The organism is Sphingomonas sp. P4_G2 (genome assembly GCF_056401155.1).
Genome location: NZ_JBFUJY010000011.1, coordinates 1 through 54187, shown reverse-complemented (window position 1 = coordinate 54187; position 54187 = coordinate 1). Strand labels below are relative to the sequence as shown.

64 protein-coding genes (1 of these 64 cut by a window edge) are annotated in these 54187 nt (G+C 64.8%); 24 read left to right on the top strand and 40 right to left on the bottom strand.

What is annotated here, in order from left to right:
• From AC1DRD_RS21125 to AC1DRD_RS21110, 4 genes are all read left to right on the top strand, one after another.
• Window positions 1-137, top strand: the 3' portion of a protein-coding gene (locus AC1DRD_RS21125; protein ID WP_478029833.1) for a hypothetical protein. Its footprint begins 91 nt before the window's first position; only the last 137 of its 228 coding nucleotides appear in the window; the start codon falls outside the window, past its left edge; its stop codon occupies window positions 135-137.
• Between the two features lie 104 nt (window positions 138-241).
• Window positions 242-541: a CtrA inhibitor SciP gene (gene sciP, locus AC1DRD_RS21120; RefSeq protein ID WP_066588249.1), complete on the top strand. Its 300-nt coding sequence runs from the start codon at window positions 242-244 to the stop codon at window positions 539-541.
• Between the two features lie 103 nt (window positions 542-644).
• Window positions 645-917 carry a GlsB/YeaQ/YmgE family stress response membrane protein gene (locus tag AC1DRD_RS21115; protein ID WP_478029832.1) on the top strand — a complete coding sequence of 91 codons (273 nt, stop codon included), beginning with the start codon at window positions 645-647 and terminating at the stop codon, window positions 915-917.
• A gap of 18 nt (window positions 918-935) precedes the next feature.
• Entirely contained in the window at window positions 936-1190 is a 255-nt protein-coding gene (locus tag AC1DRD_RS21110) for a GlsB/YeaQ/YmgE family stress response membrane protein (protein WP_066811332.1), read from the top strand.
• A 98-nt stretch (window positions 1191-1288) separates the two neighbouring features.
• On the opposite strand, the gene AC1DRD_RS21105 is transcribed toward AC1DRD_RS21110, so the two are convergent.
• The gene (locus tag AC1DRD_RS21105; protein ID WP_478042924.1) at window positions 1289-2014 is read right to left on the bottom strand and encodes an SIMPL domain-containing protein; all 726 of its coding nucleotides are present in this window, start codon (window positions 2012-2014) and stop codon (window positions 1289-1291) included.
• A 107-nt stretch (window positions 2015-2121) separates the two neighbouring features.
• Window positions 2122-2382, bottom strand: coding sequence for a GlsB/YeaQ/YmgE family stress response membrane protein (locus tag AC1DRD_RS21100; protein ID WP_478029830.1), 261 nt, complete (start codon window positions 2380-2382; stop codon window positions 2122-2124).
• A 239-nt stretch (window positions 2383-2621) separates the two neighbouring features.
• Here AC1DRD_RS21100 and AC1DRD_RS21095 point away from each other — a divergent pair, with 239 nt between their 5' ends.
• Genes AC1DRD_RS21095 through AC1DRD_RS21085 form a run of 3 tightly spaced genes read left to right on the top strand, consistent with a single transcriptional unit; the run spans window position 2622 to window position 8292 of the window.
• Window positions 2622-3800 carry an efflux RND transporter periplasmic adaptor subunit gene (locus AC1DRD_RS21095; RefSeq protein ID WP_478029895.1) on the top strand — a complete coding sequence of 393 codons (1179 nt, stop codon included), beginning with the start codon at window positions 2622-2624 and terminating at the stop codon, window positions 3798-3800.
• Between the two features lie 13 nt (window positions 3801-3813).
• Window positions 3814-6966 carry an efflux RND transporter permease subunit gene (locus AC1DRD_RS21090; RefSeq protein ID WP_478042923.1) on the top strand — a complete coding sequence of 1051 codons (3153 nt, stop codon included), beginning with the start codon at window positions 3814-3816 and terminating at the stop codon, window positions 6964-6966.
• 57 nt (window positions 6967-7023) lie between these two features.
• Entirely contained in the window at window positions 7024-8292 is a 1269-nt protein-coding gene (locus tag AC1DRD_RS21085; protein ID WP_478042922.1) for a DUF445 domain-containing protein, read from the top strand.
• 185 nt (window positions 8293-8477) lie between these two features.
• Here AC1DRD_RS21085 and AC1DRD_RS21080 read toward each other — a convergent pair whose 3' ends face one another.
• The 8 genes from AC1DRD_RS21080 to hisS all read right to left on the bottom strand — a co-directional run bounded on the left by AC1DRD_RS21080 (window position 8478) and on the right by hisS (window position 17972).
• Window positions 8478-9143, bottom strand: a complete 666-nt coding sequence (locus AC1DRD_RS21080) for an HAD family hydrolase (protein WP_478042921.1) — start codon at window positions 9141-9143, stop codon at window positions 8478-8480.
• An 83-nt stretch (window positions 9144-9226) separates the two neighbouring features.
• Complete coding sequence (locus tag AC1DRD_RS21075) at window positions 9227-10789, bottom strand: DUF4139 domain-containing protein (RefSeq protein ID WP_478042920.1); 1563 nt, start codon at window positions 10787-10789, stop codon at window positions 9227-9229.
• A 16-nt stretch (window positions 10790-10805) separates the two neighbouring features.
• Entirely contained in the window at window positions 10806-12275 is a 1470-nt protein-coding gene (locus AC1DRD_RS21070; protein WP_478042919.1) for a DUF4139 domain-containing protein, read from the bottom strand.
• A 146-nt stretch (window positions 12276-12421) separates the two neighbouring features.
• A complete protein-coding gene (locus tag AC1DRD_RS21065) occupies window positions 12422-13129 on the bottom strand; it encodes a DNA helicase (RefSeq protein ID WP_478042918.1) in 708 nt (235 codons plus the stop codon).
• A gap of 399 nt (window positions 13130-13528) precedes the next feature.
• On the bottom strand, window positions 13529-14353 hold the full coding sequence (locus AC1DRD_RS21060; RefSeq protein WP_478042917.1) for a DUF4167 domain-containing protein: 825 nt from the start codon (window positions 14351-14353) through the stop codon (window positions 13529-13531).
• A gap of 263 nt (window positions 14354-14616) precedes the next feature.
• Entirely contained in the window at window positions 14617-15474 is an 858-nt protein-coding gene (gene prmC, locus AC1DRD_RS21055; RefSeq protein ID WP_478042916.1) for a peptide chain release factor N(5)-glutamine methyltransferase, read from the bottom strand.
• A 57-nt stretch (window positions 15475-15531) separates the two neighbouring features.
• Complete coding sequence (gene prfA / locus AC1DRD_RS21050; RefSeq protein WP_478042915.1) at window positions 15532-16614, bottom strand: peptide chain release factor 1; 1083 nt, start codon at window positions 16612-16614, stop codon at window positions 15532-15534.
• Window positions 16611-17972, bottom strand: coding sequence for a histidine--tRNA ligase (gene hisS / locus AC1DRD_RS21045; RefSeq protein ID WP_478029820.1), 1362 nt, complete (start codon window positions 17970-17972; stop codon window positions 16611-16613). The genes prfA and hisS overlap by 4 nt, the downstream gene beginning before the upstream one ends.
• Window positions 17973-18139: 167 nt before the next feature.
• Here hisS and AC1DRD_RS21040 point away from each other — a divergent pair, with 167 nt between their 5' ends.
• From AC1DRD_RS21040 to AC1DRD_RS21020, 5 genes are all read left to right on the top strand, one after another.
• Entirely contained in the window at window positions 18140-18661 is a 522-nt protein-coding gene (locus AC1DRD_RS21040; protein WP_478042914.1) for a DUF1345 domain-containing protein, read from the top strand.
• Between the two features lie 86 nt (window positions 18662-18747).
• Window positions 18748-20661 (top strand): M61 family metallopeptidase, encoded by a 1914-nt coding sequence (locus tag AC1DRD_RS21035; protein WP_478029818.1) that lies wholly within the window; start codon window positions 18748-18750, stop codon window positions 20659-20661.
• Window positions 20662-20696: 35 nt separating this feature from the next.
• Window positions 20697-21236, top strand: coding sequence for an inorganic diphosphatase (gene ppa / locus AC1DRD_RS21030; protein ID WP_478029817.1), 540 nt, complete (start codon window positions 20697-20699; stop codon window positions 21234-21236).
• Window positions 21233-21937, top strand: a complete 705-nt coding sequence (locus AC1DRD_RS21025; protein ID WP_478042913.1) for a hypothetical protein — start codon at window positions 21233-21235, stop codon at window positions 21935-21937. The genes ppa and AC1DRD_RS21025 overlap by 4 nt, the downstream gene beginning before the upstream one ends.
• A 61-nt stretch (window positions 21938-21998) precedes the next feature.
• The gene (locus AC1DRD_RS21020) at window positions 21999-22391 is read left to right on the top strand and encodes a hypothetical protein (protein ID WP_478042912.1); all 393 of its coding nucleotides are present in this window, start codon (window positions 21999-22001) and stop codon (window positions 22389-22391) included.
• Between the two features lie 33 nt (window positions 22392-22424).
• Here AC1DRD_RS21020 and AC1DRD_RS21015 read toward each other — a convergent pair whose 3' ends face one another.
• The 8 genes from AC1DRD_RS21015 to ispG all read right to left on the bottom strand — a co-directional run bounded on the left by AC1DRD_RS21015 (window position 22425) and on the right by ispG (window position 27229).
• On the bottom strand, window positions 22425-22817 hold the full coding sequence (locus AC1DRD_RS21015; protein ID WP_478042911.1) for a TfoX/Sxy family protein: 393 nt from the start codon (window positions 22815-22817) through the stop codon (window positions 22425-22427).
• Window positions 22817-23128: a DMT family transporter gene (locus AC1DRD_RS21010; RefSeq protein ID WP_478042910.1), complete on the bottom strand. Its 312-nt coding sequence runs from the start codon at window positions 23126-23128 to the stop codon at window positions 22817-22819. The genes AC1DRD_RS21015 and AC1DRD_RS21010 overlap by 1 nt, the downstream gene beginning before the upstream one ends.
• Window positions 23121-23600: an N-acetyltransferase family protein gene (locus AC1DRD_RS21005; RefSeq protein WP_478042909.1), complete on the bottom strand. Its 480-nt coding sequence runs from the start codon at window positions 23598-23600 to the stop codon at window positions 23121-23123. The genes AC1DRD_RS21010 and AC1DRD_RS21005 overlap by 8 nt, the downstream gene beginning before the upstream one ends.
• Window positions 23597-24481: a DMT family transporter gene (locus AC1DRD_RS21000; RefSeq protein WP_478042908.1), complete on the bottom strand. Its 885-nt coding sequence runs from the start codon at window positions 24479-24481 to the stop codon at window positions 23597-23599. The genes AC1DRD_RS21005 and AC1DRD_RS21000 overlap by 4 nt, the downstream gene beginning before the upstream one ends.
• 197 nt (window positions 24482-24678) lie before the next feature.
• Entirely contained in the window at window positions 24679-25161 is a 483-nt protein-coding gene (locus tag AC1DRD_RS20995) for a retropepsin-like aspartic protease family protein (protein ID WP_478042907.1), read from the bottom strand.
• A 59-nt stretch (window positions 25162-25220) separates the two neighbouring features.
• Entirely contained in the window at window positions 25221-25616 is a 396-nt protein-coding gene (locus AC1DRD_RS20990; RefSeq protein WP_478042906.1) for a DUF4345 family protein, read from the bottom strand.
• 18 nt (window positions 25617-25634) lie between these two features.
• Complete coding sequence (locus AC1DRD_RS20985; RefSeq protein ID WP_478042905.1) at window positions 25635-26117, bottom strand: thioredoxin family protein; 483 nt, start codon at window positions 26115-26117, stop codon at window positions 25635-25637.
• Window positions 26114-27229: a flavodoxin-dependent (E)-4-hydroxy-3-methylbut-2-enyl-diphosphate synthase gene (gene ispG / locus AC1DRD_RS20980; protein ID WP_478042904.1), complete on the bottom strand. Its 1116-nt coding sequence runs from the start codon at window positions 27227-27229 to the stop codon at window positions 26114-26116. The genes AC1DRD_RS20985 and ispG overlap by 4 nt, the downstream gene beginning before the upstream one ends.
• Before the next feature lie 420 nt (window positions 27230-27649).
• On the opposite strand from ispG, the gene AC1DRD_RS20975 reads away from it, so the two are divergent.
• Complete coding sequence (locus AC1DRD_RS20975) at window positions 27650-28816, top strand: acyltransferase family protein (protein ID WP_478042903.1); 1167 nt, start codon at window positions 27650-27652, stop codon at window positions 28814-28816.
• Here the strand turns inward: AC1DRD_RS20975 and AC1DRD_RS20970 are convergent.
• Window positions 28781-29611: a LytTR family DNA-binding domain-containing protein gene (locus AC1DRD_RS20970; protein ID WP_478042902.1), complete on the bottom strand. Its 831-nt coding sequence runs from the start codon at window positions 29609-29611 to the stop codon at window positions 28781-28783. The two genes, AC1DRD_RS20975 and AC1DRD_RS20970, sit on opposite strands and share 36 nt — an antisense overlap.
• A 102-nt stretch (window positions 29612-29713) precedes the next feature.
• Between AC1DRD_RS20970 and AC1DRD_RS20965 the strand changes: the two genes are divergently transcribed.
• From AC1DRD_RS20965 to AC1DRD_RS20950, 4 genes are all read left to right on the top strand, one after another.
• Window positions 29714-30904 (top strand): acyltransferase family protein, encoded by a 1191-nt coding sequence (locus tag AC1DRD_RS20965; RefSeq protein WP_478042901.1) that lies wholly within the window; start codon window positions 29714-29716, stop codon window positions 30902-30904.
• 79 nt (window positions 30905-30983) lie between these two features.
• A complete protein-coding gene (locus AC1DRD_RS20960; protein WP_478042900.1) occupies window positions 30984-32207 on the top strand; it encodes an acyltransferase family protein in 1224 nt (407 codons plus the stop codon).
• Window positions 32128-33060, top strand: coding sequence for an isoaspartyl peptidase/L-asparaginase family protein (locus AC1DRD_RS20955; RefSeq protein WP_478042899.1), 933 nt, complete (start codon window positions 32128-32130; stop codon window positions 33058-33060). Before AC1DRD_RS20960 ends, AC1DRD_RS20955 begins: the two co-directional genes overlap by 80 nt.
• Window positions 33061-33231: 171 nt before the next feature.
• Window positions 33232-34092 (top strand): S1/P1 nuclease, encoded by an 861-nt coding sequence (locus tag AC1DRD_RS20950; protein ID WP_478042898.1) that lies wholly within the window; start codon window positions 33232-33234, stop codon window positions 34090-34092.
• A 6-nt stretch (window positions 34093-34098) separates the two neighbouring features.
• Here the strand turns inward: AC1DRD_RS20950 and AC1DRD_RS20945 are convergent, their stop codons facing one another.
• From AC1DRD_RS20945 to AC1DRD_RS20930, 4 genes are all read right to left on the bottom strand, one after another.
• Window positions 34099-35040, bottom strand: a complete 942-nt coding sequence (locus tag AC1DRD_RS20945; protein WP_478042897.1) for an alpha/beta hydrolase — start codon at window positions 35038-35040, stop codon at window positions 34099-34101.
• Window position 35041: 1 nt separating this feature from the next.
• Complete coding sequence (locus tag AC1DRD_RS20940) at window positions 35042-35287, bottom strand: hypothetical protein (RefSeq protein ID WP_478029799.1); 246 nt, start codon at window positions 35285-35287, stop codon at window positions 35042-35044.
• 88 nt (window positions 35288-35375) lie between these two features.
• Window positions 35376-35585: a type II toxin-antitoxin system antitoxin gene (locus AC1DRD_RS20935; protein ID WP_478029798.1), complete on the bottom strand. Its 210-nt coding sequence runs from the start codon at window positions 35583-35585 to the stop codon at window positions 35376-35378.
• Window positions 35586-35594: 9 nt separating this feature from the next.
• Window positions 35595-36509, bottom strand: coding sequence for an SPFH domain-containing protein (locus AC1DRD_RS20930; protein WP_478042896.1), 915 nt, complete (start codon window positions 36507-36509; stop codon window positions 35595-35597).
• A gap of 123 nt (window positions 36510-36632) precedes the next feature.
• Between AC1DRD_RS20930 and AC1DRD_RS20925 the strand changes: the two genes are divergently transcribed.
• Window positions 36633-37151: a hypothetical protein gene (locus tag AC1DRD_RS20925; protein ID WP_478042895.1), complete on the top strand. Its 519-nt coding sequence runs from the start codon at window positions 36633-36635 to the stop codon at window positions 37149-37151.
• 60 nt (window positions 37152-37211) lie between these two features.
• On the opposite strand, the gene pal is transcribed toward AC1DRD_RS20925, so the two are convergent.
• The 6 genes from pal to ybgC form a co-directional block, all read right to left on the bottom strand.
• Window positions 37212-37721 (bottom strand): peptidoglycan-associated lipoprotein Pal, encoded by a 510-nt coding sequence (pal, locus tag AC1DRD_RS20920; RefSeq protein WP_478029795.1) that lies wholly within the window; start codon window positions 37719-37721, stop codon window positions 37212-37214.
• Between the two features lie 66 nt (window positions 37722-37787).
• Window positions 37788-39197, bottom strand: a complete 1410-nt coding sequence (tolB, locus tag AC1DRD_RS20915) for a Tol-Pal system beta propeller repeat protein TolB (protein ID WP_478042894.1) — start codon at window positions 39195-39197, stop codon at window positions 37788-37790.
• Window positions 39198-39207: 10 nt separating this feature from the next.
• Window positions 39208-40134 carry a cell envelope biogenesis protein TolA gene (locus AC1DRD_RS20910; protein ID WP_478042893.1) on the bottom strand — a complete coding sequence of 309 codons (927 nt, stop codon included), beginning with the start codon at window positions 40132-40134 and terminating at the stop codon, window positions 39208-39210.
• A complete protein-coding gene (tolR, locus tag AC1DRD_RS20905) occupies window positions 40131-40571 on the bottom strand; it encodes a protein TolR (RefSeq protein ID WP_478029792.1) in 441 nt (146 codons plus the stop codon). Before tolR ends, AC1DRD_RS20910 begins: the two co-directional genes overlap by 4 nt.
• Before the next feature lie 117 nt (window positions 40572-40688).
• On the bottom strand, window positions 40689-41381 hold the full coding sequence (tolQ, locus tag AC1DRD_RS20900) for a protein TolQ (protein WP_478029791.1): 693 nt from the start codon (window positions 41379-41381) through the stop codon (window positions 40689-40691).
• A 7-nt stretch (window positions 41382-41388) separates the two neighbouring features.
• On the bottom strand, window positions 41389-41859 hold the full coding sequence (gene ybgC, locus AC1DRD_RS20895; protein ID WP_478042892.1) for a tol-pal system-associated acyl-CoA thioesterase: 471 nt from the start codon (window positions 41857-41859) through the stop codon (window positions 41389-41391).
• Window positions 41860-41983: 124 nt separating this feature from the next.
• On the opposite strand from ybgC, the gene AC1DRD_RS20890 reads away from it, so the two are divergent.
• Genes AC1DRD_RS20890 through AC1DRD_RS20875 form a run of 4 tightly spaced genes read left to right on the top strand, consistent with a single transcriptional unit; the run spans window position 41984 to window position 44813 of the window.
• Window positions 41984-42427: a hypothetical protein gene (locus tag AC1DRD_RS20890; RefSeq protein ID WP_478029789.1), complete on the top strand. Its 444-nt coding sequence runs from the start codon at window positions 41984-41986 to the stop codon at window positions 42425-42427.
• On the top strand, window positions 42424-42633 hold the full coding sequence (locus AC1DRD_RS20885; RefSeq protein WP_478029788.1) for a helix-turn-helix transcriptional regulator: 210 nt from the start codon (window positions 42424-42426) through the stop codon (window positions 42631-42633). Before AC1DRD_RS20890 ends, AC1DRD_RS20885 begins: the two co-directional genes overlap by 4 nt.
• A gap of 21 nt (window positions 42634-42654) precedes the next feature.
• Window positions 42655-43386, top strand: a complete 732-nt coding sequence (locus AC1DRD_RS20880) for an ABC transporter ATP-binding protein (RefSeq protein WP_478029787.1) — start codon at window positions 42655-42657, stop codon at window positions 43384-43386.
• A complete protein-coding gene (locus AC1DRD_RS20875; protein ID WP_478042891.1) occupies window positions 43383-44813 on the top strand; it encodes a hypothetical protein in 1431 nt (476 codons plus the stop codon). Before AC1DRD_RS20880 ends, AC1DRD_RS20875 begins: the two co-directional genes overlap by 4 nt.
• Here the strand turns inward: AC1DRD_RS20875 and ruvB are convergent.
• The 5 genes from ruvB to ruvA form a co-directional block, all read right to left on the bottom strand.
• Window positions 44798-45832 carry a Holliday junction branch migration DNA helicase RuvB gene (gene ruvB / locus AC1DRD_RS20870; RefSeq protein WP_478042890.1) on the bottom strand — a complete coding sequence of 345 codons (1035 nt, stop codon included), beginning with the start codon at window positions 45830-45832 and terminating at the stop codon, window positions 44798-44800. The two genes, AC1DRD_RS20875 and ruvB, sit on opposite strands and share 16 nt — an antisense overlap.
• Window positions 45833-45873: 41 nt before the next feature.
• Window positions 45874-46440, bottom strand: a complete 567-nt coding sequence (locus tag AC1DRD_RS20865; protein ID WP_478029784.1) for an RcnB family protein — start codon at window positions 46438-46440, stop codon at window positions 45874-45876.
• Between the two features lie 116 nt (window positions 46441-46556).
• Entirely contained in the window at window positions 46557-46847 is a 291-nt protein-coding gene (locus tag AC1DRD_RS20860; protein WP_478042889.1) for a DUF1330 domain-containing protein, read from the bottom strand.
• Entirely contained in the window at window positions 46844-47254 is a 411-nt protein-coding gene (locus AC1DRD_RS20855; RefSeq protein WP_478029782.1) for a GFA family protein, read from the bottom strand. The genes AC1DRD_RS20860 and AC1DRD_RS20855 overlap by 4 nt, the downstream gene beginning before the upstream one ends.
• Complete coding sequence (gene ruvA, locus AC1DRD_RS20850; protein WP_478029781.1) at window positions 47251-47844, bottom strand: Holliday junction branch migration protein RuvA; 594 nt, start codon at window positions 47842-47844, stop codon at window positions 47251-47253. Before ruvA ends, AC1DRD_RS20855 begins: the two co-directional genes overlap by 4 nt.
• Window positions 47845-47969: 125 nt before the next feature.
• Between ruvA and AC1DRD_RS20845 the strand changes: the two genes are divergently transcribed.
• A complete protein-coding gene (locus AC1DRD_RS20845) occupies window positions 47970-48392 on the top strand; it encodes a hypothetical protein (RefSeq protein WP_478042888.1) in 423 nt (140 codons plus the stop codon).
• Here the strand turns inward: AC1DRD_RS20845 and ruvC are convergent.
• The 5 genes from ruvC to AC1DRD_RS20820 form a co-directional block, all read right to left on the bottom strand.
• Window positions 48389-48886 carry a crossover junction endodeoxyribonuclease RuvC gene (gene ruvC / locus AC1DRD_RS20840; protein WP_478042887.1) on the bottom strand — a complete coding sequence of 166 codons (498 nt, stop codon included), beginning with the start codon at window positions 48884-48886 and terminating at the stop codon, window positions 48389-48391. The genes AC1DRD_RS20845 and ruvC overlap by 4 nt on opposite strands.
• 142 nt (window positions 48887-49028) lie before the next feature.
• On the bottom strand, window positions 49029-49772 hold the full coding sequence (locus AC1DRD_RS20835) for a YebC/PmpR family DNA-binding transcriptional regulator (RefSeq protein ID WP_478029778.1): 744 nt from the start codon (window positions 49770-49772) through the stop codon (window positions 49029-49031).
• 212 nt (window positions 49773-49984) lie between these two features.
• The gene (locus AC1DRD_RS20830) at window positions 49985-51166 is read right to left on the bottom strand and encodes a BaiN/RdsA family NAD(P)/FAD-dependent oxidoreductase (RefSeq protein WP_478042886.1); all 1182 of its coding nucleotides are present in this window, start codon (window positions 51164-51166) and stop codon (window positions 49985-49987) included.
• Window positions 51167-51269: 103 nt separating this feature from the next.
• Window positions 51270-51512 carry a DUF2312 domain-containing protein gene (locus AC1DRD_RS20825; RefSeq protein WP_218016277.1) on the bottom strand — a complete coding sequence of 81 codons (243 nt, stop codon included), beginning with the start codon at window positions 51510-51512 and terminating at the stop codon, window positions 51270-51272.
• A gap of 174 nt (window positions 51513-51686) precedes the next feature.
• Window positions 51687-52043, bottom strand: coding sequence for a DUF1244 domain-containing protein (locus AC1DRD_RS20820; RefSeq protein ID WP_478042885.1), 357 nt, complete (start codon window positions 52041-52043; stop codon window positions 51687-51689).
• A 74-nt stretch (window positions 52044-52117) separates the two neighbouring features.
• Between AC1DRD_RS20820 and pyk the strand changes: the two genes are divergently transcribed.
• On the top strand, window positions 52118-53572 hold the full coding sequence (pyk, locus tag AC1DRD_RS20815; protein WP_478029775.1) for a pyruvate kinase: 1455 nt from the start codon (window positions 52118-52120) through the stop codon (window positions 53570-53572).
• A 296-nt stretch (window positions 53573-53868) separates the two neighbouring features.
• On the opposite strand, the gene ykgO is transcribed toward pyk, so the two are convergent.
• Window positions 53869-53994 (bottom strand): type B 50S ribosomal protein L36, encoded by a 126-nt coding sequence (gene ykgO / locus AC1DRD_RS20810; protein WP_003046794.1) that lies wholly within the window; start codon window positions 53992-53994, stop codon window positions 53869-53871.
• Window positions 53995-54187: the final 193 nt, after the last annotated feature.

The following is a 54187-nucleotide window of genomic DNA, read 5'->3' as shown; positions in this document are numbered from 1 at the left end:
GCCAGGCAGCAAGCCCGACCGCGCTCATTCAGACTCGCCAATTTCCGCGAGTGATTGAATCCTCGGCCTTCTTCCCACCCTCCGGCGCATTCGACGCGCAAGTCGCGGCGCGGATCGCGGATTGGGGCCAAGCATGAAGGGCGTGTTTACCTAGACGCTTCAATGGATGTTCAAGTCCGGCCGCTAATGGTCGTTTTTAGCCAAAGTGAGTGGGGGCCCCCCGCCCCAATCGAGGTAGTGAATGATTGAGAACCAGAAAATACGCCCTGCCAAGGTGATCGGCCCCCTCGGGGAACCGCTGACTCTCGAGACGCTGCCTCCGGCGGATACGACGCGCTGGGTCGTGCGCCGCAAGGCCGAGGTCGTGGCGGCGGTCAATGGCGGCCTGCTGAGCGTCGATGAAGTGTGCGACCGGTACAATCTGACCGTCGAGGAATTCGCTGGCTGGCAGCGCGCGATCGATCGCTCGGGCATGCCCGGACTGCGCGTGACGCGTATCCAGCATTACAAGAGCCTGTACGAGCGCCAGCAGAAATACTGACGCGCCGCCCCCGTTTCAAAACGGGGGCGGAACATATATTCCTTCTGAAGAGTCGTAACCCCAAGACCGATCGCATCAGATCGCGTCGAATAGGAGGGTTGCGATGTACTGGATTCTTCTGATCGTTATCGGAGGCGTGATCGGCTGGCTGGCGAGCATCGTCATGCGCACCGACGCCCAGCAGGGCCTCATTCTCAATATCGTCGTCGGCATCGTCGGGTCGTTCATCGGCAATTATCTGCTGGGCCCGCTCTTCCCCGGCAGCGGATCGATCGCCAGTTGGCCGCCGTCGATCGGCGCGCTGGTCGCCGCATTCGTCGGCGCGGTGGCCCTGCTGCTCGTCCTCAACCTTATCAATCGCGGTCGCGCGCGGTAACCGGCGGGAGATCGGCACATGCTTGAGAACATCATCATCTGGCTGGTCGTCGGCGGGCTTGCTGGCTGGCTGGCCAGCCTGGTCGTGCGCGGCGGCGGATCGGGGATCATCGTCAATATCGTCGTTGGGATCATTGGCGCGGTCATCGCCGGTTGGCTGTTCGGCGCCGATATCAACCAGGCGATCACGATCAGGACGTTCATCTATTCGGTAGCCGGCGCGATCATCTTGCTGGCAGTCCTCGCCCTGATCAACCGCGGGCGGTTTCGCTAGAGTCTGTTTCGGTTACGGTGCCGGTCCGCTCAGCGAAGCTGAAAACAACGCGAACAAACGGAGGGGCCGTTCCCATCTTGGGAGCGGCCCCTTTCTCGTCATTTGAGCAGGAAGCGCACCGTGATCGTCACCGTCACGTCGCTCTCGCCCGGCATCACCTGCGTGTCGGCCGCCTTGGCGGCAGCCATGCGATAGACCGGCATCGGCGGCGGCGGTCCGGCGATTTCTCCGCCTTCGGCAATCGTCAGGATGCGCGACACCGATAGGTCAGCCGCCTTGGCATAAAGCTGCGCGCGCGCCTGGGCACGCTTGACCGCATCGACTCGCGCTTCGTCGAGCGCGGCATCGGGCTGGTCGAGCGAGAGATTGGGCCCGTCGATCTGGTTGGCGCCCTGCGCTACAAGCGCGTCGAGGATCGCACCCGATTTGGCGATGTCGCGGAAGCGAATCGAGACATTGTTGGTCGCCTGATAGCCGGTGATGACCGGCGGTTTGTTGTCCTCGTAGCGATATTGCGGTTGCAGCGAGACATTGGCGGTGGCGATGTCGCGCGGCTGGATGCCTGCGCGCTTCAGCGCCGACAGGACCGCGCTCATGCGATTGGCGTTGTCGGACAGTGCCGCCGCGGCGGAGGGTGCCTGGGTGACGACACCGGCGCGGATCGTCGCCAGATCGGGAACGCGCGTGGTCTTGCCGGTTGCGGTGACGTCGAGCAGGGTCCCGTCCGGGATCACCGCCGGAGCGACGGGCATCGTCTGAGCGAGCGCGGGAGCGACCGCGATCGATGACAGGGTGATGACGGCGGCAGTGGCAAGCAAACGCATATGTCCTCCAGACATGACGGATCATTCCGTCCTCGGCGGCCGTGCCACAGGGCGGACTACACCAACCTGAACGAGGTCGCGGCCTTACGCGAACACGCCATCACGCTCTATACGCGACGACTGACCACCACCCGGTACAAAGCGAGCAGCACGATCGCGCCGGCGGTTGCCGCCGCGTAATTCTGCCAGCCGCCGACCAAGGTCCAGTTCATCGTCTGCGCGACAAAGCCGGCCAGCAATGCGCCGGCGATGCCGATCAGGATCGTGACGATGAACCCGCCGGGATCCTTGCCCGGCATGACGAACTTGCCCAACACGCCGGCGACAAGGCCGATCAGCAGCCATCCCAGAATCGATCTTTCGGGCATCGAACTTCCCTCCTTACCGCCTTTTTAATCGGCGGTTCTGCATCGTCCGCCCAAAGCGCCGGCAAATGCAACCGTTTCCGACACGAAATGGCGTTACCGATTGCGATTCGGGGCCGAAAAGGACATTATTGGAGTAGCGCACCGAGCCTCTTGAGGTCGGTGCTTTATTTCTATAATACAGTTCCAACGGAGGCCCTGATGGTGCCTCAATGACAGGGCACATGGGGAACGTGGCTGACATGAATTACGAGTCGAGCGGCATGTACGCGCTCACCGACGAAACCGCGACGCCGCGGCGTCGCTGGCTGGTCCTGGGCGGGATCGGCGCAATCATCGTCGTGCTGATCGCTGCCTTCTTCATGATGCGTCCGGCCGCCAAGCCCGCGGCAGGGACCGGCGGCACGACCGCCAGCGGCGCGCCCGAGGACCAGATGCCGACCGTGTCGGTGGGGTCGCCGGGGAGCAATTCGGTCGACCGCATGGTGTCGGCGACGGGGTCGCTCGCCGCGCGGGTCGATATGCCTGTCGGCGTCGCCGGCGAAGGCGGCCGGGTGACCGCGGTGCTGGTGCAGCCGGGCCAATGGGTCGCCGCCGGCCAGACCCTCGCGACTGTCGACCGCTCGGTCCAGGTGCAGACCGCCAGCAGCCTTGCCGCGTCGATCGCGGTGGCCAAGTCGGACGCCGATATCGCGCTGAGCGAATATAACCGCGCCAAGGCGCTGGTCGACCGCGGTTTCATCTCCAAGGCCGATCTCGAACGCAAGGGAGCGACGCTCGCGGCAGCCAATGCCAGGGTGAAGGTCGCGCAGGCGCAGCTCGCCGAGACGCAGGCGCGCAACGGGCGGCTCGATATCCGGGCGCCCGCCGCCGGCCTGGTGCTGGCGCGCATGGTCGAGCCCGGCCAGATCGTTAGCTCGGGCTCGGGCACGCTGTTCCGTATGGCCAAGGGCGGCGAGATGGAGCTCAGGGCCGAAGTGGCCGAGGGCGACATCAAGGGCATCTCGGTCGGCTCGCGCGCCCAAGTGACGCCGGTCGGCGGCAGCCAGTCGTTCGCCGGCCAGGTGTGGCAGCTGCCCCCGGTCATCGATCCGCAGTCTCGTCGCGGCATCGTCCGCATCGCGATCCCGTTCGACGCCACCTTGCGCCCGGGCGGCTTCGCCGCGGCGACGATCTATGGCGGCGCGAACACGTCGCCGATCCTGCCGAACTCGGCGATCCAGACCGACGCGACCGGCAATTTCGTTTATATCCTGGACAAGGACGACAAGGTCGAGCGCCGCGCGATCAAGACCGGCGAAGTGACCGATCGCGGCGTCGCGATCGTTCAGGGCCTGGTCGGTAACGAGCGCGTGGTGTTGTCGGCGGGGGCGTTCCTGAGCCCCGGCCAGAAGGTCAAGCCACAGCTGCGCAAGCTTTGAAGAGGGCGTTCGCATGAGCTTCCGCAACATATCCGCCTGGTCGATCCGCAACCCGGTCCCCAGCCTCGTCCTGTTCTTCATGCTGACGGTGGCCGGCCTGGTCAGCTTCGCGACGATGCAGGTCAACAATGATCCGGATATCGATTTTCCGGTCGTGATCGTTTCGGTCAGCCAACCGGGCGCCGCGCCGACCGAACTCGAGAATCAGGTCACGCAGAAGGTCGAGGCAGCGGTCCGCAGTCTGTCGGGAATCGACGAGATCAACTCGAACGTGACCGAGGGCAGTTCGGTCACCATCGTCCAGCTCGACATCGGCACGCCGATCGATCGCGCGGTCGAGGATGTGCGCAGCGCGCTGCAACAGATTCGCGGCAATTTGCCCGACGGTATCCTCGAGCCGCAGGTCGAACGCGCCAACACCACCGGCAATGACCTCGCCAATTATGCCGCGATCTCGACCGACATGACGATCGAGCAGCTGAGCTGGTACATCGACAATACCGTCACCAAGGAATTGCAGTCGGTGTCGGGCATGGCGACGGTCGAACGCAATGGCGGCGTCAGCCGCGAGATCCGGGTCAAGCTCGATCCCGACAAGCTTCAGTCGCTCGGCCTGACCGCCAGCCAGGTCAACGCACAGCTGCGCCAGGTCAATATGAACGCCGCGGGCGGCCGCGCCGAGATTGCGGGCTCCGAACAGACCGTGCGCGTGCTCGGCAATGCCAAGGACGCCTATGCGCTCGGCCAGACGCAGATTTCGGCCGGTGGCGGTCGCATGGTGCGCCTGACCGATATCGCCACCGTGGTCGATCAGTTCGCCGAACAGCGGTCGGCGTCGCAGCTCAACGGCGCGCAGGTCATCTCGTTCGACTTCCAGCGCGCCAAGGGCGCGTCGGACGTCACCGTGTTCCATGGCGCCGAGAAGAAGCTCGCCGACCTCGAGAAGAAGAATCCCAAGGTCAAGTTCAAGCTGATCTTCAACAACGTCCAATATGCCGAGATGCAATATCACTCGGCGATGGAAGCGATGTACGAAGGCGCGGGCCTGGCCGTCCTCGTCGTGTTCCTGTTCCTGCGCGACTGGCGCGCGACCGCGATCTCGGCGCTGGCCATCCCGCTATCGGCGATCCCCACCTTCTTCGTGATGCAACAACTCGGCTTCACGCTCAATCAGATGACCTTGCTCGCATTGAGCCTGGTCGCCGGCGTGCTGGTCGACGACGCGATCGTCGAGATCGAGAACATTGTTCGGCACATGCGCATGGGCAAGACCGCCTATCAGGCGGCGATCGACGCCGCCGACGAGATCGGCCTGGCGGTGCTCGCGACGACCATGTCGATCGTCGCGGTGTTCCTGCCGGTCGGCCTGATGCCGGGCGTGTCGGGCCAGTTCTTCAAGAATTTCGGCCTGACCGTCGTCGCCTCGGTGCTGATGTCGCTGGCCGTCGCGCGTCTGCTGACACCGATGATCGCGGCCTATTTCCTCAAGGCCAAGGGCCATGCCTCGCATGGCGAAGGCCGGATGATGAACTGGTATATGGCGGCTTTGCGCTGGACGCTGCGCCATCGCTGGTCGTCGATCGTGGCGGGCGCGGTAGCCTTGGCGTTGACGGTGGTCTTCTTCGCCATCCTGCCGCAATCGTTCCAGCCCGATCAGGATCAGGACGCATCGACGGCGAGCATCGAAATGGTGCCCGGTACGACCCTGGCCCAGACTCAAGCGGTGGTCGACAAGGTCGCGGCCCTGCTCAAGAAGCAGCCGCAGGTCGAGGACGTCTATTCACGCGCGTTCGTCGGCAACGGCCGTGTGACCGCGATCTTCAAGAAGGACAAGGATCTCAAGAGCGTCCAGTTCGAGCGCCAACTGGCGCCGACCCTGGCCGCGATCCCCGACGCGCGTGTCTCGTTCCGCTCACAGCAGGGTTGGGGATCGAGCGGGCGCGACATCACCATCGTGCTGGGGGGCGACGACCCGAAATTGCTGACCTCGACCGCGCAGACGATCGTGCAGCAGCTGTCGAAGCTTAAATCGGTCACGGCGCCGCGTATCCAGGGCGATCTGCAACAGCCCGAACTGGTGGTCAGCCCGCGATTCGATCTCGCTGCCAATCTGGGCGTGACGACGCAGGCGCTGTCGAGCGCGGTGCGCCTCGCCACCTTGGGCGATATCGACCAGAACAAGGCAAAATTTTCGCTCAGCGATCGCCAGGTGCCGATCACCGTCGCGCTCGAACAATCGGCGCGCTCGCGGATGGCGACGATCCAGAACATTCCGGTATCGACAATCAATGGCGGATCTGTACCGCTGTCGACCGTTGCCGATATCAGCTTCGGCGCCAGCCCATCGAAGATTCAACGTGTCCAGTTGCAGCGCCAGCTGACGATCGGCGCTGATTTGGGCCTCAATCCCAAGACCGGCAAGCCGTTGGTGTCGAGCCAGGCGTGGAAGGAAATCAACGCGCTGCCGATCATGCAGCATTTGCCCAATGGCGTGCAGCAACTGACGCTCGGTCAGGCCAAATGGCAGGCAGAGATGATCTACAACTTCCTGGTCGCGGTGGTGGCCGGCGTGTTCCTGGTGTTCGCGGTGTTGGTGCTGCTCTATCGCCGCGTCCTGCCGCCGTTCGTCAACATGGGCTCACTGCTGCTGGCGCCGCTGGGCGGGTTGATCGCCTTGTGGATCGCCGGTCAGCCGATCTCGATGCCGGTCTATATCGGCTTGCTGATGCTGATCGGGATCGTCGCCAAGAACTCGATCCTGCTGATCGACTTCGCGTTGGAAGAGATGAGCAAAGGCGTGCCCAGCCTGGCCGCGATCGAGGATGCCGGTCACAAGCGCGCGCAGCCGATCGTCATGACCACGGTCGCGATGGTGGCGGGCATGGTGCCGACCGCAGTATCGCTGTCGGGCGATGCGTCCTGGCGCGCGCCGATGGGCATCGTCGTGATCGGCGGGTTGATCCTGTCGACCGTGCTGACATTGCTGATCGTGCCGGCCAGCTTCAGCCTGGCGATCGGGATCGAGGAATGGGCCGGGCCGTGGCTGCGCCGCGTGCTGCTGACCTATCGTCCCGGCGACGATAGCCGGCCGATACTCGACCATCCGGATGCACCCAAGCCGATTGGCTATGACCATGGCGAACAGGGGCCGCAACCGGCCGAATGACGACCGGTTGCATAAGGAGGGCTTGAACAATCCCGGCTTTGGGGGATTGTTTCGGCCATGAAGTTGGCGCGACTGTCCGTTCCCGGCCCGACTACCGCGCCTCCTGCCCTCAGGCGGATGCGGCTGGTCGCCACGGCTCTGTTGGTGGCGATGGCGGCGCTCTACCTGGTCGCGCGCGCGCTGGGCGATCGTCACCCCCTTTGGGGATTCGTCCGCGCCTTTGCCGAAGCGGCAATGGTCGGCGGACTGGCCGACTGGTTCGCGGTGACCGCCTTGTTCCGCCACCCGCTCGGCCTGCCCATCCCGCACACCGCGATCGTACCGAGGAACAAGGACCGGATCGGCGACACGCTCGCGCAATTCCTGCGCGATAATTTCCTGATCCCACGCGTCGTCGCCCGGCGCATGCAGGGCGTCGACGTCGCTGGCGCCGCCGGCCGCTGGCTGGCCAGCCCCAAGGGCGCGAGCGAAGGCCGGCTCAGGCGCGGCGCGTCGCGCTTGGCCGCCGACATGCTCGAATCGCTCGACCAGGAACGGCTGGGCGGGATGGTGCGGACGACGCTGGCGCAGCGCCTGCGCTCGCTCGAAATCTCGCCATTGCTGGGCAACGCGCTGAACGCCGCGATTGCCGATAACCGCCACGTGCCCCTGCTCGACGGCATCATCAAATGGGCGGCCAAGGTGCTCTCCGCTAACGAACCGGTGATCCGCGCGATGGTGCATGAGCGCGCCGGATCGCTGATGCGCTGGACCGGGCTCGACGAGACGCTGGCCAACAAGATCATCGCCGGGCTCGACGGCATGATCCAGGACATGGCGTCGCAGCCCGACCACCCGCTGCGCGCCAAAGCCGAGGAAGGTCTGGCGCAGCTCGCTTATGATCTGCAATTCGACCCCGTGATGCGCGAGCGGGTCGAGGGGTTCAAGGCGGAGATGCTCGACAATCCCGCGCTGTCGGACTGGTGGCAGGGCATTTGGGAACAGATGCGCGGCGCGATGCTGAAGATCGCGCGCGATCCCGATGCGATGATGGCCGGGCGGTTCGGTGAGGCGCTCCACCAGCTCGGCGTGACGTTGCAGGAGGATCCCGAGCTCGCCAATACGATCAACCGTTTCGCGCGCCGTGCCGCGGTCGGCACCGCGGCCGATTATGGTGACGCGATCGTGCGATTGGTGTCGGAAACGGTGCGCGGCTGGGACGCGCAGACGATCACGCGGCGGCTGGAGAATGCGGTCGGCCGCGACCTGCAATATATCCGTATCAACGGTACCCTGGTCGGCGGGCTGGTCGGGCTCGTCATCCATGCGGTGGATGTATTGCTGTAGGATTTCGGCTCCCCTCCCTGCCAAGGCAGGGGTTGGGGGTGGGTGCGCGCGTCTGCGCGCCCAAAAGACTCGTCGGCCGATCGTCAAAAAAGCATCGGACGAGGCTTCGAGCCTCGCCCGATGCTAAACCCACCCCTTACCCCCTCCCTTTCAGGGAGGGGGAAACCAACCGCAATGGCCTGAACCTACCGCCAGCGTAGGACAGTCCAGCCCTTCTCTCCGGCCAACGCGAGCAGCGGCGCATGCGGGTTAACCGCGAAGGCTTCGTCCGCCCAGTCGAGTGTCGGCGCGTCGGAGACGTGATCGGAATAGAAGCGGACATGAGCGTCCCGGCGCGCGATCCTCTCGCGCGCCATCCACGCTTCAATCATGCGAAGCTTGGCATCGCCATAGCAATTCTCGCCCGCGATGCGTGGCAGCAGACGACCGTTTTCGAGTGTCGACGGCGTCGCGATGACGTCGCTGATGCCCAAGGCAGCAGCGATCGGGCGAACGTAGAAATCGTACGAGGCGGTCGCCATCACCACGCGATAGCCCGCCGCGCGGTCGGCCGCGATGCGTGCGCGGGCATCGTCCCAGACCTTGCCGACGACGATTCGGTTTGCGAAACGCGCCGCGGCTTGATCGACCTGGTCAATCGCCGGCCGCCGTCCGATCACCAGCCGCTGCGTCATTTCCTTCAGCCGCGCGCGATCGATGCGTTTGCCGAGATAGAGCGCGGCCGGCGCAACGCTGGCGGCTAGCGCCGCGAGTCGCCACGGCCGCCGTCTGGCCCAGGCGCGGAGGAACGGCATCCAGGTCGGCGATCGGGTGATCGTCTTGTCCATGTCGTAAATGGCGAGCCGTTGCATCGCCCTTGCCTTAGCCGCGAATTCGGCAAGCTGAAACGGTCCGCCACGTCCGGCCGACGGCACCTGAGCAAAGCTGGACTGTCCTACCGCTTGCGATCGTCGCGCACGGCGTAGGATAAGGTCGCGGTACCGTTCGCGGGGATAATCGTCGTCCAGAAAGACGCACCGTCCTTCCTCCCCAGCCGACTGCTCGATCGCGCGATCTTCTCGTAATCGTAGAGGTGAATCTTGGTCTCGTAGGTCACTGGCCAGGGCTGGTCGTTGGTGACGGTCAGCGTATAGCCGGTGGTGCGGTCGTTGGGACGGCGGCGTGTGCCCACCACTCGCGCCGATACGCTCTGCGGCTGGCCCATGCGGAATTCGACCAATTCGTCCACGGCTTTGTCGTCGATCGCCGATTCGCCGACCAGCAGCATCTGTCCGTCGACGTCGCTGAAGACCGCCGCCTTGCCCGCCGGCATCGCGGCACCGAGCCCGTTGGCGGTGGTGTTCTTGCCGCGCAGCAGCAAGCCGGTCTGCGCGTTCTCGCGCATAATATCGCTGACATAGATCGGCGCGAGTTTGACGCCGGACTTGTTCATCAGCCCGACCTGCTTCTGCGATTGCGAGGCGACGGTGACGCGGGTCGGGAAGCGATAGAGTTTGAGGTCGCCGAGCGCCTCGACCGTCGCCACTTTCGCGTCGGCCATAAAACCGGCCCGGCTTGCGGAGACCACGAGTTCCATCGGTTCGGGCGGTGGGGGCGGCGGCGGCGGTGCGGGCGCTTCCCGCACAGCGTCGGCGGAATAGCGCTCCTCATTGGACAGATCATATTCCGGCAGCGGCCAGCATTGCAGCGGCAGGTAGCTCGACGAGACGAAATTGCGCGGACCGTAATTGCTATTGGCGGTGCGATTGATCTTGCCCGCGACGACTTGGGTATCGGCATCGACGAAGCTGGTGACGTCGGTCGATGCGAGTGTGATCCATGCGAACAGATCGGCGCTTTGTCCGTCCTTGCGCATCGCGATGACATAATCCGCCTGCCAGTCGAACCCGCCCGACAGATAAGACAAGGTCAGCGTCACTTGGCGCTGAGCCTTGGCCGTCGTCCTCACCGACAACGTTGGCTTGGCTGACAAGCCTTCGGGCACGCCGTCATAAACGATCGCTTCGGGCAGGCCGGAGCAGCGCAGGTCACCATAGGCCCCGCCGAACTGGAGCACGGCCGCGCCATTGGCCGAGGAGCGCAAAGTCGCTTGGAGCAACTGCGCCTTGCCCGTCGCAGGGTTGGTGCGGCGAACGAGAACGCGACGGCCTAGCGCGCGCTCGAACAGCGAGCGCGGCGACAGCAGATTGGCGTCGAGATTCTTCTCCTCGACCCCGTCGGGCAGCCCCGACACCAAAGCGCTTTCGGGCAGGATGTTGCCGGCGACACCTTCGAACCGGATCACCGCCGGCCCGGCGGGAATGGTCACCGTGCGCGTTTCGGTGACCAGCGCGAAGCCCTGCGGATAGGACCGGTTGATGGCGCTTTGCGCCCCGCGATTGGGGTCGCGATAGAGTGTCACCGATACCTTGTCGGGGCCGGCGGAGGTGATGACGGTCTGCGCGCGCGCTGGCACGGCGCCGGCCAGCACGAACAGCAACAGCAAGGCGGCGCGCATCGCGCGGATCCCGCCGTCAGTACCGGGTGTCGAACGCGACGGTCAGCACGGTCGATCCGTTGGCCGGCACCGTCACATGCCACAGCCGCTCGTCGAGCGACCGTTGCTCGCCCTTGATCGATTCGCTCGAAACGCGCGTGTCGTGCCAGTAAGTGCGGTCGAGCCCGGCCTGGACCAGGTCGACCGTGACCGGTTCGGGCCGCGCATTGGTGACCGTATAGCTCATCGTCGTGCGCCAATAGGTGACTTCGTCCTCGCGCTCGACGACGGTCGGCTTGCCGCCGTCGACCGAGATGCGGAATTTCTCGGTTCGCTCCCATTCCCCGCTGTTGATCTTTTCGCGCTTCTCGACCGCCGGCTTGATCTTGACGTCGAACGCCTCGCCCGTGCGGATCGCCAGGGTCGACCCCATCGGCGTGTGATCGATGCGATTCTCGCCGATGAATTGCGGCTGGCCCTTGGCGTCGCGGATATAGACGCGGACCGTCCCCGCAGGCAGCGCATCGCCGAGTCCGCCATCTCTAGAACTCGAAAAGCTCAACACCGTGGCGGCGCTCACGGGATCGCTCGACGAGCCGTACCAGGCGTTGCGATATTGATAGAGCTTCTTCGCCGGCACGCCGCCGACCGACAGGAAGCTGACCTGCTTCTGCTGATTGGGCGCGATCGTGATGCGGTGGCCGACCGGGTAGAGATAGAAATCCCCCAGCCGGGCGCGTCCCGAACGCTCGGTACCCGGGAGCGTGCCCGGCGCCATGCCGGCATTGCCGCCGCCCTGCCCCGGCGCGCCCGCGACCAGCATTGTATCGGCATTGGTGAAGGCGACATTGTTGTCGTTCCTCAGCGTCACCCAACCCTGGACATCGATCGTGCTCTTCGCTTCGTCGAACAGCGCGACATAATCGGCATTCCAGCCGAGTCCGGTGGTCAGATAGCTGAGCGTCGCCGGGCGCGTACCACCGCCCGAAGCGTCGAGCGAGATCGACAAGGTCGGCCGCGCGCGCAAATTGGGCGGCAGCGAATCGTAGACCACGCGCACCGGCAGCCCGTCGTCGCGCAGCACCTCGATATTGTTGCCGATCTGGAGCACGACGCCGCCATTGGTCGCCAGCACCTTGGCCCGCTCACGGGTCTCGGCGCCCGTCGCCGGGTTGGTGCGGACCAGCGTGATGGTCTGGCCGACCGCCTTCTGGATCAGCGCGCTCGGCGACAACAAGTCATAGTCGAAATTCTGTTCGACGATCGACGCGCCGTCGACCGACAGACGCACCGTCTCTGGCCGGATGCGGTCGGAGACGTCGGGAAATTCCTGACGGTTGACACCGTTCGCCAGGGCCAGTCGCCTTGTATCCTGGATCAGCGCCAGGTCGTTATTGTAGATCGTGACCGAGACATCACCCTGCGCCGAGGGCTGGGGCGCCGTCTGCGCCAACGCGACGCCCGGCACCAGCAACAAGACCGAAACCGCCAATCCGCGCATCACCATCCCCTTGTCTTGTTTGAGACAAAGCTAGCGTATTGGCCGGTGAACGGAAGCTGAAAGATCGTGGAAGCTGCAATGTCGTGTCCATTCCGGAGCGATCGAGAGATGAGCTATCGTCCGAGCGTGGCTCAAGATGCCGCTTCGAAACACTACACGACATGCTGAAGCCGAGTTTCGCCAGCGTGCAGGAAACAGGCCTTCGAGAATATGCCTGCCGGTATCGGGTTAGGGAGGCGAACGTCGTCAAGACTAGGCAAAGGATCGCGCTTAGGATCGAACGAACGGTCGATCTGCGAAATGAAGCCAAGGATGACCCCGCTTTTCCTGGCAAATCCGCTCAACACGCGCATCTGTTCCGAAAGCGGTGGCTTGCTTCTTTGCTGATCCAAAATTTGAAGATAGTCGATGAGAGCTACGGTTCCTGTTGGCGAACCGGACAGATATTGTACGATAAGATTTGCGCTTATGTCGCCCGACGTCACGATTTCCGGTGCGTGCCTGACCTCTCCATTATTTACGGATAGGACGAGCTGCATCGCCTCCTCAGCGGTATATTCCAGCGTGAAGAGGACAGCCCGCCTCCCGTCGCGGGCAGCATCAAGCAAAAGCTGTATGCCCAGCAGAGTTTTGCCCTGTCCCGGACGAGCGCCAAGCAAAAGCATATCACCGTCGGCTAGCTTCGGCAGCAATGCGGACGCTGGCGAGTTCGCCGTCATGCATGCGGACAGCGCGCTCCAGGCGCGAAAGCCTTCCTTGCGGGCAATCCGATCCTGCGCTTCATGCAAGGGGACTTTTTCGGCTCGCGCCAATAATTTGGCCCGGCGCTTTAGCTGATAGATCGGTACGGATAGGCGCATCGCAAACCTCCATTCCGAGCCAGAAACGCAATCCCTCCTTATGCGAACGCTCGAACAGATGGTCCGATGACTCTCGTCGCCCCGTATGTGCGATACTTCCCCAATTGGAGGGAGGAGGCGCGGGCCAAGCCTGTTCCGCAAGCTATCCCGGTCACACGAGACGGGCAAGCCTAACGGCAGAAAAGTGTACAAAGAGGCCTTTCTCGAAGGCTGGCGCGAGTGGCCGATATTGGGCCGCAAGCCGTCATTTGCGGAAGCCGTTCAACGCTGGGCTAGGGCACAAAACAAAACGCCCGGGCGGAACGGGTCCGACCGGGCGTTTCATTCTGTCATCCCAGCGAACGCTGGGATCTCAGGCAATCGGGATACGGCACGAGGCCAGCATCGGGTTGACGGCTATTACTCGGCGGCGTCGGCAGCCGGTTCGGTCGCGCGCGGCGTGCGGCGGCGGCGTGGCTTGGGAGCGGGCTCTTCCTCGCCTTCGGTGCCGGCCGAAATGCCGAGCGACGGCGGGAGCAGCGACGCGTCGAAGGTCTCACCCTCGCTCGCCTCGACCACGCGCGGTTCGCGGCGCGGACGCAGGCCCCGGCGCGACGGACGCTCGGCGCGTTCCTCGACCGGTGCAGCGACCTCAGTCACTTCGACACTGTTCACCTCGTCGGGGTCGTTCTCGGCATAGCCGTTCACGTTGCCGTTGGCGCCAGCATTGACATTGGCATTGCCGTTGTAGCGGTTGCCGCGATCCTCGCGCGGTTCGCGATTGCCGCGATCCTGACGATTGCCACGATCGTCGCGATTGCCACGATCGTCGCGATCCTGGTTGCGGCTCTCCCGGCGCGGTTCGGCCTGGATCTCGCGGCGTGGCTCCTGGCTCTCGCCCTCGGCGCCATCGTCCTCGTAACCCTCATCCTCATCATCGAACGCGTCCTCGCGGCCACGGCGCTGTTGAGCCTGATTCGGGTTCTGCTCTTCGAACCGATTGCGATTCTCGGCGAGGACGCGGAAATAATGGTCCGCGAACTGCAGATAATATTCGGTGTTGACGCGGTCGCCCTGACGTTGTGCCTCGGCGGCGAGCGTCTTGTACTTCTCGAAGAGCTGGTTCGCATTGCCCCGCGCGCGGTTGTCGATGCGGTTCCCGTTGTTTCCGTTGGGATTACCGCCGCCACCCTGGCGCTGGCCACCACGGCCGCGACGGCGGCCGGCCTGACGATTTATGTTCAAAGTCCTGTGGTCCTTGTGTTCAAAACAAACCCGGCCTTGCTCCAAGAGGATGCAAATCCCACGCGCCACCCGCGCCGAACCCGAAACTTGGGTGGAGGCGCGAAAGGCCTGTCATGGCCGCCGGACGAGCGGCCTAATGACGATGGATTGGGCAGGCCCGCGATTTCAACGACTTGTCGATTGAGATCGTCTGCCCCTTCGCGCTCAATAGCGGGTGCGGGGCGTTTGTCCAAGAAGAAATATGTATCCGGAGTGTGTCATTTTCAAGGTGTGGCGATGAGGCATCTGTCGCGCCCGGCCAGATCGCGGCGAACCGCGACCTTCAGGCCCTGCGCGATCAGCAAGGCGGAAACCGCTTCGGCCTGGGTCGCGCCGATCTCGATCGCCGCCATGCCATCGGGCGCGATCAGGGGCGGGAGCTGGGTGGCGATGACACGATAGTCGTCCAGACCGTCGGGGCCGGCGAACAACGCCGCGCCGGGCTCGTGCTCGCGCACCTCGGCCGGAAGCGATTCGTCGGCGGCGACATAGGGCGGGTTGCAGAGGATCAGGTCGAAATCCCCCGCGACGCCATCGGCCCAGTTGCCTTGGCGGAAGGAGGCGCGATTGGCCAGATTGAGTAACTCGGCATTGCGCCGGGCGTAGGCGAGCGCCTCCGGCGACGCGTCGATCCCCAGGCCATGCGCTTCGGGCCAGTGCGCCAGCACGGCGAGCAGCAACGTTCCCGGCCCTGTTCCGAGGTCCAATATCCTCAGCGGCGCCTCGACATCCGGCAGGTGTTCGATTGCCGCCTCGATCAGCGTCTCGCTGTCTGGGCGGGGGATCAGCACGCCGGGGCCGACCGCCAGGCTGATCGTCCAGAAGTCGCGCGTGCCGGTGATATAGGCGATTGGCTCATGCGTGAGGCGCCGGTCGATCAGCGCGGCGAAGGTGGAGGGCGTGGGGTCATCCAGGTGCCGCAACAGCAATTGCTCGCGCGTCGTGCCGAGCGCGTGCGCCATCAGCAGTTCGGCATCGAGACGAGGGGTGTCGGAGACGGCCGCGAGGCGCTGTGTCGCAGTGGCAAGCGCTAATCTTACTCCCCTCCCGTTTGCGGGAGGAGTTGGGGGAGGGCGTGTCATGCGCCCCGGGGAGGACACACGCCCTCCCCTAGCCCCTCCCGCAAGCGGGAGGGGAAATCAGCCATCCAGCGTCGCCAGCCGCTCGGCTTCGTCCTCGGCAATCAGCGCGCCGATCAATTCGCCCATATCGCCTTCGAGGATTTCGGGCAGGCGGTGCAAGGTCAGGTTGATGCGGTGGTCGGTCACGCGGCCTTGCGGGAAATTATACGTCCGAATGCGTTCCGAGCGGTCGCCCGAACCCACCATCGCCTTGCGCGTGCCCGACCGCTCGGCGGCGAGCCGCTCGCGCTCCGCTTCGTACAAGCGCGTTCGCAGCACCTTGAGCGCTTTCGCCTTGTTCTTGTGCTGCGACTTCTCGTCCTGCTGGATCACCACCAAACCGGTCGGCAAATGGGTGATGCGGACCGCGCTGTCGGTCGTGTTGACCGACTGCCCGCCCGGGCCCGACGAGCGATAGACGTCGATCCGCAAGTCGCGTGCCTCGTCGATCTGGACGTCGACATCCTCGGCCTCGGGCAGCACCGCGACGGTCGCTGCAGAGGTGTGGATGCGCCCGCCACTTTCGGTCACCGGCACACGTTGCACGCGGTGCACGCCGCTTTCGAACTTCAATTTGGCGAACACGCCCTTGCCCTCGACCGAGGCGACGACTTCCTTGAACCCGCCGGCTTCGGAGGTGGAGGCGGAGATCAGTTCGACTCGCCAGCCCTGCCCTTCGGCATAACGCTGGTACATGCGGAACAGGTCGCCCGCGAACAGCGACGCCTCGTCACCCCCGGTCCCGGCGCGGATTTCGAGCATCGCCGCGCGTTCGTCGGCGGCGTCGCGCGGCAACAGCGCCAACGCCAGCGAGCGCTCGGCCTCGGGCAGCGCGACGCGGATCTCCTCGATCTCCTCGCGCGCCATCGCCTTCAGCTCACCATCGGCGGCATCGTCCTCGGCCATATGGCTCAAGGTCGAGAGTTCGGCGCGCAACCGGCGCACTTCGCCCGCGGCCTTGGCCACCGGCTCGATCTCGGCATATTCCTTCGACACCTGGACGAAGCGCTCGCCCGACAAATCGCCGGTCGACATCAACGCCGACAATTCGTCGCGCCGCGCCTCGATCTGCGCGATCCGCTCGGGAGAGATGGAGGTCATGCGGCGCCCGTCTCGGCTGTCCACAACCCCTCACGCCACTCCTCGAGCATTTCCTCCAGCACCGAATCGCCTTCGACATCAGCGTCCGCCACACCCGTGGAATAGAGGAACGCCGCATGCAGAAGAGCATCAACATCGCTGCCCGCAATGCTCAATTGCTTGCCCGTACCCAGCACCTTCACCGTCAATGTCCGGTTGGCCACCTCTTCGTCGCCGAGCAATATCGCAAGGGACGCCCCTTGCGCGTTCGCCTTCGACAGACGCCGTTTGAGATTGCCCTTGAACGCCATATCGGCTGACGCGCCCGCCCGGCGAAAGTCCGCCAACACGGATAAGGCGATGGCTTCTGCTTCCTCACCGAAGGGAATGATCGCAACGGCAACGCGTTCCGACTCTTGCTCTTCAAGGAGCATCGCCAACCGCTCGACACCGGCCGCCCAACCCACGCCCGGCGTCGCCGGCCCACCCAGCGACTCGATCAGGCCGTCATACCGCCCGCCCGCGAGCACGGTGCCCTGCGCGCCCAGCCGGTCGGTGACGAACTCGAACGCGGTGTGGCGATAATAGTCCAGCCCACGCACCAGCCGACCGTTGCGCGTCCACGCCACGCCAGCCGCGTCGAGCCCTTTGGTAACCTTCTCGAAGAAAGCTCCCGCCTCACTCGTCAGATGCGCGTCGATGTCCGGCGCGGCGTCGGCAATCGGGCGATCGCGCGGATCCTTGCTGTCGAGGATCCGCATCGGATTCTTGTCGAGCCGGACGAGGCTGTCTTCGGACAGTTCGCCGCGATGCTGCTCGAAATGCGCGACCAATGCCGCGCGCCAGGCATCGCGCGTCTCGGCATCGCCCAATGTATTGAGTTGCAAGGTCACGCCATCGGCAATGCCGAGTTCGTGGAGCAGCTGGTCAGCAAAGGCGAGCAGTTCGACATCCGCCGCCGGCTCGGCCGCGCCGATCACTTCGGTGTCGATCTGGTGGAACTGGCGATAGCGCCCTTTTTGCGGGCGTTCGTAGCGGAACAGCGGCCCCGAGGTGACCAGCTTGAGCGGCGCATATTGCTGCCAGCCCTGCGTCAGATAGGCGCGACACACCCCCGCGGTGAATTCGGGGCGCAGGGTCAGTGAGTCCCCGCCGCGATCCTCGAACGTGTACATTTCCTTGGAAACGACGTCGGTGGTCTCGCCGATCGAGCGCGCGAACACCTGGGTGTCCTCGAACACCGGCAGGTCGACACGCTGAAACGCGTACAATTTGCGGACATGATCGAACGCCTCGAGCACGCGCGCGAAGCGCCGCTGCTCGTCGCCGAAAATGTCCTGGGTGCCTCTGATCGGCCGGGGTGTCTCGATACGCGCCATGTTGGCGGCGCTCTCTAGTAGAGCAACGCCGCCTACGCTAGCGTTTCGTCATGGCGAACATGCATCTCGGTCATCGGCTCGCGCCTCCCCGCTTCATTGCATTCGTCGCGATCTTCGTTGTGGGACTGTTCTTTACAATCCCGGCCCAGGGTTATGGACGGGGCGCGATGATCGCGTTCGATATCGCGGCGGCGATCTTCCTCATCTCGATCATGCCGCTGTTCGCGCGCGGGACGGCCGATCAGATGCGCGCGGCGGCGCAGCGTAATGACGCCAATCGCTCCTTCCTGTTGCTGCTCACTGTCGTGACGTCGATCGTCATCATGGTTTCGGTAGTCACCGAAAAGCTTGAAAAGGCGACGCCCTTCACGATCGTGCTGGTGCTGGTGTCGCTGGTGCTCGCCTGGACCTTTTCGAACATGATCTACGCGCTCCACTACGCGCATCTCTATTATCTGCCGGCAGAGGATAACGAAGACAGCGGTGGGATCGAATTCCCCAATTGCGACGACCCGGATTATTGGGATTTCGTCTATTTCAGCTTCACCCTGGGCATGACCTTCCAGACCAGCGACGTCGACATCAAGAGCCGCCGCGTCCGCCGCGTCGTCACCGGCCATTGCCTGGCCGCGTTCGTCTTCAACCTGGGCGTGCTGGCCTTCACGATCAATTCGATCGGCGGCGGTTAATTCTACTGTTTCCGTAGCGTTAGCTACTGGACGGCGGGTGTATCGCCGTCCTAGGACGGCCGCACATCAAAAAGGGGTTCTGCTCAATGCTCCGTCGCGCCGCTCTTGCTGTCCTGCTCGCCTCCTCTGTCGCCACCGTCGCACTCGCCGAAAATTCGAAGCCGCAGCCGACACCGGTGGAGAACACGATCCCGGTCGCGGTCGACAAGCCGTATCCGGGAACACTGACGCTTGAGGTGGATGCGACCGACACGGCGCGCGGCATCTACGTCATCAAGGAGAATATCCCGGTTTCGGGGAGCGGCGAGATGGTGCTGCTTTATCCCAAATGGGTGCCGGGGGGACACACGCCGCGCAACGAGATCGACAAGGTAGTCGACCTGCATATCACCGCCGCCGGCAAGGCGGTCGCGTGGAAGCGCGATCCGGCCGAGGTCTATGCGTTCCATCTCGACGTTCCCAAGGGCGCCAAGTCGATCGAGGTTACGTTCAAATACGTCACCTCGACCAAGGGCGACCAGGGCCGCATGATGGTCACGCGCAACCTGCTCAGCCTCGAGCCGATCGGCACAAGCTTCTACCCCGCCGGCTATTTCGTGCGGCAGATCCCGATCCGCATGACGGTCAAATATCCGGAAGGCTGGACCGCGTCGTCAGCGCTCAACGCCAAGGTTGCGGGGTCGACCTACACCTACGAGCCGACCAATTACGAGATCCTGCTCGACAGCCCGATCCTGGCCGGGCGCTATTACAAGAAGTGGCCGCTCAGCGAACGCGTCAATCTCAACGTCTATGCCGACACCCAAAAGGAACTCGATTCGGCGACCCCGGCGATGATCGACGCGCACAAGCGCCTGGTCGAACAGGCCGTCCGCACCTTCGGCGCGCAGCATTACGACCATTACGAATTCCTGCTGTCGATCTCGAACGAGCTTGGCGGGATCGGCCTCGAGCATCATCGCAGTTCCGAGAACGGCACGCGGATGGGCTATTTCAGCGAGTGGGAGAACAACGCCGGCGCGCGCAACCTGCTGCCGCACGAATATACCCATAGCTGGGACGGCAAGTTCCGCCGCGGTGCCGATCTGTGGACGCCCGATTATCTCTATCCGATGCGCAACAGCCTGCTCTGGGTCTATGAGGGGCAGACGCAATTCTGGGGCTATGTGCTTCAGGCGCGGTCGGGACTGGTGTCGAAACAGGATACGCTCGACGGCTATGCCGCGATCATGGCCAATCTCGACAATACGCCGGGCCGCAACTGGCGCCCGATGATCGACACGACCAACGACCCGATCATCTCCAACCGCCGGCCCAAGGGCTGGACCAGCAACCAGCGGTCGGAGGATTATTATAACGAAGGCCTGCTGATCTGGATGGAGGTCGATTCGATCCTTCGCCAGCAATCGAAGGGCAGCAAGTCGATCGACGATTTCGCCCGGGCTTTCTTCGGCATCAATGACGGCGATTGGGGTGAGGTCACTTATACGTTCGACGATGTCGTCGCGACGCTCGACAAGATCCAGCCCTATGACTGGCGCGGCCTGTTGACCAAGCGGCTCTACGGCGTCGGCGAGCCGGCACCGCTCGGGGGGTTCGACCGCAACGGCTACAAGCTCGTCTATACCGACGTGCAGCCCGCGATCGGCAAGCAGGCCGAGCGCGGGCGCAAGGTCACCGACTTCTATTATTCGCTCGGCTTCCAAATCGGCAGCGACGCCAGCCTGGGATCAGTGCGCTGGGGCAGCCCCGCCTTCGACTCCGGGCTGACCGTCGGCGACACGATCGTCGGCGTGAACGGCCTGGCTTATTCGGACGATCGCCTGAAGGCGGCGGTGACCGAGGCCAAGGGCGGCAAGGCGCCCATCGTCCTTTTGGTCAAGGCGGGCGAAGAAGTGCGCAGCGTGAGCATCGACTATCATGACGGGCTGCGCTATCCGCATCTGGTGAAGACCGGGACCGGGGAGAGCGGTCTCGACCTGCTGCTCCAGCCCCGCTGAGACGGGGCGGCGCGCCACGCCATATAGGGAATGACATGCGGATCGATTTGATACCGGTCGGGGACAACCCGCCCGAGAGCCTGAACGTCGTTATCGAAGTGCCGGTCGGCGGCGAGCCAGTGAAATACGAGTTCGACAAGAAGTCGGGCGCGCTGTTCGTCGACCGGATCCTGCACACGCCGATGCGCTACCCGGCCAATTACGGCTTCGTTCCGCACACTTTGTCGCCCGATGGCGATCCGCTCGATGCGCTGGTGATCGCGCGCTCGCCGTTCGTCCCCGGCTGTGTCGTCCGCGCGCGGCCGATCGGCGTGCTCAATCTCGAAGACGAGCATGGCGGCGACGAGAAGCTGATCTGCGTCCCGGTCGATTCGACCTTCCCTTATTATTCGGACGTCGGCGAGCGGGGGGATCTGCCCTCGATCGTGCTCGCCCAGATCGAACATTTCTTCACCCACTATAAGGACCTCGAGGCCGAGAAGTGGGTGCGCGTCGGCAAATGGGGCGATGCGGCCGAAGCCCGCCAGATCGTGATCGAGGCGATCGAACGCGCCAAGGCAACCGAGGCGGCGTGAGGCCACGCACCGCCTGGCGCTTGTGCGTGCTGGCGGGACTGGTGGCGTTCGTTTGCTCTTGGGCATTCGGCAAGATCCCCGGGCTGATCGCCTGCGGGGCGTTTGACGGTTCGGGGCAGCTCGGACCAATCCTGGCGTTCGAGCTGGCCCGGACGCCGGGCGACGTCGCGGCGTTGTTCGGCAGCGGCGCGTGCCGGGCGCGCTTGATCGGCGCACAGAATACGGGATTGTGGCTCGACGCGCTCGGCTTCATCCCCTCCTACACTGCGTTCCTGGTGCTGGCGGCGATCGCCGCCAGCCGCGGCCGGGCGCAGCGTGCGATCGTCGGGATGCTGCTGATCGCCGGGCTCAGCGACGAGATCGAGGGTTTGTTCATATGGCGGATCATGAGCGACCTGCCCGGGACACCGACACAGCTTCACGGCCTGTGGTGGGCCGTCCACGTCAAGTTCGGTTTGCTCGCGATCGGCACGACATTGATCGGGCTCGCGCTGATCCGCATGTTCAAATTGTGGCCGATGCTGTTTGGCTTGATCATCGCGGTTGGCGGCGCGGCGGCGATCTATGGGTTCTGGGTACTGCCCAACGCGATGATGATGGCTGGGTTTACGTACGCGTGGTTTGCGATCCTGGTGACGGCGATTGTGGCGTCGTTTGCGGCCGGAACGTTTGCGCCGAGGGTGGCGCGGATATCACGCTGAGTCCGCTACCGACGCACTGGCGGATGCTAGTCGGACATGCCAATCTAGCGCAATGTGGTCGATGCTTGCACTTACCCTCGCCGCCCTCTTCGGAGGCTCGCCGATCACTGACGCGCAGCCCTCTGACTTCAAACCTCGGCTCGTTCATGGCTTCTTGGACGCTCACTGGGAATACCCCAATTTTCTCCCAGACGACCTTCCCGATCAAAGGGCGTTACCTTTTGAGATCAAAGAAAAGAAGTGGATGGATGCGTATTCAGTGACTGATGAGGACGCCCGTAAATATCGGCCGAGTGAGACCCCCTGCTTTGAAATAGTCGGGGAAGGTTACGTTGCCCCGCGGAAGCCGGATAATATGTGGCCAGCCGATCAGCAATTTATCTTCACCAAGATAAAGATGATGAAAAAGATGAAGACTGAAGCCGAATGCGAAAAACGCCTGCAGCGGAAGTGATCGTGACCGCCAATAGCGGACACCGTCTCTGAGCTATTTCCGCGACACGCGTCCCCGCGTCGCCGCCCGCGCCGTTCGTCGCGGCGGCGCCTTTTTCGGCGCTCGCCTTCCCGCCTCGAGTGCCAGCATCGCCCAGCGCCGGAGTTCGTCGGCGTCGTCATAGACGTCGTCGGGCGCGCGGCGATAATTCATGCTGCCGGTCTTGCCGTTCATCTCGTAGGTGAAGCGCTCGCAGCCCGCTTCGTCCCATACGGCGTCGCTTTCCGCATCGGCCTTGAGCCACAGCCCGCCGCCGCTTGCGACGATCGCGAAGATGGTGCCGTCGCAATAGAGCGTCGCGCCGCCCATCATCGCGCGCTTGGTGACACGGCCAACCGGCTCCATCGCCTCGGTCACCCAGTCGATCAGCCCTTCATCCGCCGCCATCAGCGTGCTCCCGTGATCTTCAGTCCGGCGATGCACGCGACTACGCCGAGGATCAACAGGAGTCGCGGCAGGCTCGCCGGCTCCTGATACCATGCAATGCCGACGATGACCGTCCTCAATGCGCCGATCCCGCCCCACACGGCATAGGCCGTGCCCATCGCGATCGAGCGCGAGGCATATTCCAGTAGAGCCATGGACAAGGTTACCGAGGCGAGGAAGCCCAATGGCCACCACAAGTTGCGAAAGCCGTCGACATGGCGAAGACAGGTGGTGAAACCGACCTCGAACAATCCGCCCAGGCCATCAGCCACGCCCCGCCAACTTGGCAAGCGCATCGCCAGTGACGCGCCGGATGCGCCATTCGTCCAAGCTCTCGGCGCCCATGGCGGTATAGAAATCGATCGCCGGCGTGTTCCAGTCGAGCACCGCCCATTCGAAGCGTCCGCAATCGCGATCGAGCGCTATCCCCGCCAGATGCCGCAACAAGGCTGTGCCGACACCCGATCCGCGCGCCTCCGGCGTCACGTACAGGTCTTCGAGATAAAGGCCCTTGCGCCCCGTCCAGGTCGAGAAATTGTGAAAGAACAGGGCAAAGCCCATCGGCTTTCCCTCCTGCTCGGCGATCACCGCCTCGGCCGATCGCTCGTCGAACAAGGCATGCGCCAGGCCCTCCTCGGTGGCCTTTACTGCGTCCGGCTCGCGTTCGAACTCCGCGAGTTCACGGATGAAGCGCAGGATCAGCGCCGCATCCTGCGGCGTCGCGGGACGAATATTGACGGTCAAAACGCAGCCTCCACATTTTCGATCGACCGCCGCCGCGCGGCGATCAGGCAGCCGGCGATGATCAGCGCGGCGCCGGCCAGCGTATAGAGCGCGATCTGCTCGCTGAACACGACCCAGCCCCATAATGACGCCCAGATGAAGGCGGTATATTCGGTCGGCGCGAGATAATTCGCCTCGCCGCGTGCATAGGCCCAGGCGAGCAGCAGCAAAGATACCGTCGCCAGCACCGCCGCCCCGACGATCGCGGGCCCATGCCGCATATCGGGCACATGCGCCATGAACGGCGCGCCGGCGGCCAGGATCACGAGGACGATCACGCTCTGGAAGAAAGCGACTTCCTGCGGCCCGGCGACCAGGGCCTGCTGACGCATCAGCACGATGTTATAGGCGTAGCAGACCGCGGAGAGCAGCACGGCGACGGTACCGCGGAACCGGTCGGGGGACGGCGCCGAGGCCGCCTGACCGAGCATGATCACGCCCACGCCGGCAAAGGCGACCAAAGAGGCGACGATGGCCCGGCGCGAGATATGCTCCTTGAGCAGGAACCCCGCGCCGAACAACGCCAGCAACGGCGCGATGAAGGTGAGCGCGATCGCCTGCGCCATCGGCACGCGGGCCAGGCCCCAGAAGAACGTGACCGCCATCACCGCCGACACCGATCCGCGAATCAAATGGACTCGGATCGTCGCCCGCGACGGCCAGCCACGCCGCTGCGGCAGGTAGATCAACCCGGTCAGGATCGCGCCGGCCAGGGTCCGCCACAGCAAGGTGTCATAGGCGCCGATCTCGATCACCAGCACCTTCATCACCGCGTCCATCGACGAGAAGACGGCGATGCCGAGCACCGCGACGGAAAACACGAAGGCGGGGCTGCGCGGCATGTCCCAGCCGATAGCCGGACGCGATCGTTACGTCACCAGCCCCTTCCCTCATGAGGTGAGAAGCTGGGCTTGTGGAAAAGCCCCCCTCCCGCTTGCGGGAGGGGCTGCGGGAGGGCGTGTTAGCTCGTCCCCGCCGCCAACTATTCGGACATACCCTCCCCTAACCCCTCCCATGAATGGGAGGGGAATAAGGAAGACTATTTCAACGTCATCTTGTCGCCGCTGATCGCCACGCTGTCGAGACGGCGGAGATAGTTCTGCCCGAGCAGCGAGATGGTCAGTCCGTCGAGCACCACGGCATGGATGCCGCTGACGCGTTTGCCGTCGAGCACGACGTCCTCGAGCTCGACTTCCTGTCCCCTGATATCGCCCGATGCGCCGGTGCCGACCACCTCGAACCGGCCGGGATCGAACTTTACCCCCGCCCGCCGCGCATCGTCCTGGGTCAGGGCGACTTCGGTCGCGCCTGTGTCGACGACGAACTTGATCGGCTCGCCATTGACCTCGGCGACGGTGAAGAAATGGCCGTTATCGGCGCGGTCGAGCACGGTCGGCTGCGGCTGATCGGCGGGCGCCGCGGCGGCAGGCGGCGCGGCGGCGATCGGCGCGCGCTTCGCCCCCGGCAAGGCCAGGCCGATCGCGATTCCGATCACGGTCACGACGAGCAGCGCATATTTCATGGCCGCTCTTCTACCGCACGGCGATTGCAGCTTGGCTAATGGTGATGGCTAAGAAGAACTTACCGCCGTGCCAGCCACCAACCGAACAGCACCAAGGCCGGCGGCCCGAACACGCCAGGGAAATCGCGCCAGAAAATCGCGACGCCGCAAATGCCGGTGATCACTTCGTACAAATGGACCAGCGCGTGCAGGCTCAGCCACAATGCCCCCGCCAGCACCGCCAGCCGCCGCACGCGCAGGTCGAGCATCGCCCAACCGAGCAGCAGCCCGCACGCCAAATACGCCGCGCCGATATCGCGGACGAAATGCTGGTTGAACGGGCCGGTGAACACCACAGTCGGCAGCGTGCGATACCAGAGCAAAGGCTGGGCGAGCATGTATCCGCCGAACCCGATCGCGAAGACCGCCACCAGACCGACCAGCAATTGCGCCAGGCGAAACCGTCCGTCGGTCATGTGCCCTCCCGTCACGCCTTATCGGGCGAAATAGCGATAGATCTTGTCCTCACTGCGCGTCGAGGCGTCGTGCCAGCGCGGCGCGTCCTTAAGGTTGAGCGGCTTGCCGGCGGAATCGAGCATCAGCACGGTCGGCGTTCCCTTGATCCCGTCGAGCCCGAAGCGGCGCGCGAGATCGAGATTGTGATCCTTCTGCCCGACATCGATCCAGACGATTTCGTAGCGCGGCGCCAGCATCGCGGCGAAGCGCGGGCTGGCGAACCAACCGGCCAGCGCGCGGCTATCGTGGCACCAATTCGCGCCGAACACGAGGATCACGCGATGGCCATTAGTTTTGGCGCGCGCCATCGCATCGGCGACGTCGCGGCCGGCACGATCGGGATCGCCGAACGGGCGTGCTTCGGGATGGGGCGAGACGCTCACCGGCGCTGCGCTGTCCGCGGCTAGCGACGGCGCGGCGAGAACGATTGCCGCTGCAATGACGCAGCGAACGATCCTCACGCCGCTTTCGCCTCGTCGGCGGCGTCGATCTCGGCTGCCTTGGCCTCGACCAGCTTGACGATATGCTCGATCATGTCGGCGTCCTGGACATGGTGATCGGTCACGCCCGACAGATAGACCATGTGTTTGCCGTTGCCGCCGCCGGTGATGCCGATATCGGTTTCGCGCGCTTCGCCCGGCCCGTTGACCACGCAGCCAAGCACCGACAGCGACATCGGTGTGCGGATATGCTGGAGCCGTTCCTCCAGCGCTTGGACGGTGCGAATGACGTCGAAGCCCTGGCGCGCGCAGCTCGGGCACGACACGACGCGGACGCCGCGATTGCGGATGCCCAGCGCCTTGAGGATTTCGAATCCGACGCGCACCTCATCCTCGGGCTCGGCCGAGAGCGAGACGCGGATCGTGTCGCCGATCCCGTACCAGAGCAGGCTGCCGATCCCGATCGCCGACTTGACCGTGCCGCCGACGAACCCGCCAGCTTCGGTGATGCCGAGATGGAGCGGGCAATCGACCGCTTCGGCGAGCTGCTGATAGGCAGCGACCGCGAGAAACAGATCGCTTGCCTTCACCGCGACCTTGAATTCGTGGAAGTCGCGGTCCTGGAGCAATTTGATGTGATCGAGCGCGCTTTCGACCAAAGCGTCGGGGCACGGCTCGCCATATTTTTCGAGCAAATCGCGTTCGAGGCTGCCGGCATTGACGCCGATGCGGATCGCGCAGCCATTGGCCTTGGCCGCCGCGACCACTTCGTTCACCCGCTCGGCGGAACCGATATTGCCGGGATTGATGCGCAGGCAGGCGGCGCCGGCATCTGCAGCCTCGAGCGCGCGCTTATAATGGAAATGGATGTCGGCGACGATCGGCACGCGCGAGGCGCGGACGATCTGCTTGAGTGCCGCGGTCGACTCGACGTCGGGGCAGGACACGCGAATGATATCGACGCCGGCATCCTCGCAGCGGCGGATCTGGTCGATCGTCGCTCGCGGATCGCTGGTCGGCGTATTGGTCATCGTCTGGACGGTGACGGGTGCATCGCCCCCAACCGGGACGTTCCCGACCATGATCTGGCGGCTCTTGCGGCGCGTGATGTCGCGCCAGGGACGAACTGACATTCGAAATCCTCTTGGGTCGCCCGCCATATAGCGGCGCGCGTCCGCGAAACCTAGTGCTCTAAGGCGGATCGACACGTCAGATCTCCCCTCCCTGCAAGGGAGGGGTAGGGGGGGTGGGTTGAGCGACGGGCGAGGCTCGATGCCTCGCTCGTCGCTTTTTTGGCGGTGGGGTGGAGAGTCTTTGTAAGCGCGCAGACGCGCGCACCCACCCCCTGCCCCTCCCTTGCAGGGAGGGGAGTTGGGGAGCGCTGGGATCGACCGGGCTCGGGCGTCGAAAAGTCATCCGCCACCAAGACGATGATTCCGGATCATAAAGCACCCGCACCACCCATTTTGAGCAACCGAGGTTTCGAGCGCGATAACCTTTTGGTCAGGGCCGATCCGCTATTGACCTGGTCAACTCGGACACGAACGGCGTCAATGATTCCCCAGCGACGACATTATGGCCTGGACTGGCTCAGGATCGGCGCCTTCGGCCTGCTGATCGTGTATCATGTCGCCATGGTCTTTTCGACCTGGGACTGGGTGATCAAATCGCCGGTCACTTATCACGAGCTGACCGCGCCGATGGCATTGCTGACGCCGTGGCGGCTGCCGCTGCTATTCGCAGTGTCGGGCTATGCCAGCCGCAAGCTGTTCGCCAAGTCGGGTGACGTCCGCGGCTTCACCGAATCGCGCAATCGCCGGCTGCTAATTCCCTGGGCATTCGCGATGGTCGCGCTGATCCCGCCCGAAATGTGGGTCAGGGCGCGCGAGCAGGGCTATCCGGGCAGCCTGCTCCATTTCTGGCTGACCGATTATTGGAGCGTCACACCAGTCTATGGCCATGGCTTCCCGAGCTGGGAGCATCTGTGGTTCGTCGTCTATCTTTGGGCCTATACGATGGTGCTCGCGGCGCTGTTGCTCGTGCCTGGTTGGAATGCAGAGCGGCTGACCCGCGCCGCGGACCGCCTGGCGGCGGGCACGCGCCTGCTCTGGGCGCCGATCGCCGTGCTGGTGATGCTCAAGCTTTCGGTCATGTTCGTCTTCCCCGAAAAGCAGGGCCTGTTCACCGACTGGAATGCCCATTTCGCCTATTTCCCGATCTTCCTGTTCGGCTTCGCGCTGGCGGGGGAAAGCAAATTATGGCCGACGATCGCGCGGCTGCAATGGCCGGCGGCGGCGGTCGCGTTGATCACCGGGATTATCGTGGTCTGCATCGAGCTCGCTTATGAAGGGCACAATGTCCCGCCGCACGCGACGATGGTGCTCGACCGCGCGGCGCGGCTGGCGATGGCGTGGAGCATGATGCTGGTGTTGTTCCAGGTCGCGACGCGCTTTCTCAACCATGATCACAAATGGCGCGCGACATTGGCCGAGGCGGTATTCCCGCTCTATATCGCCCACCATCCGGCGATCATCCTGCTCGCCTGGTACACGTTGCCGCTCAACCTCAACCCGTTCGTCGAGTTCGCGCTGATCCTGACCGGCACCTTCTCGTTCGCCGTCAGCTTCTATCTGATTGGGCGCGAGGTCGACTGGCTGCGCCCGCTGATCGGCCTCAGCGCGAGGTCAGTCCGCCGGACGGTAGCGCCGGCTTCCGCGTAGCATCGCGCCCGACGCCAGTTCGACGGTGAAGTCGCCCGATTTGTCGGTCTCTATCCGGCGGATCGCCGCGCGCCGTACCAGCCGGCTGCGATGGATGCGCAGGAACGCCTCGCCCAGTTCGGCTTCGACCGCCGCCAGCGTGGCCCGATGCAACAGCGTGCGCGACCCCCAGACGATCTCGACATAATTGCCCGCCGAGGCGATCGACTCGATCTCATCGACCGGCACGACATGGGTGACCGCGCCGTCGGCCACCGCCAGCGTCCGGGGAGCGGCGGGCGCCGTGCTCGGCGGCGTCGCGGCACGCGATATCAACCATTGCCCGCCGGCGGCGACGACGATGAACTGGAGGTAGGTCGCGAAATCCTTGCGGAATTCGTAGAGCAAGCGATCGTCGACGATGCCGAAAAAGTGATACGGCCCCTGCCCCACGGCATCGTAATAGATCCGCCGCAGAACCACCATCACCGCGATATGCCAGCCCGATGCGATCAGGCTGCCGATCAGCAATAGCGCGATCACGGCCGGCCAGGGGAAACGGGGCGGCCTGACCTTCGCGACCGCGACCCACAGCAATGGATAGACGCTGAGCCATGCCAGCATGCTGGTCCATTCCCACGACCAGACCAGATCGGGCCGGATATGCGCGCCCGACGCGTGAAGATCGGCGATCGACGATTCGGCATTGGCGATCATGATGAGGGTGACGATCGTGAGGAAGCCGGCGGCCAACCCAAGCGCCAGCTTGCGCTGCGTCCCGTTCATCCCGCGCCACCCGCCGCTCGTCCCAGCCACTTGTGCGATCGTCCCCGTGAAGCCGCCTTTTGCCCCTCTCCGATACCGGTCCCGACGGGCTCCGACTAGCCGTCACCGCATCGCAAGGAATGGAGGCGAGCAATGGAACGGCATTACGGAATGGACTGGCTGAGGATCGGCGCGTTCGCGCTGCTGATCCTCTATCACATCGGCATGGTTTTCGTGCCCTGGGGCTTTCACATCAAGACCGCGCAGCCGATGGACTGGGTCGAGATCCCGATGCTGCTGACCAACCCCTGGCGGCTTACCTTGCTGTTCGTCGTATCGGGTTATGCCAGCCGCGCCTTGTGGTCGAAATCGCCCAGCATCCGCCGCTTCCTGGGCAATCGCAGTTCGCGGCTGCTGATCCCGCTCGTGTTCGGCATGGCGGTGATCGTCCCGCCGCAGACCTGGGTCGAGCTGGTCGGCAAGCATGGCTATGGGCAGAGTTATCTCTGGTTCCTGACCCATGATTATTTCCGCTTCGGCAAGCTCGACGGGATCGTCATGCCGACCTGGAATCATCTGTGGTTCGTCGTCTATCTCTGGGTCTACACGCTCGCGCTCATGCTCCTGATGCTGGTTCCCGGCGCGGGCAAGCTGCAGGCGATGTTCGATCGCTTGCTCGGCGGCAGCCGCGCGGTCTGGGTGCCGGTCGTGTTCCTGCTGGTCACGCAATATTGGCTGTTCCACCGCGACGACGATACGCACGATCTGTTCAACGACGGCCTGGCGCATCTGCAATATTTTCCCGCTTTCCTGTTCGGTTTCGGTCTGGCCGGATCGCGGGTGGTGATGGACGGGCTGGCGCGCTGGTGGACGGCGTCGGCGGCGGCCGCGATCGGCTGCTACGCGGTGATCGCCGGGCTGCTGGTCGCTTATCCAGATTTCAGTTTCCCGACGCACAACGTGACGATCGTCTTCCGGCTGGCGCGCGAGATCGACACCTGGGTGGCCATCGCCGCACTGATCGGCGTGGCCGAACGCTTCCTCAATCGCGACCATCGCTGGCGCACGACGCTCGCCGAGGCGACCTTCCCCTTCTACATCATCCACCAGACGGTGATCGTCCTGGTCGAATTCTGGGTGAAGCCGCTCGGCATCGGCGCGGCCGGCGAGTTCGCGATCCTGGTGCCGGCGACGATCGCGGGATGCTGGGCCTTTTACCTGATCGGACGCGAGGTAAACGTGCTGCGCCCGCTGATCGGCCTCAGGGCGCGCGCCAAGGCCGCCAAACCGGCGACCCCGGCCGACTGGATGGAGACGGTTCGCGCTCGGCCCGACGTCGCTTGAGCCCCGTTTGACCGTCTAAGCGGAACTCCTGAGGGTGCGATGGGTAGTCATCGCGCCCTCAATCGCTACATGGACTGGCATGGTTCGACATTACGGCATGGACTGGCTTCGCGTGGGCGCCTTTGCCCTGCTGATCCTGTATCATACCGCGATGGTGTTCACGCCCTGGGGTTTCCACGTGAAGACCGCCCAGCCGGTCGAGTGGCTATCGGTCGTGATGTTGCTGACCAACCCGTGGCGCCTGACCTTGTTGTTCGTCGTCTCGGGCTATGCCAGTCGCGCGCTGCTCGCCAAATCGGGCGGCGTCGCCAAGTTCATGTCGAGCCGGTCGAGCCGCCTGCTCATCCCGCTCCTCTTCGGCATCACCGTGATGGTGCCACCGCAGAGCTGGGTCGAGCTGGTGACCCAGCATGGCTATGCCCAGGGTTTCGCGACGTTCCTGACCCAGGATTATTTCCGTTTCCGGGCGATTGACGGCGTGTTCCTGCCGACCTGGAACCATTTGTGGTTCGTCGGCTATCTGTGGACCTATACCGCCGCGCTGTCGCTACTGCTCCTGATCCCCCGCCCGGCCCGGTTGCAGGCCTGGTTCGACGCGGCGTTCGGCGGCTGGCGCGCACTGGTACTGCCGATGGTCTATCTGGTGCTGAGCCAGGTCGTCATCTTCCACCGCTGGACCGACACCCAGGACCTGATCCACGACGGCGTCGCGCATCTCGCCTATTTCCCCGCCTTTCTGTTCGGCTTCGGCCTCGCGCGGTCGCCCGATGTGCTCGCCTCGCTGGTGCGCTGGTGGAAGCCGGCAGCGCTGATCGCGATGCTGAGCTATGCGTTCGGCGCGGCGGTCGAGATCGTCTATCCCGGCGACCTCGTCCCGCCGCAATGGCTGGGCGACCAGATGCTGGTCGCGCACCAGATCCAATGCTGGGCGGCGGTCACGGCCTTGATCGGAATCGCCGAGCGTTTCTGGAACCGCGACGGCGCGTGGCGCCCGACACTGACCGAGGCGGTGTTCCCCTTCTACCTGATCCATCAGACGATCATCGTTGTGGTCGAATATTGGCTGCGTCCGTTGGGGATTGGCGCGCTCGGCGAATTCCTCATCCTGGTGCCGGCGACAATCGCGGGTTGCTGGGCTTTTTACCTGCTCGGGCGCGAAGTGAACTGGCTGCGGCCGTTGATCGGATTGCGGCGGCGCTCCGCCAAGGCTACCGCTCGCCGCCATGACGACAAGCCCAACACCCTGGTCGCTGGTGATCCATGGCGGCGCGGGCGCGATCGAGCGCAGCCAGACCCGGCCTGAGACCGACACGGGGGTTCGCGCGGCGCTGAACGCCGCGCTCGATGCGGGCAGCGCGATCCTGACGGCGGGTGGCGCATCGCTCGACGCGGTCGAGGCGGCGGTCCGCGTGCTCGAGGACGATCCGCATTTCAACGCCGGGCGCGGCGCCGCTTTCACGTTCGAGGGCAAGAACGAACTCGACGCCGCGATCATGGAGGGCGCGACCCTGCGCGCCGGATCGGTCGCCGGTGTCACCGCGACCCGGAATCCGGTGACCCTGGCGCGCGCAGTGATGGAGCAAAGCGCGCACGTCCTGCTCGGCCGCGAAGGCGCCGACGCGTTCAGCCGCGAGCATGGGCTCGACCAAGCCGACGCCGAGTGGTTCGCGACTCCCGAACGGCGACGCCAGCTCGACGAACTGCTGTCGAACGGCGGAAAGTTCGACGTCGACATGAAATACGGCACGGTCGGCGCGGTGGCGGTCGACCAGGCCGGGCATATTGCCGCGGCGACCTCCACCGGCGGGGTGACCGGCAAGCGCTGGGGGCGGATCGGCGATTCGCCGCTGATCGGTGCCGGCACCTATGCCGACGATCGCGGCGCCGCGGTGTCGTGCACCGGCGCGGGCGAGTTCTTCATCCGCGAAAGCGTCGCCTTCCAGATCAACGCGCGCGTCCGCTTCCTCGGCGAAAGCCTGCAGGCGGCGGCCGACACCGTGATGGCCGAGGTGAAAGCGCTCGGCGGCACCGGCGGCGTGATCGTCACCGCGACCGACGGCGGCATGGCCTGGAGCTTCACCACGGCAAGCATGTATCGTGGGCGCGCGACGTCGGATGGGAGCCGGAAAGTGGCGCTGTACGAGAATGAGGGCTGACCATCCGCAACCGTCATGCCGGGCTTGTCCCGGCATCCACCGCGCAACAACGCCTCATCTCGGTGGTGGAAGGGTGGACCCCGGCACAAGGCCGGGGTGACGATGGATGAGAGGCACGCGCGCCCTCCAAAACCATTGGAACCGCCCAACGCCCGGCGTAAGGCATCACCCATGAAGCGCCTCCTCCCCGTCGCCGCCGCGCTGGCCGCGCTCGTCCTCGCCTCTCCCGCCAATGCCTATTGGGAATATGGCCATCAGACCGTCGCCGAGATCGCCTGGGCCAACATCACACCCAAGGCCCGGCGGGAGATCACCCGATTGCTCCGCCAGCAAAAGCTGCTCGGCACCCCCGAATGCAAAGCAGGCACGCTCGACGCCGCCGCGATCTGGGCCGATTGCATCAAGGGGATCAAGGACGAAAACGGCAAGCAGAAGTTCGGCTACACCAGCGCCTGGCACTATCAGGACGTCAACATCTGCTCGCCGTTCGATGTCGAGAGCGTATGCAAGGACGGCAATTGCGTATCGGCGCAGATCGTCCGCGATGTGAAATTGCTCAAGGACCGCCGCACCCCGACCAAGCAACGCGTCGAAGCGCTCGTCTTCCTGATCCATTTCGTCGGCGACCTTCATCAACCGCTTCATGCCGGTGAGAAGGGCGACAAAGGCGGCAACGACGTGAAGGCGGTGTACGGCACCTATGCCGCCAGCCGGCTCAACCTCCATTCGATCTGGGACGGCTATCTCGCCGAACGCGCCATCTCGACCGGGCCGAGCCTGGTGCATCGTTATTCGCTCGCCGATCGCAAGAGGGTCGCCGCGGGCAATGTTCTCGACTGGAGCCGCGAAAGCTGGGCGGTCGCGCGCGACGTGACCTATCGGACCGCGATCGGCGGGGATCCCTGCGGACCCACGCCAACGCGGGTCAAACTCGACAATGCGACGATCGCATCTCTGGTGCCGACCGTGCGGCTCGAGGTCGAGCGCGGCGGACTGCGGCTGGCCAAATTGCTCAACCAGGCGCTCGGCTGATAGTAGCTACTTGCTGACGAAGGCCGCAATCGCGTCGGGCACGGCCGGCGAGATGGCGAGGTTGGCATCGCCATAAGTAGCGACGTTCGCGGCGCGGTCGTCGCTCGCCACCGACTTCAGCACATGATTGATCCCCGGGAGCAGCTTCAGCGTCGCTACGGGTTGCGCACGCTTGAGAAGCTCGGCATCGGACACCGAGACCTGGATGTCTTTGTCGCCCTGGACGATCAACACCGGCAGCTTCACCGCGGCGATCAGCTTGGCGGGGTCGTGCTGGAACATGTCGATCAGATAGCCCTGAACGCGCTCGTTGAAGAGCGGCTGGAGCGGCGCGGGAATGGCCGCTGCCGGAACACGCTTGCCGGCTTCGAGCTGGTCAAGCGCGGCTTCGCCTTGCGGCAGCAAGGGCGCATTGGCCGGGTTGGCTCGCAATTGCGCGCGGATCACTTCGCCGAGCGGACGGCCCGCCCCGGCGACCAGGACCAGACCACAAATGCCGGTTGGGTTCTGCGCCGCCTGCAGCGCTACCAGCGCGCCCTCGCTATGACCGAGCAGCCAGACACATCGGCGCCCTGTCTTCGCGCGCACCATGTCGACCCAGGCATGCGCGTCAGCGGCGTAATCGCCGATCGTCACGGCATTGGCATCGGCAATCGCCGCCTTGCTGCCGAACATGCCGCGCTTGTCGATGCGGAGTGTCGCGACCTTCTTCGCCGCCAACGCCTCGGCTAGCTGGCGATAGACGCCGCCCTTCACGCCGAGCGGATTGTTACCGTCGCGATCGGTCGGGCCCGAGCCTGGAATCATCAGCACGGCTGGCGCATCCTTGCCCGGATCGAGCAACGTCCCCGCGAGCGCACCCTGTGGCCCGGCAACGGTGACCTCGACACCCGTGGGTGCCGCGGCGATCACAAGCAAAGCGGCAGCGGCGAAGGCGACGCGTTTCATCCTATTCTTCCCCTTTCCAGCGCCATTTCCACCCCCCGCGCGTGTGCTGGGCGCACACCACCATGAAGGCCAGGGTCAGCGGCACGATAACGCCGATCGCGATCACCGGATGACGCGGCACCAAGGTTCCCGCGGCGACGATCACGGTCAGCGAATAGCCAATCGTGATCGCCCATCCCTGCCACTTGATCGGCAGGCCGGCGCCCACGCCGAGCTTCTTGGGCGCGAACCAGTCGCCCTCGCTCATGCCAGCACCATTGAGATACCGACGCCGAGCGCCAGTACCGACAGCGCCAACAGGATCGGCAGCCGCTCGCGGCTCGTCATCCGTCCGATCATTCCTGATCTCCTTGCTTGGGTGGGCGGCCACGCTTGGGCCGCACCGGATCCGCCAGCTTCACCCCGCGCCGCGCCAGCGCCTCGCGCAGCAGGCATTCGACCTGGGCATTGACGCTCCTGAGGTCGCTCGCCGCCGCGCGCTCGATCGCCGCGTACAGCGCGGGATCGAGGCGCAGTGGAAACGCCTTCTTGGGAGGAGCGCTCATCGTGCCGCCTTACTGGTAGAGCGAGCCCGTGTTGACGACCGGCTGCGTATCGCGCTCGCCGCACAGCACGACCATCAGGTTCGACACCATCGCCGCGCGGCGTTCGTCATCAAGCTCGACCACACCTTTCTTGCTTAACAGGTCGAGCGCCATCTCGACCATGCCGACCGCGCCTTCGACCAGGGTCTGGCGCGCGGCGACGACCGCCTGCGCCTGCTGCCGGCGAAGCATCGCGCCGGCGATCTCCTGCGCATAGGCAAGGTGAGTGAAGCCGCATTCGTCGACCGTGATCCCGGCCATCGCCAGCCGCGCGATCAGTTCCTGGCGCAGTTCGCCGCCGACCTGATCGTGATTGCCGCGCAGCGTCACTTCCTGATGCGCGAAATCGTCATAGGGATAACGCGACCCGATCGTCCGCACCGCGGCCTCGATCTGGACCATCACGAACGCTTTATAGTCGTTGACGTCGAACAAGGCCTGGGCGGTATCGGTCACGCGCCACACCACTTGCGCGGCGATCTCGATCGGGTTGCCGCGCAGGTCGTTGACCTTGATCTTGTCGGAAATGATGTTGTTGGCGCGGACCGAGATCTTCTTGCGGCCAAGCCACGGCAACAGCCAGCGCAACCCGGTCTTGCGGTCGGTGCCCTGGTAGCTGCCGAACAGGGTGACCGCCACCGCCTGATTGGGCTGGAGCATGTAGAAGCCGCACAGCACGAAGGCGAAGACGATCGTCCCGCCGACGATCAGCAGCGCACCAAGCGCGGCATTATTGTCGACCGTCGTCCCGCCGTAGATTGCCGTGACCAATGCGATCAGCAGCACGAGCAGCATCAGATAGCCGCTCGACGTCGCCGCCGGGCGCTCGCGCGACAAGGTCAGTCCGATACCATTCACATTCGCATCCGAGGCCTGGATAGCCATGGGACCCTCCCGTTAAAGATGATATCATATTTATATCGGTTTCGAGTGAGTCGCAAGCGGATTCGATGACCTGGCGACCGGCGCCTCGGCACGAACTCGCGCGCGCTGCGTTGGCCATGCGCTATGCCCAAGCTGAAGGTCTATCGCACTCCGATCGGCTTCCACGACGCCTATGTCGCGGCGCCGAGCATGAAGGCCGCGCTCAAGGCCTGGGGTACCGAGAAGAATCTGTTCACGCGCGGCGCGGCGGAACTGGTCACCGATCCCAAGCTGACCAAGGAGCCGCTCGCCAGCCCGGGTGAGGTGATCAAGCGGCCGAGGGGATCGGCCGCGGAGCATCGCAAGGCAGCCGGGTCGGCGAAACGGCCCGCCGGCGACCCGAAATCGACGCCCGAGCGCAAGCCTGCCAAACGCAAGCCGCTGCCCGATCGCAAGCCGTTGGAAACGGCGGAGCAAGCGTTGAGCGCCGCCCGCGAGGAGTATGACCGTGACCTCGCCGATATCGACGATCAGCTGGCTGCCTTGCAGGAGAAACGGCGCAAGCTCGCCAGGGCGCAAAAGACCGACATCGACAGACTGGAGAAGGAGCGATCGACGAAGGAAGCCGCCTATCGCCGCGCGCTGGATAAATGGGAAGCATGACAGCGAAAAAGGCCGGGGATCGCTCCCCGGCCTCGTTCGCAATCGAAATGTCGTGCGTTGCTATTGCAGGACGATGGTCACCGCGCGGCGGTTCTGGGCCCAGCTTGCCTCGTCCGAGCCGAGCGCGATCGGGCGTTCCTTGCCATAGCTGATCGTGTTGATCCGCGCCGCGTTGACGCCGCGCGCGGCGAGATAGTTCTTGGCGGCGTTGGCGCGGCGATCGCCGAGCGCGAGGTTATATTCGCGCGTGCCGCGTTCATCGGCATGACCCTCGATCGTGATGCGGCGGTCGGGCCATTTCATCAGCCAGGCAGCCTGGCTGTCGAGGATCGAGCGCGAGGTCGCGTCGATGTCATACTGGTCGAGCGCGAAGTGGATCGTGTCGCTCATCACCGAACGCTTGAAATCCTCGGCCGAGCCGGGGACGATCGATCCGGCATCGCCGTTGCCGGTCGACCCCGTCGGCTGGTCGCCCGCGGCGGGCGGCAGGACCGGCGGGCGTTTATGGGCACAGCCTGCGGCCGCGACGAGTGTCGCGAGCAGGATCAGCTTGGTCGTCATGCGTGCCATCGTTGGTTCTCCCTAACTTTTGGCTGTTAAATGCCTGGGGGGCGTATTCGGTCCGGATACGAAACGTTAGTCCTTGCGAATGGGTCCCCAGCTCGGATCCGATCCGTCGAACGGGGTAGGCAGACGGCGCTCGTTGACGCCGGTCAGATCGACCGACCACAAGTCCGCGACACCGCTTCCGCCTTCGGTAGAGCGGAAGAACATGATGACGCGGCCATTGGGCGCCCAGCTCGGCGCTTCGTCCTGCCAGCCGTCTGTCAGCATCTTCTCGCCGCCGCCCGAGGGCGACATGATTCCGACATGGAAGCCGCCGCCGATCTTGGTGAAGGCGATCAGGTCGCCACGCGGGCTCCAGGCCGGGGTCGCATAACGGCCCGAGCCGAAGCTGATCCGCTGCTGCGACGATCCGTCGGCGTTCATCACATAGAGTTGCTGCGCGCCCGAACGATCGCTTTCGAACACGATCTTGCTGCCGTCCGGCGACCAGCTGCCGCCGGTGTCGATGCCCGGCGCATTGGTCAGGCGCTGCGACGCGCCACCATCGGCGGGGATCTTGTAGAGGTCGGTATTGCCCGCCTGCGACATCGAATAGAGGATCCAGCGGCCGTCGGGCGACCAGCGCGGTGCCAGCGCCAGGCTGACATTATCAACCAGCCGGCGCTGCTTGCCCGAGCCGAGGTCGAGCACATAGATGGTCGGCTTCTTGTCGAGATACGACAGATAGGCGACGCGGCGCTGGTCGGGCGACAGCTGCGGGGTCAGCACGATCGTCTGGCCGTTGGTCAGGAAACGGCCGTTGAACCCATCCTGGTCCATCACCGCCAACCGCTTGATCCGCTTGCCCTTAGGCCCGGTCTCCGAGACGTAGACGACGCGGCTGTCGAAATACGGTCCTTCGCCGGTCAGCCGGGTGTAGACCATATCGGCGCATTTATGCGCGGCGCGGCGCCATTCGTTGACGCTGAGCACATAGCCCTGACGCCCCAGCTCACGCTGCGCCGCAGTGTCGTACAAATAACAGCCGACCGTCACGGTGCCGTTGCCGTTGGCGCGGATATAACCCTGGACCAGAGCGGTCGCGCCGCGCGACGTCCAGCCGGTGAAATCAGGCGCGGTCGCCTGGGCGAACGGCACCGGCATCAGCTGACCGGCCGGCAGCGGCTTGAACAGTCCCGAATTCTTGAGGTCGGCCGTGATCACGTCGGACAATTGTTTGCCGAGCTGATCGGTCGATCCCGCCGCGGTCGACGCCACCTCGGGAGTCGGAAGCGCCGGGATCGCGATCCCCATCGGCGCCGAAATGCCGCCCTCGACATCGACCACCAGCCCGCCCGACTGCCCGGGCGCCGGAGTCGCGCCGGGAGCAGGAGCAGGCGTCGGAGTTGGCGCGGGTTCCGACGCGGGCGGGGTAGTCTGGGCGTTGGCGGCGGGCGCCAGTGCCATCATCAGCGCGATTAGCGGAAAGCCTTTGGTCATCATCTCTCTCTCAACCCGGAAGCTTGTAGCGGAGCGAGAAATCGCTCCAACCATTGGGGACGTCGTACAATTCGGCCGGCAGGCCGCGGAGCGGCTGGCAGCCCATGAAGGTCGCGATCGCGCGATCGTCGACCTGGCGCTGGTAGCGACGATTATCGTCGTCGACGCCGTCATGTCCGACGATTACCGGCCGCGACGCCAGCGTGCCGTCGCGGTTGATCTTGAGCCGGATCGTCACGCGGATGCGCTCAGCGCCGGGGCCGGGATTGACCTGGCGGTTGGCGCAAGGCTGCACCTGCTGCTTGATTTTCTGACCGATATCCATCGCCGCTTGCTGGCTCATCGTCGCCGATTTGGGCGCGGTGCCGGTGGCGGGGCTCGGCTTGCTCGACGCGCCCTTGAAATAATCCGATCCGAAATTGAGGCCACGTGCCTTGGGTTTGATCGCGTTCGCCGTGCTGCCGGTGCCCTTGCCCGGTTTGACCGCGGGCTTGGTAGGCGCCGCGACGGCCGGCTTGGGCTGTGCCTTCGGCGCCGGTTTGGGGGCGGGTGGCGCCGGCTTCTTCGGCTCTGGCTTGGCGACCGGCGCGGGCTTGGGCGGCGGCGCGGCCTCGGGCTGGGGCTTGGGCGGCGCCGGCTCGGCCTTGTCCTCGGCCGGCGCGGGCGGCGCCGAATCCTCCGGATTGCCGATATCGGGTGCCTTGCTCTCGGCGGGGTCGACCGTCGTATTGGGCGCGCCGGCCTTCAGCCCGACATCGTCGGCGATCGTCACGTCCATCGGTGCGACCGGCGGCGGCGGAGGGGATGGCGGCAGCAGCGACAGGATCGTGAACAAGACGAGATGCGCGAGCAGCGACACGCCGATCGCGATCCACAACCGGTCGTCGCGCTCCTTGGGGATGGGGCGCAGGATAGGAGAAACGGCGATGCCGCTCACCGGCGCTCCTTGGCGTTGGACACCAAAGCGACGCGGTTGAGGCCGGCGCGGTTGAGCTCGCCCATCACTTCCATCACCCGGCCATAATCGAGCGCCTTGTCGGCGCGCAGGAAGATCTGCGGCGGCTTGTCGCCCTGGCGGCGTTCGCTGGCGATCACCGAAAGGCGATCGGGTAGCTCCTCGATCGTCACGGCGTCATCGCCGATATGGATCGTGCCGTCGCGATCGACCGCGATATCGACCGGCTTCTGATCCTGGTCGAGCGCCTTGGCGCGGCTGTCGGGCAGGTTAACCGGTACGCCCGCGGTCATCAGCGGCGCGGTGACCATGAAGATGATCAGCAGCACCAGCATGACGTCGACCAACGGCGTGACGTTGATGTCCGCCATCGGCGCGCGCCGTCCCTTAGCGCGGCTGGAGGGGAGATTCATGGCCACGTTATCGCCCCTCCCGCTTGCGGGAGAAGTTGGGGGAGGGCGTGTCTGTAGCGGGAACGGACACGCCCTCCCCTAGCCCCTCCCGTAAACGGGAGGGGAACAGGCACATCGCCCTATTCACCTTTTCGCCTCCAACTGGCGGCTCAAGGTCGTATGGAACCCATCGGCGAAGCGGATCAGCCGCGCCTCGATCCGGTTCACGCCATGGCTGAAGCGGTTGTAGGCGATGACCGCGGGGATCGCCGCGAACAGACCGATCGCGGTCGCGAACAACGCCTCGGCGATACCGGGAGCGACCACCGCCAGGCTGGTATTCTGCGCCGCGGCGATGCCGGTGAAGCTCGACATGATGCCCCAGACGGTGCCGAACAGGCCGACGAAAGGCGCCACCGACCCGACCGTGGCCAGGATGTTGAGCCGGTCGGCGAGCTTGTCCGCCTCCCCCGCCACGGCCGATCCCATCGCGGTGGCGAGGCGCTCGCGGATACCTTCGCGATCGACCACGCCGCCGGCGGTCGAGCGGCGCCATTCGGACACGCCGGCCGCGAACACGCGCGCCACCGGCAATTCGTCATCACCGTGCAGTTTGTAGAAAGCGTCGATATCCTCCGCTTTCCAGAAATCCTTTTCGAATTTGTCGATCTTGCGCCGGGTCGCGCCGACCTTGGTCGAGAAGCCGATGATGATCGCCCAGGTCCAGATGCTGGCGAGCAGCAGTCCGGCCATGACGATCTGGACGACGATGTCGGCATGCAGCAGCAGCGCGAGCGGTGAGGTCGATCCGGGGGAAAGGTCCAAACTCCAATGCATTACGTCTTCAGTCCCCTTGTTCTTCGGGTGTCCAGATCAGCCCTGCATAGGCCGACGCCCAGCTTGCCGGCTGGCGTTTCGGGCGTCCGTCGGGCGCGACCAATGCTGCGGTCACGTCCGCCTCTGCCAGTAATTCAGGTCCCCGTATGACTCTCTGATGAATATGCACCGCCGCGGCGCGAACCCGTATCAGTCGCGAAACAACCACCAACGCGTCGTCAAGTTTCGCCGGACGGCGAAATTTGATCGCTATATCGGACACCGCATAGGCGCCCTCCCCGGCTTCCATCGTCGCGCGCTGGTCGATCCCGACCAGCCGCAGCATGTCCGACCGCGCCCGCTCCATGTAGCGCAGGTAATTGGCATGATAGACCACGCCCGACAGATCGGTGTCCTCGAAATAGACGCGCACCGGGAATCGGTGCTCGCGTCCGTCGAAGCGTCCTTCGACCGGCTGGTCGATACCGGTTGCCGTCATGGTTAAGTCCCTAGCGGTCCGAAGCGGTGAGGCAAACCCATTCGTCCCCGATTTTGCCCCTTGCGTCGATGTAACCCTCAGGTTACATGAGTAGTATAGGTTACATTCCGAGGGGGTGTTCAAGATGACCGATGCCGAAATCGCCGATCGACTAGTGCACCGTCGTGCGCGGATGATGCCAGCCATGGCGACAATCTTTCTCGCCCAACAAGCAAGTTATTTCAGCGGCCGCCGCCTGGGTGACGGGTCGCGACTTGTCGATCACGTCGCGGTCAGCGCTTGGCCGCTACTCTCAATCGTGTTGCTGATCGCGTTTGCGACGGGCGGTGGCTGGTTCCGCGGCGCCAATGTCCGCGCCTTGATCAACGACGAAAGCGCCCAAATACACCGCGCCGAAGGGTTTCGTTACGGCTTCCTCGCGACGATGGTCGCGGCCATCGCGCTCTACATCCTCTCCCTGTTCGAGCCGATGAGCGCGCGCGACGTGATCCACGTGATGATGAGCGCTGGCATTGCCGCGGCGTGGATCCGTTTCGGCATGCTCGAGCGGCGCGCACTCAAGTCGTGAGCAGTGGACTGACCAACAGTCTGCGCGACGAGCGCGCGCGGCTCGGCTGGACGCAGGCCGAACTGGCGGAGCGCATCGGGGTCAGCCGCAAGACGATCAACACGGTCGAGAACGGCGTGTTCGTTCCTTCGACGATCCTGGCGCTCAAACTCGCCGCCGCGATCGGCAAGCCGGTCGAAAGTTTGTTCGCGCTGGACGAGGCGTGATGTCAGGCTAAACCGCCCCCAATGACAGAAGCCCTTCGGATTCGCGGCCTTGCCAAGGCGTTCGACAAACCCGTCATCACTGGCCTCGACCTCGATATCGCGGCGGGCCAGCTTTATGCACTGCTCGGCCCGAACGGCGCGGGCAAGACGACCACGCTCAGGATGGTCACCGGCCTGACCCGGCCCGATGCGGGAAGCATTGAGATTTTCGGGGTGAATGCGCTGGCCGATCCGATCGCGGCCAAGGCGATCACCGCCTGGCTGCCCGATGAGCCGATGCTCTACGACAAATTGAGCCCGCTCGAATATCTCGCTTTCGTTGCCGGGTTGTGGCGGATGGATCCGCATGTCGCGTCGGAAGAAGCCGAACGGCTGCTTCATTGGCTCGATCTGTGGGAACAGCGCGACACCAGGTGCGAGAGCTTTTCGCGCGGCATGAAGCAGAAGGTCGCGTTGGCGGCCGCCCTGATCCACGATCCCAAGCTGCTGATCCTCGACGAGCCGCTGACCGGGCTCGACGCCGCGATGGCGCGCGCGGTCAAGGACGCGCTGCGCGAACAGGTCGATCGCGGCAAGACGGTGATCGTCACCACTCACATCCTCGAAGTCGCCGAGCGCATGGCCGATCGCATCGGCATTATCGGCAGCGGCAAATTGCTCGCGGAAGGCACGCTCGACGAATTGCGCGATCGCGCCGGGACCGAGGGCATGACGCTTGAAGACACCTTTATCCGGCTGACGAGCGGGGCGTGACCCGATTGGCTCCCGGAAGCTTTGCCTGGCTGGCTTGGCACGAATTGCGGCTCGCCTGGCGCAGTCGCAGACGCGGCGGCAAGCGTCAGGTGCTCGCCCTCGTATTGCTCGGCCTCTACCTCGTGGCCGGCACAACGTTCGCGTACTTCGTGATGGGCGTGCCGATCGACTATCGCGCGGAGATCGGGATTGGAATCCTGGCTGCGTCGGTCGTCGCCTTGTCGTTCATGACGACGCAGGCGATCCTGGGCAGCCAGCAGACCTTGTACGAAAGCCGCGACCTCGATTTGCTGATGACCGCACCGATCGAGGGCCGCATCGTATTGTTAGCCAAGCTGGCGGCAATCGCCGGCGCGATCGTGTTGACCTATGCCGGACTGTTGCTGCCGGTGGTCGTGCCGATCGCGATCCTGGGTCATCCGCATCTGCTCGGGGTCGTCGCGCTGCTGGTGGCGTTAGCACTGACCGCCGCCGCGATCGGCATCGCCATCACCCTCGCGCTCGCCAGCATCGCCGGCCCCCGCGCCGCGCGCACGGTCGGTCAGGTTGCCGCGGCCGTGCTGGGCGGCGCCCTGTTCCTCTTCAGCCAGCTGTCGCATGGCGCCCAGGGCCGGCAGTCGTCCTTTGTCGTGATCTTCCAGGATCTACGCGCCTGGGGATGGGGCGAGACAGGATGGAGCGGCGTGCCTGGCCATGCCGCGTTCGGCGATCCGGTGTCGCTCGCGATCCTGCTGGCGATCGGCGTCGCGCTGTTCGCGGGCACCGGCGCGGTGCTGCAGCGCCTGTTCCTGAGCGGCTATCAGGATGCCGGTATGCGGCTGAGCCGCACGCGACCGACCGGCAAGGCAAGCGCTCGATTGTTCCATGCCGGCTTGTTTCGACCCGTCCTGGCCAAGGAGTGGCGCCTGCTCGCGCGCGACCCCGGCCTGGTGTTCCAGATCATCCTGCGCCTGGTCTATCTGATCCCGCTGATGCTGGTAGCGTTTCGCGGCGGCGGCGGGCTGATCGCGCCCGGCCTCGCTTTTGCCAGCGTGCTGGTGGCGACCCAGCTCACCGGCAGCTTTGCCTGGCTGGCCGTGTCGGGCGAGGACGCGCCCGAATTGATCGCGGTGGCGCCGGTCCATAAACAGCGCGTCGATCAGGCCAAGCTCGCCGCCGCCTTGCTGATGGCGGCACCGATCGCCACCTTGCTGCCGATCGCGATCGCGACGGTGGGCCGATCGCCGCTTGGCGCCCTGGTCTCGCTGATCGCCACCGCGATCGGGGGAACGATCGCGGGCTATATCGAGCTCAAACTGGCCAAACCGGGCCAACGCTCTGCATTCGCCAAGCGGCGCGGCGGTAGCGCGATTGCCGGCATCCTGGGGATGATCGTCGCCGCGATCTTCGGCGGCGGCGCCGCGGCGATCGTCTATTTCATCGGCTGATCGAACAATCCGTCCTGCGCTCCCGCGGGCGGGTTGAGGCCAAGGTGCTTCCATCCGGAGGCATTCAGGCACCGCCCGCGTGCGGTGCGCGCGATCAGGCCAAGCTGGATCATATAAGGCTCGACGACTTCTTCGATCGTGTCGCGCGGCTCGCTCAAACCAGCCGCGAGCGTCTCCACCCCGACCGGGCCGCCGCGATAGATGTCGGCGATCATCATCAAATAGCGGCGGTCCATCGCGTCGAGCCCCAACTTGTCGACCTCGAGCCGGTTGAGCGCAGCATCGGCGGCGACGGCATCGACCGTCTCGCGTCCCGCGACATTGGCGAAATCGCGCACCCGGCGCAGCAGCCGCCCGGCGATGCGCGGCGTCCCTCGTGCACGCCGCGCAATCTCCTGCGCGCCATCGGCCGAGACATGGAGGCCGAGCAAGCGCGCCGCCCGCGTCACCACCGCTTCCAACTCATCGACCGTGTAGAAATTGAGCCGCACCGGGATGCCGAAACGGTCGCGTAGCGGCGTCGTCAGCAATCCTTGCCGCGTCGTCGCCCCGACCAGGGTGAATTTCGGGAGGTCGATCCGCACGCTGCGTGCTGATGGCCCCTCACCAATCATCAGGTCCAGCGCGCGATCCTCCATCGCCGGATAGAGTACTTCCTCGACCGCGGGCTGGAGCCGGTGGATCTCATCGATGAACAGGACGTCGCCGTCCTCGAGATTGGTCAGCAACGCGGCAAGGTCGCCCGATTTGGCGATGACCGGGCCGCTGGTCGCGCGAAAGCCAACCCCCATTTCGCGCGCGATGATCTGCGCGAGCGTGGTCTTGCCCAACCCCGGCGGCCCAAAGAACAGGACATGATCGAGCGCATCGCCGCGCGCCTTGGCCGCGGCAATGAACACGCGCAGATTCTCGCGCGCCGCCTTTTGCCCGACGAACTCGTCGAGCGTCTTCGGACGCAGCGCCGCGTCGACATCCTCGGCTTGACGCTGGGGCGTGATCAGGCGGGCGGGTTCGTCCATCGAACGTTCCCTACCTGTTCACGCCCCCTTTTGTCACGCGGTCAGTAGAATGCGCCGTAGATCACGTCGGCGACCCGGCGCGTGCGGACATTGACCAACAGCAGATCGGGGCCATAGCGCACCCAACGATAGCCGCGAGGCGGCGGCTCGAGGCCCATCTGCCACCAATCGTCGTAATAATAATGATGGCCGACGAAGATGGCGGGGAGCAGCAGGCCGATCGTCCAGCGGCGATAATGCCAGCCCGGCGGATAGATCCAGCCCGGCCGGTGGATCGGCCGGAAATTGGGCGGACGGCCGGCGCCGGGGCGATGCGGTTTGCCGGGCTTGGGCGGCCGCGGCAGCGGCGGCATCGGCTTGGTCACCGGCGGGCGCGGAGGCCGTGGCGGGCGAACGACACCGCCGCCATTGCCCGGACCCGGTGGGCGTGGCCGTGGAGGCCGTGGCTTGGGCGGCTGTGGCCGCGGCGGCTGGATCTGCGGACCGCCGGGACGGCCCGGCTTGGTCGTCGCGCCGGGGGGCAGTTTCGGCCCCACCTGAGCAAAGGCTGCACTGATATCGGGTAAAATCAGCAGGAACGCGCTGGTAGCCAACAGAAGTCGCTTCATACGTCCTCCCATCGTTCGGGAGCGACAGCCTAGACCCTGATCGCCCGGCCGAATAATTGTTTCGCTACATCAATAAACTGATCGTCACGCGCCGGGCACGCTCTACCGCGCCGCGGTCAGGAATCGATCCCATCGACCAGGACCAAGTCGCGCTCGACGGCGTCGTCGCGATGCGCCAGCGCTTCGGCATAATCGGGAGAGGAATACCAGGCACGTGCCGCCCCCACGCTCGGGAAAGCCAGCAATACAGCTCCCGCGCGCCACTCGCCTTCGAGCACGGTCATCGCTCCGCCGCGCGCCAGATACCGACCACCATGCCGCGCGATCGACGCCGCCGCCAGCCGCCGATACGCCTCGAGCGCGGGGCCGGGCTTCATCGTCACCCTTGAAATGACATAGGCGGTCATTCGTAATGCTCGATGCCGTCTCCGACAATCTCGAGCCAGCGATGCTTGCGCGTCTCGTAAACCGAATAAATCGGCGTTGGAAAATTCGGATCGCCAAAGCCGCCGACCGCCACGGCGACCATATCGGGATCGAACTCGACCCGGTAGAACAAGGTCGAGCCGCAATCGGGACAGAAATCCATCACGCCCTTGCCGCCCTCATCGCCGGTCCGCGTCCATTGTTTCGACTGCCCCGAAATGGTGACGCGATCGTTGGGGAACCGCGCCTGCATCGCGAATGCGCTGCCTGATCGTCGCTTGCAGTCGAGGCAATGGCACACCGAGACGCGCACCGGTTCGCCAACGCACTCGATCGCGAGTTGGCCACAAGCGCAGGTGGCGCGGCGTACCGTCGTCTCGTCCGTCATTTCGCCGCCTTCCTCAACGCCAGCCGCACCAACGCATCCAGCCCGGCGCCGGCGCCCAGTTCCTCTTCCGCCGCTCCGACCGCGGCATTGGCCTCGGCAGGGCGGAATCCTAGGTTGAGCAGCGCCGACACCGCGTCCTGCGCTGCGCCCATCGCCGCCGTGACCGGGGTCAGGCTGCCGGGAATCACGCCGCCGACCTTGTCCTTCAACTCGCGGACGATGCGCTCGGCGAGTTTCGGTCCGACGCCATTGGCGCGCGCCACCATCGCCTTATCTTGCGCAGCTACCGCTTTCGCGATCTCGACCGGCTCGAGCACCGACAGGATCGCCAACGCGACACGAGCCCCGACTCCCTGGACGCCGGTCAGCAAGCGAAACCAGTCGCGTTCGTCGGGGCGGGCGAAACCGACCAGCCGGATCGAATCCTCGGCGACCAGCATCTCGGTGAACAAGGTCGCGGCCTCGCCGATCGGGCCGATCGCCGCGAGCGTCTTGGCCGAGGCGCCGACCAGATAACCGACGCCGCCGACGTCGATCACCGCATGGTCGATGCCGGTCGCTTCGAGGCGGCCACGGAGGTGTGCGATCATGGCGGAGGACATAACCAGAACGTGACTGCGCGGGAAAGCAAAATCGAGACAGCGCGCCGTTAACCCGCTCTAGACCAACGAGCCGCTCCTGTTACTATCACCTTGGGCAATAGGGGGGAATTCGCATGGCAATGTGGAACGTCGACCTGACGAAGGAGGATGGTGCGTTGAGCGCAGCGCAGCTCGGCGGGTTCGCCTGCCTCATTGCGGCTGGGCTTGGGCTGATTGGATTAATCGTCATCGGCGTGACGTCGAACGGGGCGAGCCTGCCCATGCCTCTCGTGGCGGGCCTCGCTGGGGCAGCCGTCGAGGTCGTGTTGTTTGGCGCCGCCGCGCTTCGACTGCGCGCGGGCAAGGGCATCGTGTGGGGCTCGGTCGCCGCCGTCTTGCTGGCGGTCGAGTTGGTGATGAAGATCATGACGCTTGCGGTCGTAGGCATCCTGATCGACGCCATCCTGCTGATTGGCGTGGTCAACGGTATTCGCGGCGTTCGCGCCTTGGGACGGATCGACTTAAAGCCCGCCGACGCTGCGGAAATCTTTAACTAGCGGTCAAGGTTGATCAGTCGTCGCGCACTCGCGAGGTGATGCGCGTGGCAGATCGCTACGGCCAGCGCATCAGCGGCATCGGCGCCGGCGATCTTCACCCCGGGCAGCAGCCGCGCAACCATGGCGTGGACCTGCGCCTTTTCGGCATTACCGACGCCGACCACCGCCTTTTTGACCAGCCGCGCGGCATATTCGCCGACGTCGATCCCCACCCGCGCGGCGCCGAGCAGCACCACGCCGCGGGCCTGGCCGAGCTTGAGCGTCGATTGCGGGTTCATGTTGACGAACACCTCTTCGACCGCCGCCGCGTCGGGCGCGTGATCGGCGATCAGCGCCGCGAGCATCGTGTCGAGATGCGCCAACCGGCGCGGCAGGCTTTCCTTGGCGTCGGTCTTCAACTGGCCGTTGGCGAGATGCGACAAGCGGTTGCCCTCGGCCCGGATCACGCCCCAGCCGGTCGTGCCGAGGCCGGGGTCGAGGCCGAGGATGATCAAAATCCCTCTCTCTCTGCGAGAGGGAGGGAGCCGCGAAGCGGCGGAAGGGTGAGGGCAGGTGCTGTGGCATAACTGCCCTCACCCTTCCCACTCGCTTCGCGAGCGGGCTCCTTCCCTCTCCCGTCGGGAGAGGGAAATTGGTTCAACCCAGTTTCTCCATCACCGCGTCGGAGACTTCGTAATTGCCCCACACGGTCTGGACGTCGTCATCGTCGTCGAGCGCGTCGATCAGCTTGAACAGGGTTGCGGCGTCGCCTTCGCTGACATCGACCATGGTCTGCGGACGCCAGGCCAACTTGGCGCTTTCGGCCTCGCCCAGCACCGGCTCCAGCGCCTTGGCGACTTCGTGAAGCGATTCGTTGGACGTCCAGATTTCGTGCCCGTCCTCCGACGAGCTCACGTCCTCGGCACCGGCTTCGAGCGCCGCCTCGAACACCTTGTCGGCATCGCCCGCCTTGGCCGGATAGGTGATCAGGCCCATGCGGTCGAACGCGTGGCTGACCGAGCCCGATGCGCCGAGATTGCCGCCATTCTTGCTGACCGCGGTGCGCACATTGGTCGCGGTGCGGTTGCGATTGTCGGTCAGCGCCTCGATGATCAGCGACACGCCGCCCGGGCCGAAGCCTTCGTACCGGATTTCCTCGTAATTCTCGGCATCGCCCCGGCTCGCTTTGTCGATCGAGCGCTGGATATTGTCCTTGGGCATCGACTGCGCCTTGGCCGCGTTGACGGCGGCGCGCAGGCGCGGGTTCATATCAGGGTCGGGCAGACCCATTTTCGCAGCGACGGTGATTTCGCGGCTGAGCTTGGAAAACATGCCCGAGCGCTTCTTATCCTGCGCGCCCTTGCGATGCATGATGTTCTTGAACTTGGAATGGCCTGCCATTGGGTCCTCATTGGCGTTTGGCGGGGTCTCTAAACCGGGTGGCGTGCGTGGTCAAAGCGGTGGGTTGGAATTGGTTCGCGCAGAGGCGCAGAGGCGCAAAGATGTTGGGGCCCGCCCATCGTTCGGTAGACACACGGAGATTCGAAAAGGCGCTCCGCGCCTGCCGCACCTCCAGCATCTTCGCGCCTCCGCGCCTTCGCGTGAACAAACTTTTAGAGCGCTTCCCCACAGGCAACGGCCGACGCCCAGGCCCATTGGAAATTGTAGCCACCCAGCCAGCCGGTGACATCGACCGCCTCGCCAATGAAATGGAGCCCAGCCACAGCCTTCGCTTCCATCGTTTTCTGCGACAGGCCGTCGGTCGCGATGCCGCCGATCGTGACTTCGGCCTTGGCGAATCCCTCGGTGCCGTTGGGACGGAAAGTCCAGCCGGCGAGTTGCGCCTCGGCAGCTGCAAGCGCCTTGTCGGGCAGGTCGGCGAGATTGCCGGAAAGCGCGAGCCGCTCCGCCAGCGTTTCTGCGAGGCGGTCAGGCAATGCCTGTCCCAGGGCCGATCGCACCGTCGCTCGCGGTCGCGCGCGTTTCTCGGCGAGCAGCCAGCCGGCATCGCGATCGGGGAGGAAGTCGATCGCCACCGCCTCGCCGCTTCGCCAATAAGACGAGACTTGCAGGATCGCCGGGCCCGACAATCCGCGATGGGTGAACAGGGCCGCTTCGCGGAACCGGCCCTGCCCCGCGCTCGCCACGACCTCCGTCGCGACCCCGGACAGATCGCGGAACAACACATCGTCGCCGCCCAGGGTCAGCGGCACCAAAGCTGGACGCGGCTCGGTCACCTTCAGTCCGAATCGCCGAGCGACATCATAGGCGAAGCCGGTCGCGCCCATTTTCGGGATTGATGGCCCACCGGTGGCGATGACCAGTTTCGGCGCGGACACGGTGCGATTGCCCAGCGCGACGCTGAACATTCCGTCAGCGTGGCCGATCTCGCCCGCCGCGCGGCCCAGGCTCAACTCGACCCCGCCCTGCGCGCATTGATCGAGCAGCATCGCGACGACCTGCTTGGCCGAGCCGTCGCAGAACAATTGACCCAGCGTCTTCTCGTGCCAGGCGATATGATAGCGCTCGACCAGCTCGATGAAGTCGGCAGGCGTGTAACGGGACAGCGCCGAGCGCGCGAAATGCGGATTGGCCGACAGATAGCAATCGGGCGCGGTGTGGATGTTGGTGAAATTGCACCGCCCGCCGCCCGAGATCAGGATTTTCTTACCCGGCGCGTCGGCATGATCGGCGAGCAGCACGCGCCGCCCCGCCTGCCCCGCGACCGCAGCCGCCATCATCCCCGCGGCACCGGCGCCGAGGATGATCGCGTCATGGGTTGCCGGAGATTTCATTGCGGCGTCTCTGCCTCAGTTCGCGGGCGAGCGCCAAATGCGCACATACGAAAAACGGCGACGCAAGCGCCGCCGTCCTCGTCATCCGATCGGATCAGGTCGATCAGAGCATGCCCAGCGCGTGCAGATAGGTCTCCAGGATCGCCTCTTCCTCCTGATATTCCTCACGCTTCTTCTTGCGGATCGCCAGGATCTTGCGGATCGCCTTGACGTCGTAGCCGCGGCTCTTCGCCTCGGCCATCACGTCCTTGATATCGTCGGCGATGCCCTTCTTCTCTTCTTCCAGGCGCTCGGCGCGCTCGATCAGCAGCCGAAGCTCGTCCGCCGCGACGCGTCCGCCACCCATGCCCTCGCCACGTTCTTCAGCCACACGTTCTTCAGCCATAAGTCCTCACTGTGAGGCGAGCGTCATGCCCCGCCTGTTCGAATGGATTGCGATATCGCATTGGCGCGGCCAGCGCGCTTGCGCCGCCGTCTAAGCGGTCGAGGCCGGACCCTCAACCGCTATTCGACCGGATACCTATCGATTGGGTTCGGTCATCGCCGGCGGGTCACTCGCCGGGAAACTATCCTCGAGCGCTTGGTCGAGCGCGGCGTTCTTCGCCATGCTCTCATCCATCAGCCGCAACTGCTCGGGCGTCGCCCCGGGCTGCCGCGCCTTCCAGCCGTCATAAGGCTCGCCATAGACGATCTCGCGCGCCTCTGCCCTGGACAGGCCGGCGGCCTCCCCGACCCAGTCGGACAGGCAATTGCGGCAGAAGCCGGCAAGCCCCATCAGGTCGATATTCTGCGCATCCTCGCGGTGCCGGAGCAGACGCACCAGCCGGCGAAACGCCGCCGCTGCCGATGCGTCATCGAGTTGATCGAGCTTATCCATTATACGCTCCACGGTTGATCCTCCCGAGATAGGGACTAGAGCCAGCCCTCGACAAGCAGAGGAACCTCCCCAGGATGACCAAGGCCATCGCTCCTCGCTCGCGCAAGGTCCGCGTTCTCGCGACATTGGGCCCGGCGAGCAATACGCCCGAGATGATCGGCAAGCTGTTCGAAGCGGGCGCCGACGCGTTCCGCGTCAATATGAGCCATGGCGACCAGGCATCTAAGGTCGCCGTGATCGAGGCGATCCGCGGACTCGAGAAGAAATATGGCCGGCCGACCACGATCCTGGCCGACCTTCAGGGGCCCAAATTGCGCGTCGGCAAGTTCGCCGAGGGGCGGGTCGAGCTCAAGACCGATTCGATGTTCGTGCTCGACCGCGACAAGACCCCCGGCGATGCCACGCGCGTCGAACTGCCGCACAAGGAGATTTTCGCGGCGATGGAAGCGGGCGCGCGCTTGCTGCTCGACGACGGCAAGCTCGTACTGCGGGTGATCGAGCATGACGCCCACCGCATCGTCACCAATGTCGAGGTCGGCGGCCCGCTCAGCAACAACAAGGGGCTGAACGTCCCCGACGTGGTCGTGCCGATGGCGGCGTTGACCGAGAAGGACCGCAGCGACCTCGCCTTTGCGGTCGAACAGAATGTCGACTGGATTGCGCTGAGCTTCGTCCAGCGCCCCGAAGATCTGATGGAAGCGCGTAAGCTGATCGGCGGCAAGGCGGCATTGCTCGCCAAGATCGAAAAGCCCGCCGCGATCGAGCGGCTCGAGGAGATCATCGAGGCGTGCGACGGCGTGATGGTGGCGCGCGGCGACCTTGGCGTCGAATTGCCGCCGCAGACCGTGCCGCCGCTGCAGAAGCGGATCGTCGAGGCCGCGCGCCGCCAGGGCAAGCCGGTGGTGGTCGCGACCCAGATGCTCGAATCGATGATCGAATCGCCCTCGCCGACCCGCGCCGAAGTCTCCGACGTGGCCACCGCGATCTATGACGGCGCCGACGCGATCATGCTGTCGGCCGAATCGGCGGCGGGCAAATGGCCGATCGAATCGGTCGCGATGATGAACGCGATCGGCGAAGCGGTCGAAAGCGATCCGGCGCATGGCGACCGTATCCATTTCACGGTGATCCGCTCGGACCCGACCACCGCCGACGCTCTGTCCGAATCGGCCAAGAACATCGCGCGGACGATAGACGCCAAGATCATCGTCTGTTTCACCAGCTCGGGCTCGACCGCACGGCGAATCGCGCGCGAGCGCCCCGGCGTGCCGATCATGGTGCTGACGCCCAAGATGGAGACGGCGCGGCGATCGGGCCTGTTATGGGGCGCCTATGCCGTCCACACGCGCGACGTCGATTCGTTCGAGGAAATGGTCGCCAAGGCCAAGCGCATGGTGCTGCGCCATCACCTGGCCGAAGCGGGCGACCGCGTGATCGTGATGGCCGGCGTGCCGTTCAAGACGCCGGGATCGACCAACGTGCTCCACGTCGTGCGGATCATGGGCGACGAGTTGAAGGGGTATAGTTGAGGCGCCTCGGCGGGTCTCTCCGCCCTCACCCCGACAACTCCCGTCACCCCAGCGAAAGCTGGGGTCTCTGGGGGTGACGCGATGCCGCTTGAGATCCCAGCTTTCGCTGGGATGACGAACTTGGAAATAGATCGCTTTTCGAACAGCGGTTTATCTGGTTCTCAGCCTAGAGCCAAGCCGCAGAAACGCGAAGAGCGCCCGATCTCGTCGATCAGGCGCTCGTCAGGAACTCGAGGTTCCGGTCGTCCAACATATCGCCAGCGTCGCGAACGACGACAGCGAAAGCCGTCCGCAGCTTAGCCCTGGCGGGCCTTGAAGCGGCGGTTGGTCTTGTTGATGACATAGGTGCGGCCACGGCGGCGGATCACGCGGTTATCGCGATGCCGGTCCTTGAGCGACTTCAGTGAATTGCGGATCTTCATGATCGATTCGCTTCTTTAAGATTGCAGTGAAACTGGGAAGCGCGCCGCCTATAGTGGGGGTTGCCCGAAGTCAACCCACGGGCAGGGAAAACCGGCTACGTCTTAGAGTCGTTGCAGCTTCGCTGAGACGGTGCCGGCCCGCTCCCCCACCCGACCTCCCATAGAATATCCTGATTGGGAGGTCGGGTGGGGG

Bases quoted from the DNA above. Each gene is read 5' to 3' on its own strand.
- sciP (WP_066588249.1), top strand. From the start codon at position 242: ATGATTGAGAACCAGAAAATACGCCCTGCCAAGGTGATCGGCCCCCTC.
- AC1DRD_RS21115 (WP_478029832.1), top strand. From the start codon at position 645: ATGTACTGGATTCTTCTGATCGTTATCGGAGGCGTGATCGGCTGGCTG.
- AC1DRD_RS21110 (WP_066811332.1), top strand. From the start codon at position 936: ATGCTTGAGAACATCATCATCTGGCTGGTCGTCGGCGGGCTTGCTGGC.
- AC1DRD_RS21105 (WP_478042924.1), bottom strand. From the start codon at position 2,014: ATGCGTTTGCTTGCCACTGCCGCCGTCATCACCCTGTCATCGATCGCG.
- AC1DRD_RS21100 (WP_478029830.1), bottom strand. From the start codon at position 2,382: ATGCCCGAAAGATCGATTCTGGGATGGCTGCTGATCGGCCTTGTCGCC.
- AC1DRD_RS21095 (WP_478029895.1), top strand. From the start codon at position 2,622: ATGAATTACGAGTCGAGCGGCATGTACGCGCTCACCGACGAAACCGCG.
- AC1DRD_RS21090 (WP_478042923.1), top strand. From the start codon at position 3,814: ATGAGCTTCCGCAACATATCCGCCTGGTCGATCCGCAACCCGGTCCCC.
- AC1DRD_RS21085 (WP_478042922.1), top strand. From the start codon at position 7,024: ATGAAGTTGGCGCGACTGTCCGTTCCCGGCCCGACTACCGCGCCTCCT.
- AC1DRD_RS21080 (WP_478042921.1), bottom strand. From the start codon at position 9,143: ATGCAACGGCTCGCCATTTACGACATGGACAAGACGATCACCCGATCG.
- AC1DRD_RS21075 (WP_478042920.1), bottom strand. From the start codon at position 10,789: ATGCGCGCCGCCTTGCTGTTGCTGTTCGTGCTGGCCGGCGCCGTGCCA.
- AC1DRD_RS21070 (WP_478042919.1), bottom strand. From the start codon at position 12,275: ATGGTGATGCGCGGATTGGCGGTTTCGGTCTTGTTGCTGGTGCCGGGC.
- AC1DRD_RS21065 (WP_478042918.1), bottom strand. From the start codon at position 13,129: ATGCGCCTATCCGTACCGATCTATCAGCTAAAGCGCCGGGCCAAATTA.
- prmC (WP_478042916.1), bottom strand. From the start codon at position 15,474: ATGACACGCCCTCCCCCAACTCCTCCCGCAAACGGGAGGGGAGTAAGA.
- prfA (WP_478042915.1), bottom strand. From the start codon at position 16,614: ATGACCTCCATCTCTCCCGAGCGGATCGCGCAGATCGAGGCGCGGCGC.
- hisS (WP_478029820.1), bottom strand. From the start codon at position 17,972: ATGGCGCGTATCGAGACACCCCGGCCGATCAGAGGCACCCAGGACATT.
- AC1DRD_RS21040 (WP_478042914.1), top strand. From the start codon at position 18,140: ATGATCGCGTTCGATATCGCGGCGGCGATCTTCCTCATCTCGATCATG.
- AC1DRD_RS21035 (WP_478029818.1), top strand. From the start codon at position 18,748: ATGCTCCGTCGCGCCGCTCTTGCTGTCCTGCTCGCCTCCTCTGTCGCC.
- ppa (WP_478029817.1), top strand. From the start codon at position 20,697: ATGCGGATCGATTTGATACCGGTCGGGGACAACCCGCCCGAGAGCCTG.
- AC1DRD_RS21020 (WP_478042912.1), top strand. From the start codon at position 21,999: ATGCTTGCACTTACCCTCGCCGCCCTCTTCGGAGGCTCGCCGATCACT.
- AC1DRD_RS21015 (WP_478042911.1), bottom strand. From the start codon at position 22,817: ATGGCGGCGGATGAAGGGCTGATCGACTGGGTGACCGAGGCGATGGAG.
- AC1DRD_RS21000 (WP_478042908.1), bottom strand. From the start codon at position 24,481: ATGCCGCGCAGCCCCGCCTTCGTGTTTTCCGTCGCGGTGCTCGGCATC.
- AC1DRD_RS20995 (WP_478042907.1), bottom strand. From the start codon at position 25,161: ATGAAATATGCGCTGCTCGTCGTGACCGTGATCGGAATCGCGATCGGC.
- AC1DRD_RS20990 (WP_478042906.1), bottom strand. From the start codon at position 25,616: ATGACCGACGGACGGTTTCGCCTGGCGCAATTGCTGGTCGGTCTGGTG.
- ispG (WP_478042904.1), bottom strand. From the start codon at position 27,229: ATGTCAGTTCGTCCCTGGCGCGACATCACGCGCCGCAAGAGCCGCCAG.
- AC1DRD_RS20975 (WP_478042903.1), top strand. From the start codon at position 27,650: ATGATTCCCCAGCGACGACATTATGGCCTGGACTGGCTCAGGATCGGC.
- AC1DRD_RS20965 (WP_478042901.1), top strand. From the start codon at position 29,714: ATGGAACGGCATTACGGAATGGACTGGCTGAGGATCGGCGCGTTCGCG.
- AC1DRD_RS20960 (WP_478042900.1), top strand. From the start codon at position 30,984: ATGGTTCGACATTACGGCATGGACTGGCTTCGCGTGGGCGCCTTTGCC.
- AC1DRD_RS20955 (WP_478042899.1), top strand. From the start codon at position 32,128: ATGACGACAAGCCCAACACCCTGGTCGCTGGTGATCCATGGCGGCGCG.
- AC1DRD_RS20950 (WP_478042898.1), top strand. From the start codon at position 33,232: ATGAAGCGCCTCCTCCCCGTCGCCGCCGCGCTGGCCGCGCTCGTCCTC.
- AC1DRD_RS20945 (WP_478042897.1), bottom strand. From the start codon at position 35,040: ATGAAACGCGTCGCCTTCGCCGCTGCCGCTTTGCTTGTGATCGCCGCG.
- AC1DRD_RS20940 (WP_478029799.1), bottom strand. From the start codon at position 35,287: ATGAGCGAGGGCGACTGGTTCGCGCCCAAGAAGCTCGGCGTGGGCGCC.
- AC1DRD_RS20935 (WP_478029798.1), bottom strand. From the start codon at position 35,585: ATGAGCGCTCCTCCCAAGAAGGCGTTTCCACTGCGCCTCGATCCCGCG.
- AC1DRD_RS20930 (WP_478042896.1), bottom strand. From the start codon at position 36,509: ATGGCTATCCAGGCCTCGGATGCGAATGTGAATGGTATCGGACTGACC.
- AC1DRD_RS20925 (WP_478042895.1), top strand. From the start codon at position 36,633: ATGCCCAAGCTGAAGGTCTATCGCACTCCGATCGGCTTCCACGACGCC.
- pal (WP_478029795.1), bottom strand. From the start codon at position 37,721: ATGGCACGCATGACGACCAAGCTGATCCTGCTCGCGACACTCGTCGCG.
- tolB (WP_478042894.1), bottom strand. From the start codon at position 39,197: ATGACCAAAGGCTTTCCGCTAATCGCGCTGATGATGGCACTGGCGCCC.
- tolQ (WP_478029791.1), bottom strand. From the start codon at position 41,381: ATGCATTGGAGTTTGGACCTTTCCCCCGGATCGACCTCACCGCTCGCG.
- ybgC (WP_478042892.1), bottom strand. From the start codon at position 41,859: ATGACGGCAACCGGTATCGACCAGCCGGTCGAAGGACGCTTCGACGGA.
- AC1DRD_RS20890 (WP_478029789.1), top strand. From the start codon at position 41,984: ATGACCGATGCCGAAATCGCCGATCGACTAGTGCACCGTCGTGCGCGG.
- AC1DRD_RS20880 (WP_478029787.1), top strand. From the start codon at position 42,655: ATGACAGAAGCCCTTCGGATTCGCGGCCTTGCCAAGGCGTTCGACAAA.
- ruvB (WP_478042890.1), bottom strand. From the start codon at position 45,832: ATGGACGAACCCGCCCGCCTGATCACGCCCCAGCGTCAAGCCGAGGAT.
- AC1DRD_RS20865 (WP_478029784.1), bottom strand. From the start codon at position 46,440: ATGAAGCGACTTCTGTTGGCTACCAGCGCGTTCCTGCTGATTTTACCC.
- AC1DRD_RS20860 (WP_478042889.1), bottom strand. From the start codon at position 46,847: ATGACCGCCTATGTCATTTCAAGGGTGACGATGAAGCCCGGCCCCGCG.
- AC1DRD_RS20855 (WP_478029782.1), bottom strand. From the start codon at position 47,254: ATGACGGACGAGACGACGGTACGCCGCGCCACCTGCGCTTGTGGCCAA.
- ruvA (WP_478029781.1), bottom strand. From the start codon at position 47,844: ATGATCGCACACCTCCGTGGCCGCCTCGAAGCGACCGGCATCGACCAT.
- AC1DRD_RS20845 (WP_478042888.1), top strand. From the start codon at position 47,970: ATGGCAATGTGGAACGTCGACCTGACGAAGGAGGATGGTGCGTTGAGC.
- AC1DRD_RS20835 (WP_478029778.1), bottom strand. From the start codon at position 49,772: ATGGCAGGCCATTCCAAGTTCAAGAACATCATGCATCGCAAGGGCGCG.
- AC1DRD_RS20830 (WP_478042886.1), bottom strand. From the start codon at position 51,166: ATGAAATCTCCGGCAACCCATGACGCGATCATCCTCGGCGCCGGTGCC.
- AC1DRD_RS20825 (WP_218016277.1), bottom strand. From the start codon at position 51,512: ATGGGTGGCGGACGCGTCGCGGCGGACGAGCTTCGGCTGCTGATCGAG.
- AC1DRD_RS20820 (WP_478042885.1), bottom strand. From the start codon at position 52,043: ATGGATAAGCTCGATCAACTCGATGACGCATCGGCAGCGGCGGCGTTT.
- pyk (WP_478029775.1), top strand. From the start codon at position 52,118: ATGACCAAGGCCATCGCTCCTCGCTCGCGCAAGGTCCGCGTTCTCGCG.
- ykgO (WP_003046794.1), bottom strand. From the start codon at position 53,994: ATGAAGATCCGCAATTCACTGAAGTCGCTCAAGGACCGGCATCGCGAT.